This is a genomic window from Mesorhizobium sp. 131-3-5 (genome assembly GCF_016756575.1).
GTDB classification, from domain to species: Bacteria; Pseudomonadota; Alphaproteobacteria; order Rhizobiales; family Rhizobiaceae; genus Mesorhizobium; species Mesorhizobium jarvisii.
On sequence record NZ_AP023254.1, the window covers coordinates 1,570,202 to 1,625,202 of the forward strand.

58 protein-coding genes and 1 riboswitch (1 of these 59 cut by a window edge) are annotated in these 55,001 nt (G+C 64.1%); of the genes, 33 read left to right on the forward strand and 25 right to left on the reverse strand.

Annotation, left to right across the window (positions count from 1 at the left end):
- Positions 1-31 precede the first annotated feature (31 nt).
- Positions 32-1,090, reverse strand: coding sequence for a hypothetical protein (locus tag JG747_RS07725; protein ID WP_141700858.1), 1,059 nt, complete (start codon positions 1,088-1,090; stop codon positions 32-34).
- Positions 1,091-1,350: 260 nt separating this feature from the next.
- On the opposite strand from JG747_RS07725, the gene JG747_RS07730 reads away from it, so the two are divergent.
- Complete coding sequence (locus tag JG747_RS07730; RefSeq protein ID WP_202361506.1) at positions 1,351-2,151, forward strand: alpha/beta hydrolase; 801 nt, start codon at positions 1,351-1,353, stop codon at positions 2,149-2,151.
- 117 nt (positions 2,152-2,268) lie between these two features.
- Positions 2,269-3,822, forward strand: a complete 1,554-nt coding sequence (locus tag JG747_RS07735) for an acetolactate synthase large subunit (protein ID WP_202361507.1) — start codon at positions 2,269-2,271, stop codon at positions 3,820-3,822.
- Positions 3,823-3,850: 28 nt separating this feature from the next.
- Here JG747_RS07735 and JG747_RS07740 read toward each other — a convergent pair whose 3' ends face one another.
- On the reverse strand, positions 3,851-4,153 hold the full coding sequence (locus tag JG747_RS07740) for a BolA family protein (RefSeq protein WP_019861455.1): 303 nt from the start codon (positions 4,151-4,153) through the stop codon (positions 3,851-3,853).
- A 159-nt stretch (positions 4,154-4,312) separates the two neighbouring features.
- Here JG747_RS07740 and JG747_RS07745 point away from each other — a divergent pair, with 159 nt between their 5' ends.
- The 6 genes from JG747_RS07745 (at position 4,313) to JG747_RS07770 (ending at position 10,119) form a co-directional block, all read left to right on the forward strand.
- Positions 4,313-4,942: a J domain-containing protein gene (locus JG747_RS07745; protein ID WP_019861454.1), complete on the forward strand. Its 630-nt coding sequence runs from the start codon at positions 4,313-4,315 to the stop codon at positions 4,940-4,942.
- A gap of 123 nt (positions 4,943-5,065) precedes the next feature.
- On the forward strand, positions 5,066-6,052 hold the full coding sequence (cobS, locus tag JG747_RS07750; RefSeq protein ID WP_027047444.1) for a cobaltochelatase subunit CobS: 987 nt from the start codon (positions 5,066-5,068) through the stop codon (positions 6,050-6,052).
- Positions 6,053-6,063: 11 nt separating this feature from the next.
- A complete protein-coding gene (gene cobT, locus JG747_RS07755; RefSeq protein ID WP_019861452.1) occupies positions 6,064-7,962 on the forward strand; it encodes a cobaltochelatase subunit CobT in 1,899 nt (632 codons plus the stop codon).
- Positions 7,959-8,987 carry an esterase-like activity of phytase family protein gene (locus JG747_RS07760; protein WP_202361508.1) on the forward strand — a complete coding sequence of 343 codons (1,029 nt, stop codon included), beginning with the start codon at positions 7,959-7,961 and terminating at the stop codon, positions 8,985-8,987. Before cobT ends, JG747_RS07760 begins: the two co-directional genes overlap by 4 nt.
- Before the next feature lie 278 nt (positions 8,988-9,265).
- Complete coding sequence (locus JG747_RS07765; protein WP_019861449.1) at positions 9,266-9,634, forward strand: ArsR/SmtB family transcription factor; 369 nt, start codon at positions 9,266-9,268, stop codon at positions 9,632-9,634.
- Complete coding sequence (locus tag JG747_RS07770) at positions 9,631-10,119, forward strand: SRPBCC family protein (protein ID WP_019861448.1); 489 nt, start codon at positions 9,631-9,633, stop codon at positions 10,117-10,119. Before JG747_RS07765 ends, JG747_RS07770 begins: the two co-directional genes overlap by 4 nt.
- A gap of 22 nt (positions 10,120-10,141) precedes the next feature.
- On the opposite strand, the gene JG747_RS07775 is transcribed toward JG747_RS07770, so the two are convergent.
- The 3 genes from JG747_RS07775 to rpmB form a co-directional block, all read right to left on the reverse strand.
- Entirely contained in the window at positions 10,142-10,816 is a 675-nt protein-coding gene (locus JG747_RS07775) for a spermidine synthase (RefSeq protein ID WP_019861447.1), read from the reverse strand.
- A 3-nt stretch (positions 10,817-10,819) separates the two neighbouring features.
- A complete protein-coding gene (locus tag JG747_RS07780; protein WP_202361509.1) occupies positions 10,820-11,500 on the reverse strand; it encodes a queuosine precursor transporter in 681 nt (226 codons plus the stop codon).
- A 154-nt stretch (positions 11,501-11,654) separates the two neighbouring features.
- On the reverse strand, positions 11,655-11,951 hold the full coding sequence (gene rpmB / locus JG747_RS07785; protein ID WP_010911765.1) for a 50S ribosomal protein L28: 297 nt from the start codon (positions 11,949-11,951) through the stop codon (positions 11,655-11,657).
- Positions 11,952-12,209: 258 nt separating this feature from the next.
- Between rpmB and JG747_RS07790 the strand changes: the two genes are divergently transcribed.
- Genes JG747_RS07790 through JG747_RS07800 form a run of 3 tightly spaced genes read left to right on the forward strand, consistent with a single transcriptional unit; the run spans position 12,210 to position 14,626 of the window.
- Positions 12,210-12,998: a DUF3108 domain-containing protein gene (locus JG747_RS07790; protein ID WP_019861443.1), complete on the forward strand. Its 789-nt coding sequence runs from the start codon at positions 12,210-12,212 to the stop codon at positions 12,996-12,998.
- Positions 12,999-13,040: 42 nt separating this feature from the next.
- The gene (yddG, locus tag JG747_RS07795) at positions 13,041-13,955 is read left to right on the forward strand and encodes an aromatic amino acid exporter YddG (RefSeq protein WP_202361510.1); all 915 of its coding nucleotides are present in this window, start codon (positions 13,041-13,043) and stop codon (positions 13,953-13,955) included.
- Positions 13,952-14,626, forward strand: coding sequence for a lysoplasmalogenase family protein (locus JG747_RS07800; protein ID WP_038649957.1), 675 nt, complete (start codon positions 13,952-13,954; stop codon positions 14,624-14,626). The genes yddG and JG747_RS07800 overlap by 4 nt, the downstream gene beginning before the upstream one ends.
- On the opposite strand, the gene JG747_RS07805 is transcribed toward JG747_RS07800, so the two are convergent.
- Positions 14,601-15,053: a cupin domain-containing protein gene (locus tag JG747_RS07805; protein WP_038649956.1), complete on the reverse strand. Its 453-nt coding sequence runs from the start codon at positions 15,051-15,053 to the stop codon at positions 14,601-14,603. The two genes, JG747_RS07800 and JG747_RS07805, sit on opposite strands and share 26 nt — an antisense overlap.
- Before the next feature lie 13 nt (positions 15,054-15,066).
- On the reverse strand, positions 15,067-15,834 hold the full coding sequence (gene gloB / locus JG747_RS07810; protein ID WP_202361511.1) for a hydroxyacylglutathione hydrolase: 768 nt from the start codon (positions 15,832-15,834) through the stop codon (positions 15,067-15,069).
- 163 nt (positions 15,835-15,997) lie between these two features.
- Between gloB and JG747_RS07815 the strand changes: the two genes are divergently transcribed.
- The 4 genes from JG747_RS07815 (at position 15,998) to JG747_RS07830 (ending at position 20,089) form a co-directional block, all read left to right on the forward strand.
- Positions 15,998-16,786 (forward strand): class I SAM-dependent methyltransferase, encoded by a 789-nt coding sequence (locus JG747_RS07815; RefSeq protein WP_019861437.1) that lies wholly within the window; start codon positions 15,998-16,000, stop codon positions 16,784-16,786.
- Between the two features lie 129 nt (positions 16,787-16,915).
- Complete coding sequence (locus JG747_RS07820) at positions 16,916-18,736, forward strand: ABC transporter ATP-binding protein/permease (RefSeq protein ID WP_202361512.1); 1,821 nt, start codon at positions 16,916-16,918, stop codon at positions 18,734-18,736.
- Between the two features lie 88 nt (positions 18,737-18,824).
- Positions 18,825-19,628 (forward strand): DUF1194 domain-containing protein, encoded by an 804-nt coding sequence (locus JG747_RS07825; RefSeq protein ID WP_202361513.1) that lies wholly within the window; start codon positions 18,825-18,827, stop codon positions 19,626-19,628.
- A gap of 140 nt (positions 19,629-19,768) precedes the next feature.
- Positions 19,769-20,089 carry a DUF1330 domain-containing protein gene (locus tag JG747_RS07830; protein ID WP_202361514.1) on the forward strand — a complete coding sequence of 107 codons (321 nt, stop codon included), beginning with the start codon at positions 19,769-19,771 and terminating at the stop codon, positions 20,087-20,089.
- Positions 20,090-20,096: 7 nt separating this feature from the next.
- Here JG747_RS07830 and metW read toward each other — a convergent pair whose 3' ends face one another.
- Both metW and metX read right to left on the reverse strand, forming a co-directional pair.
- Positions 20,097-20,711 (reverse strand): methionine biosynthesis protein MetW, encoded by a 615-nt coding sequence (gene metW / locus JG747_RS07835; RefSeq protein WP_064981701.1) that lies wholly within the window; start codon positions 20,709-20,711, stop codon positions 20,097-20,099.
- Positions 20,712-20,769: 58 nt separating this feature from the next.
- Entirely contained in the window at positions 20,770-21,939 is a 1,170-nt protein-coding gene (gene metX, locus JG747_RS07840; protein ID WP_069090249.1) for a homoserine O-acetyltransferase MetX, read from the reverse strand.
- A gap of 105 nt (positions 21,940-22,044) precedes the next feature.
- A riboswitch (SAM riboswitch) is annotated at positions 22,045-22,122 on the reverse strand.
- A 160-nt stretch (positions 22,123-22,282) separates the two neighbouring features.
- Here metX and hisC point away from each other — a divergent pair.
- The gene (hisC, locus tag JG747_RS07845; RefSeq protein WP_027047440.1) at positions 22,283-23,392 is read left to right on the forward strand and encodes a histidinol-phosphate transaminase; all 1,110 of its coding nucleotides are present in this window, start codon (positions 22,283-22,285) and stop codon (positions 23,390-23,392) included.
- A gap of 23 nt (positions 23,393-23,415) precedes the next feature.
- A complete protein-coding gene (locus JG747_RS07850) occupies positions 23,416-24,351 on the forward strand; it encodes a prephenate/arogenate dehydrogenase family protein (protein ID WP_202361515.1) in 936 nt (311 codons plus the stop codon).
- Here the strand turns inward: JG747_RS07850 and JG747_RS07855 are convergent.
- Positions 24,348-25,277: a sugar kinase gene (locus JG747_RS07855; RefSeq protein ID WP_202361516.1), complete on the reverse strand. Its 930-nt coding sequence runs from the start codon at positions 25,275-25,277 to the stop codon at positions 24,348-24,350. The two genes, JG747_RS07850 and JG747_RS07855, sit on opposite strands and share 4 nt — an antisense overlap.
- Before the next feature lie 7 nt (positions 25,278-25,284).
- Positions 25,285-26,283 carry a DUF2125 domain-containing protein gene (locus tag JG747_RS07860; RefSeq protein ID WP_202361517.1) on the reverse strand — a complete coding sequence of 333 codons (999 nt, stop codon included), beginning with the start codon at positions 26,281-26,283 and terminating at the stop codon, positions 25,285-25,287.
- 152 nt (positions 26,284-26,435) lie between these two features.
- On the opposite strand from JG747_RS07860, the gene JG747_RS07865 reads away from it, so the two are divergent.
- The 3 genes from JG747_RS07865 (at position 26,436) to JG747_RS07875 (ending at position 28,871) form a co-directional block, all read left to right on the forward strand.
- Entirely contained in the window at positions 26,436-26,957 is a 522-nt protein-coding gene (locus JG747_RS07865; RefSeq protein ID WP_027047438.1) for a gamma-glutamylcyclotransferase, read from the forward strand.
- Positions 26,958-27,080: 123 nt separating this feature from the next.
- Positions 27,081-28,028, forward strand: a complete 948-nt coding sequence (locus tag JG747_RS07870; protein ID WP_019861423.1) for an aldo/keto reductase — start codon at positions 27,081-27,083, stop codon at positions 28,026-28,028.
- 216 nt (positions 28,029-28,244) lie between these two features.
- Positions 28,245-28,871, forward strand: coding sequence for a LysE family translocator (locus JG747_RS07875; RefSeq protein ID WP_019861422.1), 627 nt, complete (start codon positions 28,245-28,247; stop codon positions 28,869-28,871).
- An 18-nt stretch (positions 28,872-28,889) separates the two neighbouring features.
- Here the strand turns inward: JG747_RS07875 and JG747_RS07880 are convergent, their stop codons facing one another.
- Both JG747_RS07880 and JG747_RS07885 read right to left on the reverse strand, forming a co-directional pair.
- Positions 28,890-29,678: a lysophospholipid acyltransferase family protein gene (locus tag JG747_RS07880; protein WP_019861421.1), complete on the reverse strand. Its 789-nt coding sequence runs from the start codon at positions 29,676-29,678 to the stop codon at positions 28,890-28,892.
- A gap of 113 nt (positions 29,679-29,791) precedes the next feature.
- Complete coding sequence (locus JG747_RS07885) at positions 29,792-30,694, reverse strand: LysR family transcriptional regulator (protein ID WP_202361518.1); 903 nt, start codon at positions 30,692-30,694, stop codon at positions 29,792-29,794.
- 103 nt (positions 30,695-30,797) lie between these two features.
- On the opposite strand from JG747_RS07885, the gene JG747_RS07890 reads away from it, so the two are divergent.
- Positions 30,798-31,268: a nuclear transport factor 2 family protein gene (locus JG747_RS07890; protein ID WP_069090244.1), complete on the forward strand. Its 471-nt coding sequence runs from the start codon at positions 30,798-30,800 to the stop codon at positions 31,266-31,268.
- 80 nt (positions 31,269-31,348) lie between these two features.
- A complete protein-coding gene (locus JG747_RS07895; protein ID WP_202361519.1) occupies positions 31,349-31,981 on the forward strand; it encodes a pyridoxamine 5'-phosphate oxidase family protein in 633 nt (210 codons plus the stop codon).
- Between the two features lie 18 nt (positions 31,982-31,999).
- On the opposite strand, the gene JG747_RS07900 is transcribed toward JG747_RS07895, so the two are convergent.
- From JG747_RS07900 to ftsE, 3 genes are all read right to left on the reverse strand, one after another.
- Positions 32,000-32,725: a YdcF family protein gene (locus JG747_RS07900; RefSeq protein WP_019861416.1), complete on the reverse strand. Its 726-nt coding sequence runs from the start codon at positions 32,723-32,725 to the stop codon at positions 32,000-32,002.
- Between the two features lie 110 nt (positions 32,726-32,835).
- Positions 32,836-33,828, reverse strand: a complete 993-nt coding sequence (locus tag JG747_RS07905) for a cell division protein FtsX (protein ID WP_038649944.1) — start codon at positions 33,826-33,828, stop codon at positions 32,836-32,838.
- Complete coding sequence (ftsE, locus tag JG747_RS07910) at positions 33,821-34,480, reverse strand: cell division ATP-binding protein FtsE (RefSeq protein WP_010911739.1); 660 nt, start codon at positions 34,478-34,480, stop codon at positions 33,821-33,823. The genes JG747_RS07905 and ftsE overlap by 8 nt, the downstream gene beginning before the upstream one ends.
- Positions 34,481-34,786: 306 nt before the next feature.
- Between ftsE and JG747_RS07915 the strand changes: the two genes are divergently transcribed.
- The 3 genes from JG747_RS07915 to JG747_RS07925 all read left to right on the forward strand — a co-directional run bounded on the left by JG747_RS07915 (position 34,787) and on the right by JG747_RS07925 (position 36,649).
- Positions 34,787-35,431 carry a hypothetical protein gene (locus tag JG747_RS07915; RefSeq protein WP_038649942.1) on the forward strand — a complete coding sequence of 215 codons (645 nt, stop codon included), beginning with the start codon at positions 34,787-34,789 and terminating at the stop codon, positions 35,429-35,431.
- A 184-nt stretch (positions 35,432-35,615) separates the two neighbouring features.
- Positions 35,616-36,158 (forward strand): hypoxanthine phosphoribosyltransferase, encoded by a 543-nt coding sequence (hpt, locus tag JG747_RS07920; RefSeq protein WP_019861412.1) that lies wholly within the window; start codon positions 35,616-35,618, stop codon positions 36,156-36,158.
- Between the two features lie 119 nt (positions 36,159-36,277).
- Complete coding sequence (locus JG747_RS07925; RefSeq protein WP_019861411.1) at positions 36,278-36,649, forward strand: response regulator; 372 nt, start codon at positions 36,278-36,280, stop codon at positions 36,647-36,649.
- Here JG747_RS07925 and JG747_RS07930 read toward each other — a convergent pair whose 3' ends face one another.
- Positions 36,650-37,597, reverse strand: a complete 948-nt coding sequence (locus tag JG747_RS07930) for a DMT family transporter (RefSeq protein WP_064981009.1) — start codon at positions 37,595-37,597, stop codon at positions 36,650-36,652.
- 224 nt (positions 37,598-37,821) lie between these two features.
- On the opposite strand from JG747_RS07930, the gene JG747_RS07935 reads away from it, so the two are divergent.
- Positions 37,822-38,679 (forward strand): LysR family transcriptional regulator, encoded by an 858-nt coding sequence (locus tag JG747_RS07935; RefSeq protein WP_202361520.1) that lies wholly within the window; start codon positions 37,822-37,824, stop codon positions 38,677-38,679.
- Positions 38,680-38,681: 2 nt separating this feature from the next.
- Here the strand turns inward: JG747_RS07935 and JG747_RS07940 are convergent, their stop codons facing one another.
- The 3 genes from JG747_RS07940 to JG747_RS07950 all read right to left on the reverse strand — a co-directional run bounded on the left by JG747_RS07940 (position 38,682) and on the right by JG747_RS07950 (position 42,757).
- Positions 38,682-39,047, reverse strand: a complete 366-nt coding sequence (locus tag JG747_RS07940; RefSeq protein WP_019861408.1) for a glyoxalase superfamily protein — start codon at positions 39,045-39,047, stop codon at positions 38,682-38,684.
- A 45-nt stretch (positions 39,048-39,092) separates the two neighbouring features.
- Positions 39,093-41,699 carry a TIGR02302 family protein gene (locus JG747_RS07945; protein ID WP_202361521.1) on the reverse strand — a complete coding sequence of 869 codons (2,607 nt, stop codon included), beginning with the start codon at positions 41,697-41,699 and terminating at the stop codon, positions 39,093-39,095.
- Positions 41,700-41,815: 116 nt separating this feature from the next.
- Positions 41,816-42,757, reverse strand: coding sequence for a threonine/serine dehydratase (locus JG747_RS07950; RefSeq protein ID WP_019861406.1), 942 nt, complete (start codon positions 42,755-42,757; stop codon positions 41,816-41,818).
- Positions 42,758-42,807: 50 nt separating this feature from the next.
- Between JG747_RS07950 and JG747_RS07955 the strand changes: the two genes are divergently transcribed.
- Positions 42,808-43,110 carry an ArsR/SmtB family transcription factor gene (locus JG747_RS07955; RefSeq protein WP_019861405.1) on the forward strand — a complete coding sequence of 101 codons (303 nt, stop codon included), beginning with the start codon at positions 42,808-42,810 and terminating at the stop codon, positions 43,108-43,110.
- Positions 43,111-43,128: 18 nt separating this feature from the next.
- Here the strand turns inward: JG747_RS07955 and lysA are convergent, their stop codons facing one another.
- The 3 genes from lysA to argH form a co-directional block, all read right to left on the reverse strand.
- A complete protein-coding gene (gene lysA, locus JG747_RS07960) occupies positions 43,129-44,397 on the reverse strand; it encodes a diaminopimelate decarboxylase (protein WP_202361522.1) in 1,269 nt (422 codons plus the stop codon).
- A gap of 67 nt (positions 44,398-44,464) precedes the next feature.
- The gene (locus JG747_RS07965; protein ID WP_019861402.1) at positions 44,465-44,671 is read right to left on the reverse strand and encodes a hypothetical protein; all 207 of its coding nucleotides are present in this window, start codon (positions 44,669-44,671) and stop codon (positions 44,465-44,467) included.
- A 93-nt stretch (positions 44,672-44,764) separates the two neighbouring features.
- Complete coding sequence (gene argH, locus JG747_RS07970; protein ID WP_038649937.1) at positions 44,765-46,165, reverse strand: argininosuccinate lyase; 1,401 nt, start codon at positions 46,163-46,165, stop codon at positions 44,765-44,767.
- Positions 46,166-46,202: 37 nt separating this feature from the next.
- Here argH and tlpA point away from each other — a divergent pair, with 37 nt between their 5' ends.
- The 6 genes from tlpA to JG747_RS08000 all read left to right on the forward strand — a co-directional run bounded on the left by tlpA (position 46,203) and on the right by JG747_RS08000 (position 52,471).
- Positions 46,203-46,880, forward strand: a complete 678-nt coding sequence (gene tlpA, locus JG747_RS07975) for a thiol:disulfide interchange protein TlpA (RefSeq protein WP_038649936.1) — start codon at positions 46,203-46,205, stop codon at positions 46,878-46,880.
- Between the two features lie 397 nt (positions 46,881-47,277).
- Positions 47,278-48,630 carry an extracellular solute-binding protein gene (locus tag JG747_RS07980; RefSeq protein ID WP_019861399.1) on the forward strand — a complete coding sequence of 451 codons (1,353 nt, stop codon included), beginning with the start codon at positions 47,278-47,280 and terminating at the stop codon, positions 48,628-48,630.
- A gap of 106 nt (positions 48,631-48,736) precedes the next feature.
- The gene (locus JG747_RS07985; RefSeq protein WP_019861397.1) at positions 48,737-49,621 is read left to right on the forward strand and encodes a carbohydrate ABC transporter permease; all 885 of its coding nucleotides are present in this window, start codon (positions 48,737-48,739) and stop codon (positions 49,619-49,621) included.
- Between the two features lie 7 nt (positions 49,622-49,628).
- Complete coding sequence (locus JG747_RS07990) at positions 49,629-50,543, forward strand: ABC transporter permease subunit (RefSeq protein WP_202361523.1); 915 nt, start codon at positions 49,629-49,631, stop codon at positions 50,541-50,543.
- Positions 50,544-50,553: 10 nt separating this feature from the next.
- Positions 50,554-51,654, forward strand: a complete 1,101-nt coding sequence (locus JG747_RS07995) for a sn-glycerol-3-phosphate import ATP-binding protein UgpC (protein WP_202361524.1) — start codon at positions 50,554-50,556, stop codon at positions 51,652-51,654.
- Between the two features lie 7 nt (positions 51,655-51,661).
- A complete protein-coding gene (locus JG747_RS08000) occupies positions 51,662-52,471 on the forward strand; it encodes a phosphodiesterase (RefSeq protein ID WP_202361525.1) in 810 nt (269 codons plus the stop codon).
- Positions 52,472-52,501: 30 nt separating this feature from the next.
- Here JG747_RS08000 and JG747_RS08005 read toward each other — a convergent pair whose 3' ends face one another.
- Both JG747_RS08005 and JG747_RS08010 read right to left on the reverse strand, forming a co-directional pair.
- On the reverse strand, positions 52,502-53,584 hold the full coding sequence (locus tag JG747_RS08005) for an ABC transporter ATP-binding protein (protein WP_202361526.1): 1,083 nt from the start codon (positions 53,582-53,584) through the stop codon (positions 52,502-52,504).
- Positions 53,581-55,001, reverse strand: partial view of an ABC transporter permease gene (locus tag JG747_RS08010; protein ID WP_202361527.1) — the 3' portion only. Its footprint extends 160 nt past the window's final position; 1,421 of the gene's 1,581 nt are visible here — the last part of the coding sequence; the start codon falls outside the window, past its right edge; it ends in the stop codon at positions 53,581-53,583. Before JG747_RS08010 ends, JG747_RS08005 begins: the two co-directional genes overlap by 4 nt.

Consider the following 55,001-nt stretch of genomic DNA (forward strand, 5'->3'; position numbering starts at 1 on the left):
CCTCACCGAGGCCGCTTTTGGGCGATATGCATTAGAGCGGGTCGGTTTGCGCCAGGCGTTTGAATCCCGGCAGAGCGGCCAGCACCTCGACGAGATGGTGCGTCGGCACAAATGATGCGGGCTCGTCGAAAGGAAAGTGCCATTCGCAAGCGCCGCGAAACGATGCACTGCCGCGAAAGGCGATGCCGTCCATTCCAATCTTGGTCGGATGCATGTCCCTTATGGTGATCAGTTTCGTTCTCGTTTCGAGCTTTTGCCTGAATTCATCCATGAGGGCTTCTCCGTCGGGGCTGTGGAGCGCCTCGTTGAGTCTGCCGCGCGCTGCAGCGGCGGCATCAAAGCCCTTGTCCTTGTTCCACAGGTTCAGCGCTCTTTGCACCTCCGTTGCAATCCAGGAGATCGTCCTGTTCGATATGCGCTCTTTGTCCACTTTGGCTGGTGCCGCCAGACCCAATTCACCTTCAACAAAGTCACCGACAATTCCACGCTTGTGTTGCAGAGCGGTATTGAAATTTCGAATCGAGATGCGCTCTGGCCCGAACAGATTGCTGAGGACATCGACAAACTGAAGGGCGCCGCTCAGCGGTGTGTTCGGTGCGAAGCCCAGAGTTTCTTTGAGAAACGCGTCGAACGAGCCGATATGCCCCCAGCGAACTTTCGACGCCCAACAGGAATATATAAAACCGATGCCGTTGCGGACGTAGAGTATGAATCGGTCGATCGAGCCAAGAAAGGATTTCATCTTGATAAGTTCGGCCAGGTCGAAAGTATTGAAGATCTCAGAAGAAATCAGACGGATGGGGTTTGTGGTTGAAAATGGATAACTGAAATTCTCTGCCTTTAGGGAACGAGCTTGGAGCATGCTCGAATAACGTTCGCGCTCGGGGGTAAAAAGGTCGTTTGGGCCGGGAGATATACGATGCGTGCTGAGCCAGCACGCCAGCCGGTGATGCCCAGTCAGGCTCCCTGTGCCATCGGGTTCATAGAAGACGTTCTGTGCCGCCAGCCACTCGCGACGAGCTGCCAGGAACTCCTGGATCGATGTGGTTCCGGTCTTGTGAAAGCCAGCATGGACGATCGTCGTTGTCATTTATAGCTTTGGAGCTTTCTTGCCGGCGCGCCTTGGACTTTGTGGGCAGGCAAGTCGTCGGACTTACAGTCCCTATCGATTCATATCCACAACGATCTGTAAATCCGGCCCGTATCACAATCGATTTATCAATGCAGGATGACGGCACCTCGGCTGGACCTTAACCTCAACACCAGGGAACGTCCCGGCACGTTACCGATCTTTCACTGGAACTTCGCGGCGTCCCTGTGCATTTTGCGCCGGGCGGTCAGGAGAAGATGATGGTCGATCGGCGAACCCTGCTTCTGGCTTCGATGGCGGCTTTTGTGCCGGCCACGACGTTTGCGCGCCAATCCTCACCATCTCCCAAAACCTTCGACTACGGACCGGCCAAGCTCGACATCTATGCGCCCGATGGCGCAAGCGGGTTGCCCGTGGTCTTCTTCGTCCATGGCGGGGCTTGGGAGTTCGGCAAGCGCAGCCAGGTGGGCGCCAAGCCGGCCTTCCTGCTCGCCAACGGCTTCTGCTTCGTCTCGATCGACTATCGCATGTTGCCCGAGGCCGATGTCGCCACCCAGGCCAATGACGTGGAAAAGGCCTATGCCTATGTCATGGCCAACGTCGCCGGGCATGGCGGCGACCCCAAGCGCATTGTCGGCATGGGCCATTCGGCCGGTTGCCATCTGATCGCGCTGACCGGCATGCGCGGCGGGCTGCCCGGTGTCGCCGGTCTTCTGCTCGACGATACCAGGGCCTATGATCTTGCAGCGCTCGAGAAGAACGGCGGCATGGAGCGGGCCTATGCGCGGGTCTTTTCCGACCCTTCGCAGTGGGCGGCACTTTCGCCCGCCAGCTATGTCGATGGCCGCAAGCATCCGCCGACCTTCATCGCATACTCGGGGGCGTCGGGCCGTGGCGAGGAGTCGAAAGCCTTCGCCGAGCGCTTGCGCGCCACGGGCACCGAGGTCACGCTGTTCGACGGCAGCGCCTATACGCATATGTCGATCAACCGCGATTTCGGCAGGGGTGGCGACGCGTTGACCGCTGCCGCGCTGACGTTTCTGAAATCGACCGTCGGCTGATCGCGGTCCAGTTCGCTCGCCACTACTGCAGCTGGATCATGCCAAAAGCGGCGGCGGGATATTGCCGTGCGGACATCCCTAGGTGCAATTGGTTCTCATGACCTGGAGAAAAATTGCATGAATGGCGCCGATGCCCTGTGCGACGTGCTGCTGGCCAATGATGTGACGGTCTGCTTCGCCAATCCCGGCACCTCCGAAATGCATTTCGTTGCCGCGCTCGACCGCAAGCCCGAGATGCGCTGCGTGCTCGGTCTGTTCGAAGGCGTGGTGACGGGTGCGGCCGACGGCTATGCGCGCATGACCGACCGCCCGGCCGCGACTTTGCTGCATACCGGTCCGGGCCTGGCCAATGGACTGGCCAACATGCACAACGCCCGGCGTGCGTTCAGCCCGATGATCAACATCGTCGGCGACCACGCCTCTTATCATCTGCCGCTCGACGCGCCGCTCACCAGCGACATCGAAGGCCTTGCGGCGCCGATGTCCAACTGGGTTCGCCGCATCGCCGGGCCGGCCGATGTCCAGCCGGCCACGGAGGCGGCCTTCCGCGCCTCGCTGACCCCGCCGGGCGTCACCACGCTGATCCTGCCGGCTGATGCGGCCTGGGGCGATGCTGCCCCGGCCTCGCCGGGCAAGGTCGTCCTTTCGCCGCCGCCGGCCGTCGATAGGGACGCTGTGCGCGCGACCGCCGAGGCGATCCGTGCGGCTCCGGGCCGTGTCGGGATGATCGTTCGCGGGCGAGCGGCGCGCGCCGATGCGCTCGAGATCGCCGGCCAGATCTCGACGGCCTGCGATGTGCGCCTGTTCAGCGAGGTCCTGATCGCGCGCATGCAACGCGGGCGCGGGCGCGTCGCGCCGACGCGCATCCCCTATCCGATCGATGCGGCGACGGCGCTGCTGGCGGATATCGACGTACTGGTGCTGGTCGGCGGCAAGGAGCCGGTTGCCTTCTTCGCCTATCCGGGAAAACCGGGACGGCTGGTGCGCGACGACTGCCAGGTGCGGACGCTTGCTGCTCATGGCGATGATCTGCATGCGGCGCTGGAAGCACTTCGCGACGAACTCGGCGTCAAACCATCGCAACAGGTTGACTTCGCAACCGATTTTCCCGATGAGGCTGCGCCGAGCGGCGCGCTGACGGAAGATGCCATCGCGCTGTCGGTGGCGCGCAAGCTGCCGGACAATGCGATCGTCTGCGACGAGGCGGTCACCTCGGCCAGGCGCTTCTTCGCGCTGTCGGCCTTTGCCGCGCCGCACGACTACATGATGGGCACGGGCGGATCGATCGGCGGCGGCATCCCGATGGCGACTGGAGCGGCCATCGCCTGTCCAGACCGCAAGGTAATCAATCTGGAGGCCGATGGCAGCGGCATGTACACGGTGCAGGGCCTGTGGACGCAGGCGCGGGAAAATCTCGACGTGGTGACGATCGTGTTTTCCAACCGCACCTACGCGATCCTGCATGGCGAGATGAAGAATGTCGGCGTCAACGCGATCGGCGAGAACGCCAGGCGCATGCTCGACCTCGACCATCCCGCGCTGGACTGGGTGTCGCTGGCCAAGGGCATGGGCGTGGAGGCGGCGCGCGCCGACACCTGCGAGCGCTTCGACGCGCTGCTGGACAGTGCCCTGTCTCGGCGCGGGCCGTTCCTGATCGAAGCGGTGATCTGACCGCGCCGGAGGGCCACGGCGGACTGATCTACCAGCGGGTCTTTTCGCCGGGCGCCGCCGGTTCGATCGCCAGAGCATGGACGCCGGCCTTCAGTTCGTCGGCAAGCAGTTCGTTGACGGCGCGGTGGCGGTCGATGCGGCTCATGCCGGCAAAGGCGGACGACACGACGCGGACGCGAAAATGCGTCTCGCCGGTGCCGTCATAAGCGCCATGATGGTCCGAGCCGTGGTGATGGTGGCCCGCGTGGAGATGGCTCTCGTTGATGATGACCAGCCGCTCCGGCGAAAATGCCTTATTGAGCTTGTCTTCCATGGTCGCCTGTATGGACATTGCAGTCTCCGTTCACCACATATGGCTGGCGCGCTAGCCCCGGGGGCCGCTATTGCGCAACTAAATCCGCCATTCGCCCGCTTTATGCCGCGATTCAGCGGTTAGGGCGATGATCGCGAAAATGTCAATTCTTGTTTCGCATTTGCGAACGCCCCATAAATGGGTGAGATGAAGCCGTATCCCAAATATTTCGAGAAGATTCGCATCCGCCCTGAAAAGGATGCGGAGCTGAAGTCGCACTCGCCGATCTGCCAGTGGGATGGCTGCAAGGAGCCGGGCACCCATCGCGCGCCGGTCGGGCGCATGAAGGAGGGTGAGTATTTCCGCTTCTGCTTCGACCATGTGCGCGAGTACAACAAGGGCTTCAACTACTTCTCCGGCGTGCCGGACACCGAGGTCGCGCGCTTCCAGAAGGAAGCCATGACCGGCCACCGGCCGACCTGGAAGATGGGCGTCAATGGCGCCTCGACACGTTCGTCGCCCGATATGGCGCAGATGCGCTCCGGCCGCGCCGGCTATTACAACCGCATGCGCGACCCGTTCGACCTGTTCAAAGGGCCGAAGGATCCGCGCGAGGCGCGCGAGCGCAAGGCCAAGCCGCTTGAGGCCAAGGCGCTGGAAACGCTTGGCCTTGATACAAAGGCGACTGGCAAGGATATCAAGGCGCGCTATAAGGAACTGGTGAAACGTCACCATCCGGATGCGAATGGTGGCGACAGAGGTTCGGAAGACCGGTTCCGCGATGTGCTGCAGGCCTATCGCGTGCTCAAACAGGCGGGCCTGTGCTGAGCGACCCTACGGTTTGTGTCGCTTTCCAACTTTCATAAGGTTGGAAAAGGCTCTAAGACCGCCCCCGAACAAAATCGATTGCCGGCGAAACGGGACGTTTCGCCCGTGGAGACGTTGAGAGATATGAACAAGGTCGATCGCGACATCGCCAACCTGCCCGACACGACGGTGTCGGTGAAGGACAAATTCGGCTTCGACTCCAAGATGGTGGTGCCGGCCTATTCGGTGACATCGGAACATGTGCCTGACGTCGATCCGGACTATCTGTTCGACAAGGCAACGACGCTGGCGATCCTGGCGGGCTTTGCCTACAACCGCCGCGTCATGGTGTCGGGCTATCACGGCACCGGCAAGTCGACGCATATCGAACAGGTCGCCGCCCGTCTCAATTGGCCCTGCGTGCGCGTCAATCTCGACAGCCATGTCAGCCGTATCGACCTCGTCGGCAAAGACGCGATCGTCGTCAAGGACGGGCTGCAGATCACCGAATTCCGCGACGGCATCCTGCCCTGGGCCTACCAGCACAATGTCGCGCTCTGCTTCGACGAATACGATGCCGGCCGTCCGGACGTGATGTTCGTCATCCAGCGCGTGCTGGAATCGTCGGGCCGGCTGACGCTGCTCGACCAGAGCCGGGTCATCCGTCCGCATCCGGCGTTCCGGCTGTTCTCGACCGCCAACACGGTCGGCCTCGGCGACACGACCGGCCTCTACCACGGCACGCAGCAGATCAACCAGGCGCAGATGGACCGCTGGTCGATCGTCACCACGCTGAACTATCTGCCGCACGACAATGAAGTGAACATCGTGTTGGCCAAGGCCAAGCACTATCGCGACAACAAGGGCAAGGACATCGTCAACAAGATGGTGCGCGTCGCCGACATGACGCGTTCGGCCTTCATCAATGGCGATCTGTCGACCGTGATGAGCCCGCGTACCGTCATCACCTGGGCCGAAAATGCCGAGATCTTCGGCAATATCGGCATGGCGTTCCGGCTGACCTTCCTCAACAAATGCGACGAGCTGGAGCGTTCGGTGGTGGCCGAATTCTACCAGCGCGCCTTTGGCGAGGATCTGCCCGAGAGCGCCGCCAACGTGGTGCTGGGCTAAGCAGAGCCTCGATGGCGGGTCCGGGCGACAACACGCGCAACAAGTCGAAGACGGGGTCTGAAGCCGACAGCTTCAAGCGCGCCGTCACCGTCTGCATGCGCGCCATTGCCGGCGACAAGGACATGGAAGTCGGCTTCGCCAAGGACAGGCCGGCGCTCGCCGGCAGCCGGGCGCGCTTGCCCGAACTGCCGAAGAAGGCCTCCAAGACCGATATTGCGATTACTCGCGGCCTCGGCGATTCCATGGCGCTGAAGCGCGCCTGCCATGATGCGCGCATCCACACCAAGCTGGCGCCGGAAGGCAAGGCGGCGCGCGCCATCTATGACGCGGTCGAGCAGGCCCGCGTCGAGGCGATCGGTAGCCGCGCCATGCAGGGCGTCGCCGACAATATCGGCTCGATGCTGGAGGACAAATACGCCAAGGCCAATCTTGTCGACGTCAAGGACAAGGCCGACGCGCCGATCGAGGAAGCGCTGGCGCTGATGGTGCGCGAGAAGCTGACCGGCCGGGCGGTCCCCAAGAGCGGCGAGCGGCTGGTCGAGCTCTGGCGGCCCTGGGTCGAGGAAAAGGCCAAGGCCGATCTCGACGGCCTGTCGGCCAAGCTTGACGACCAGCAGGCCTTTGCCCGCGTCGTGCGCGAAATGCTCGCCTCCATGGAGATGGCCGAGGAACTCGGCGACGACCAGGAGACGGAAGATTCCGAGGACAATGACGACAACCAGCCGCAAGGCGAGGAGCAGAGCGAGGAGGGCGGGGAAGAGGATTCCGGCTCCGAGCAGTCGCAGTCCGAGGACGCCGAGGCTTCGGCCGATGACGAGCAGTCGTCCGAAACGGAGGCGTCCGACGCCACCGCCGACGATCTGTCCGATGACGACGACGCCGATGCCGAGACGCCCGGCGAGGCTCGCCGCAACGACAATCCCTTCACCAATCTGCCGAAGGAAATCGACTACAAGGTCTTCACCACTGCTTTCGACGAGACGGTCGGTGCCGAAGAGCTGTGCGAGGAGGAAGAACTCGACCGGCTGCGCGCCTTCCTCGACAAGCAACTGGCCAATCTGTCGGGCGTGGTCGGGCGATTGGCCAACCGGCTGCAGCGCCGGCTGATGGCGCAGCAGAACCGGTCCTGGGATTTCGACCTGGAAGAGGGTTACCTCGACCCGGCGCGGCTGGTGCGCGTCGTCATTGACCCGATGCAGCCGCTGTCCTTCAAGCAGGAACGCGACACCAAATTCCGCGACACGGTGGTGACGCTGGTGCTCGACAATTCGGGCTCGATGCGCGGCCGGCCGATCACGGTCGCCGCCACCTGCGCCGACATCCTCGCACGCACGCTGGAGCGCTGCGGCGTCTCGGTCGAGATCCTCGGCTTCACCACGCGGGCCTGGAAAGGCGGGCAAGCGCGCGAAAAATGGCTGAAGGACGGCAAGCCGCCGAGCCCCGGCCGGCTCAACGATTTGCGCCACATCATCTACAAATCCGCCGACCACCCGTGGCGGCGGGCACGGCGCAATCTCGGCCTGATGATGCGCGAAGGCCTGCTCAAGGAGAACATCGACGGCGAGGCGCTGCTGTGGGCGCACAACCGCCTGATCGCCCGGCCCGAACAGCGCAAGATCCTGATGATGATTTCGGATGGCGCGCCGGTCGACGATTCAACGCTTTCGGTCAATCCGGGCAATTATCTCGAACGCCATTTGCGCGCCGTCATCGAGCTGATCGAGACTCGCTCGCCGGTGGAACTGCTGGCCATCGGCATCGGCCATGACGTCACGCGCTATTACAGGCGCGCCGTCACCATCGTCGATGCCGAGGAACTGGCCGGCGCCATGACCGAGCAACTGGCCTCGCTGTTTGCCGAGGAAAGCGCACGCGACACGCGGCGCGGCGGCATGCGGCGCGCCGGATGATCTTTTCGCGCGGGGGGGTTCGGCAAACGCTCTTCGCCGCCATCGCCCTGTACGCCGGCGTGGCGTCCGCGCCAGCTCGTTCGGCCGGCTCGGCGCCGGTTTATCCCATCGAGGTTTCGTCCCGCCCGATCACCGAATTCCGCATTGGCCGGACCGACACGCAGTTCGGTTCGCTCGAATTCGTCGGCGGGCTGGAAATGACCTCGAAATCGCGCGATTTCGGCGCGCTGTCGGCCTTCCGCTTTCTGAAAGCGGGCAGCGATTTCATCGGCGTGGCCGACACCGGCTACTGGTTCTTCGGCACGGTGGCCCGCGACGCCGACAGGCGGCCGGTGGGCATCCAGAACTTCCGCATGCAGCAGATGGTCGACCAGAGCGGCCAGCCGATCGACGAGAAATGGGAGGTCGATGCCGAAGGACTCGCGGTCAAGGATGGCATCGCCACGGTCGGTTTCGAACGCAATCACCGCGTTGCCCAGTTCAGGATCGACCCGGAGAATATGAAGGCGCCGTACCGGCAGCTGGATTTCCTGGTGCCGGCGCGCGAGCTGCGCCAGAATCGCGGCTTCGAGACCGTCACCCATGCCAATGCCAACGGCCAGCATCAGGGCGGTCTGGTCGTGGTGTCGGAGAAAAGCCTCGACAAATCAGGCAACATCTATGCCGCCATCATCGAAGGGCCGCACAAGGGCGTCTTCACCGTCAAGCGTAACGGCGATTTCGACATCACCGACGGCGCCTTCCTGCCGGACGGCGACCTTTTGCTGCTGGAGCGCAGTTTCACCATGGCGGGCGGGCTCAAGATGCGGCTGCGGCGCATCTACGGCGAGAGTGTCGAGAAGGGCGCCGTCGCCGACGGGCCGGTGCTGCTGGACGCCGACATGGGCTACCAGATCGACAATATGGAAGGGCTCGACGTCTGGACGCGCGACGACGGCGCGGTGATGGTGTCGCTGATCTCCGACGACAACCACTCGATCCTGCAGCGCAACCTCTATTTGGAATTCGTCCTGCACCAGGATTGAGTGACGCTTCAGCCGCGAACCCAACGGCGGGTTCGATCTGGTCGGGCGCCTCCCCCACTCCGTCTCGGCTTCGCCGAGCCACCTCTCCCTCCTCTGGAGGGAGAGGTGGGGAGCCAGCCTGTGCACGCTCGCGCCTCTCCTCTACCCCGTCGATCGGGGGAGAGGTGGCGCTGCGAAGCAGCGACGGAGTGTGGGTCGACCCATCCCTCGATCTACGTTCGCCAAAATACTTTAGTCAAGACTTGACAATTGTCGCCTCCGCCACAATACTCAAGTCCATGCTTAACTATTCCGAGATCGACAGCATCCTCCGCGCTCTTGTCGAGCCAACGCGTCGCCAGATCCTGGAACGGTTGAGCCGCGGACCGGCCACCGTCAGCCAACTGGCGGAGCCTTTCGGCATGACCTTCGCCGCCGTCTTGCAGCATCTGCAGGTGCTGGAGGCCTGCGGGCTGATCCGCAGCGAAAAGATCGGGCGGGTGCGAACCTGCCGGATCGAACCGGGCGGGCTCGCTCCGCTCGCCGACTGGATCACCGAACGCCGCATACCGGCGGAACGCCACCTCGACCGACTTGGTGAGATTCTGGCCGAGACTGACCAACCATCCCCGAAAGTTCAAGATCAGGAAAAGGACGAGCAGACATGAACCAGATCGCCCCTGTGAAAGACGAGCATTCCGTCATCCATTCCACATTCACCATCGAGCGCACGTACCCGCAATCGCCAGATCGCGTCTTCCATGCCTTCGCCGATAAGGCGACGGTGCGGCGTTGGCGGGTCGACGGCGATGGTTTTGCCGTCGCCGAATTCAGCTTCGATTTCCGTGTCGGCGGTGGCGAGGTTTCACGCTTCAGCTATGGCGGCGGCCCGGAGATCAGGCTCGACGCGCAGTTCCAGGACATCGTTCCCGATCAGCGCATCGTGTTTTCCTACCGGATGGCAATCGGGCCGCAGCCAATGTCGGCATCGCTGACCACGGTTGAGCTGACACAATCGGGTGATGGCACAAGGCTGACCTATACCGAGCAGGGCGCCTTCTTCGATGGTGTCGATTCCGCCAAAGGGCGGGAGGAGGGGACGCGCGGGCTGCTGGAGGCGCTTGCCGCGGAACTCCAGAGGTCAAAAGCCTAACACTGCCCGACGACGGCTTCGGTCAGACGCCGTTGGTGGCGATCCAGATGACATGGCGCGCGCCGCGCTTGCCGTTGGCGCGCGTGTTGACCTCCTCGACGGCGAAGCCCGCCTGTTTCAGCCGCCGCGTGAAGCCGCTGTCCGGCCCTTGCGACCACACCGCCAGCACGCCGCCCGGCTTAAGGGCGGTGCGTGCGGCGCCGAGGCCCGCGAGGCTGTAGAGAGCGTCATTGCCCTTGTGGACGATGCCTTCGGGGCCGTTGTCGACGTCGAGCAGGATGGCGTCCCAGGCCGCGGACCCAGACCGGATCAATTGCCCGACATCGGTCTCCTGGATGGCGACGCGGGGGTCGTCGAGACAGCCGCCAAACACCTCCGCCATCGGGCCGCGTGCCCAGGCGACGACCGCCGGCACCAGTTCCGCAACAACGATGCCGGCATCCTTGCCGAGTTCGGCCAGAGCGGCGCGCAGCGTGAATCCCATGCCGAGGCCGCCGATCAGGATCCTCGGCTGGCGATGGCCCGCAATCCTTTGGCAGGACAGTTTCGCCAGCGCTTGCTCGGAGCCGCTGAGGCGGCTGTTCATCAGCTCGTTGGTGCCGAGCATGATCGAGAATTCGCTGCCGCGCCGCTTGAGGCGAAGTTCCTGGGCGCCATCCCCGGTCTTTGCCGAATCGAGATGGACCCAGGGGATCATGGTTTAGACGGCCAGCGCCGGCTGGCTCCAGCGAGCGGCGAGCAGCCGGTAGGGGATGAGCGCGACCACCGCGATGATCAGCTTCACCGCGAGATCGCCCAGCGCCCAAGAAACCCAGCGCATGGCCTCGACATGGAAGACGCCCATCAGCGGCGCCGTCTCGAGCGCGAAACTGTCGTTGGGGCCTGCAAAAGCGAAAGCGGCCGAGAAAGCGACGGTGAAGAACACCATGGTGTCGAAGACCGATCCGACCAGCGTGCCGACGATCGGCGCCCGCCACCAGTTCTGCCGGCGCAGCCGGTTGAACACGGTGACGTCGAGCAGTTGCGCGCACAGGAACGCCGCGCCTGAAGCGGCAGCGATGCGTACCAGCCGGTCGGCCGCCGTTTCGAATTCGATCAGGCCATGGCGGAACAGGAAGGGCGGGACGAGGATCGAGCAGACCACCGCCGTCATGAAGCCGACAAAGACGATCCGGCGCGCCACGGCAGGGCCATAGCGGCGGTTGGCGAGGTCGGTGACCAGGAAGGAGAAGGGATAGGTGAAAGCGCCCCAGGTGAGCAGGTCGGCCAGAGACAGGCCGCCGATCTGCCCATGCATCGGGAACTGCACGAGGATGTTCGACGCCACGACAACAAGCGCCATGGCGGCCACGAAGGGCAGATATCGCGAGAAGGAAGTCATTTTTTTATCCTGGGTAATGGAACCAGCGGAGCATCATGCCCATCGGGGCCGTGCTCGCTTCGTAGTCGAGCACCGGATTGTCGAACCCTTGCGGATCCATCCGATGCTCCAGGCCAACAAGTTGGCTTGGGCGGTCCCCCGCCTTTATCCGATGTTAGGCAGCGACCTGTTCGGCCAGCTTCTTGGCGATCTGCTTCTTCAGCAGGCGCGCGCGCTGCGACAGTTCCTTGACGTCGGCCTTGGCCAGGAAGGCGTCGAGGCCGCCGCGATGTTCCACCGAACGCAGCGCGTTGGCCGAAATGCGCAGGCGCACATTCTGGTTCAGCGCTTCCGAGATCAGCGTCACATTGACGAGATTCGGCAGGAAGCGACGCTTGGTCTTGTTGTTGGCGTGGCTCACATTGTTGCCGGTCTGGACTGCCTTGGCAGTGAGTTCGCAGGTGCGGGACATAATTCTAACCTTCAATTCTCTCGGGACCTGCCAAACCTTTGTGCCCACGCCGGGTGGCGCGCGGTTCTGATCAGGCGGCCTTATGGAAAAAGTTGGCGTTCCATAGTTGCATTTCAGCGGGGCGTCAAGCTCCGGCTTCGCCACGGAAGCGCCCGGCATTTCATATTAAGGCCGGATTTCATCCTATAAGCGGTCTCATAGGGACACGCCAGACCGGGGTCGCCCGCCTCCGGCCGAAAATCAAGGATCCGATCCCGCATGCTTCGTTTGTCTCACGCGCTTGTTGCCGCGCTTGCCGTCGCCTTGCCGTCCGCCGCGTCGGCTGCCTCGCCGCAGTCTTTCAAGGGCGAGTACACGGTGTCATTTCTTGGTCTCTCGATCGCGAGATCGACCTTCTCAAGCCACTATGAGAACGGCGCTTATGCGATCGACGGCACTGTCAGCGCCGCCGGACTGGCCAAACTGTTCGACGACACGCGCGGCACGATCTCATCCAAGGGCACGATTTCCGGCAAGAAAATGGTGCCCCAGGCGTTCCGCGCCGATTATACCTCGGGCAAGAAGGTGTCGGCGATCGACATTCGCTTTGCCAATGGCGCCGTCACCTCGACGCAGGTCATCCCGGCGCCGGGCCAGCGCGACCCCAACGACTGGGTGCCGATCGGTGCCGGCGACCTGGCATCGGTGCTCGATCCGATGGCGGCGACCGTCATCCATGCCGACAGCCTCGACCAGGTCTGCGGCCGCACGGTGAAATTCTATGACGGCGAGATGCGCGCCAACCTGACGCTGACCTACGCTTCGAAAGGCACGATCTCGGTGCCGGGCTACAAGGGCGATACCATCACCTGCCGGATGGGTTTCGAGCCGGTGGCCGGCTATCGCAAGGGCCGCAAGGCGCTGGAGTTCCTGAAGAACAGAAGCCGCATGATGGTGACGTTTGCACCGCTCGGCCAAACCGGCGTATATGCGCCGATCCACGCCACGGTAGGGACCCAGATTGGTCCGCTGACCATAAGCGCGAGACGGTTCGAAGCGGTACAATAGGGCCGCCCTGGAAACAGAACAGGGCGCGCCACGGGAGGGGACATGGCGCGCGCAACACTGATCGGTTTTTCAGCGGTCGCCATGTGGGCGCTTCTGGCGCTGCTCACCGATGCCTCCGGCAAGGTGCCACCGTTCCTTTTGTCGGCGATCACCTTCTCGATCGGCACCGTCGTCGGGCTTGTCGCGCGGCTGTTCATGCCGGCCGCCGAGAAGAGCCCGAAAATACCGCCGCAGGTCTGGGTGATCGGTATCGCCGGCCTGTTCGGCTACCACTTTTTCTATTTCACCGCGCTGCGCAACGCGCCGGCGGTGGAGGCGAGCTTGATCGCCTATCTGTGGCCCCTGCTGATCGTGCTCGGCTCCGCGCTGATGCCGGGCGAAAAACTGGCGTGGAACCATGTCGTCGGCGCGTTGCTCGGTCTGGCCGGCACGGTGCTGATCGTCACCAAGGGCGGCGGGCTGGCCTTCGATGCGCGCTACACCTTCGGTTACGCCATGGCTGCCGTTTGCGCCCTGCTCTGGTCGTCCTATTCGCTTTTGTCGCGGCGCTTTCCTTCGGTGCCGACCAGCATCGTCACCTGGTTCTGCGCGGCGACCGCCGTGCTGTCCCTCGGCTGCCATCTGGCGCTGGAACAGACAGTGTTGCCAAATGGTGCAGGCCAGTGGCTGGCCGTGCTCGGGCTTGGCCTGATGCCGGTGGGTGCGGCCTTCTATGCCTGGGACATCGGCGTCAAGCGCGGCAACATTCAGGTGCTGGGCGCCGCAAGCTACGCGGCGCCGCTGCTCTCGACGCTGGTGCTGATTGTGGCCGGCGTCGCCGAGCCGTCGCTGCGCATCCTCGCCGCTTGCGTGCTCATCACCGGCGGCGCTGCCTTGGCGGCGAAGTCGCTGTTCCTGCGCAAGCCGGCCGCCGCCGAGACCGAAGCCACGGCATCCGAAAGCGGAGCCGCGGCATGACCATGCCGTTTGCCGGCGGCATCGACGCCAATGCCAATGCGACGCTGATCTTCTCGCTGGTGGCGGCGGTGATCTACGCCTTCACGCTGGGCATGCCGCCGAGCCTTGCCCGCTCCGCGGCTAAGGCGCTCGCAGTCGCGATGCTGGCCGTGCTTTCGGCGCTGCAAGGCGGCCCGCTGTTGTTGGTCGCGGCGCTTGCGCTCAGCGCGGTGGGAGACGCGTTCCTGTCGCGCGACGGCGAAAAGGCATTTCTCGGTGGGCTCGCAAGCTTCCTTGTCTCCCACATCGTCTACATCGCGCTGTTCCTGCGCAGCGGCGGCGGGTTGGGGCTGCTTGGCGCCGAGCCCTGGCGCGGGGCGATCGCGCTGGCACTGGCGGTGTTCGCCATCGTCATGCTGGCCGCGCTCTGGCGTCGTGTCGGCCCCGGCCTGCGTGCGCCGATCGCCATCTATGTCGTGGCGATCCTGGCGATGGGCATGGCGGCGCTGACCACCAACAGCGCCTGGGTCATCGGCGGCGCGGTGCTGTTCATGGCATCGGACGGACTGCTGGCCACCGAGAAATTCCTGGTGGCGGCCATCTCGCCGCATCGCGCCTGGATGCGTTTGGCCGTCTGGGTGCTGTATTACGCGGCCCAGCTTGCGATTACGCTTGGCTTCCTGCTGGGTTAGGATTCCAGCCCGGCTCAGCCAGTTCGAAGGCGGCAAAATCAAAGCCCGGCGCGACGGTACAGCCGACCAGCGTCCATTCGCCCAGGCTGCGCGCCGATTGCCACCAGCCCGCCGGCACGACGATCTGTGGCCGTTCGCCGGCCGCGAGTTCGATGCCGAGCACCTGCTCAATGACCTGGCTGCCCTTTGGACCGCCTTCTTCCCACATCGACAGCGCCAGCGGCGCGCCGGCATGGAAATGCCAGACCTCGGCTGCATCCTTGACCCGATGCCAGGCCGAAAGCTGGTGCTGTTCCAGCAGGAAATAGATGGCGGTCGAATGGCCGCGCGCTCCGCCGGCCTCGTCACGAAAGGTTTCCGCGTACCAGCCGCCTTCCGGATGCGGCTTCAGTCCGAGTGTCGCGATGATTTCTGCTGCGCTGGTCATCGGTCGCAGGCACTCAGAAATTGTCCTTGCGCTTGCGGATTTCGGCGAACACCTCGGCATCCCCGGCCTTTTCCATACCGAGATGCTTGCGGATTGCCGGATCGTGCCAGCGCAGGAAAGGATTGGTCGACAGTTCCTCGCCGATCGTCGTCGGCAGTGTCGGCTCGTTGTCGGCCCGCAGTGCCTCGATCCTGGCGGCGCGCTCCTTCAATGCCGAATTGGTCGGGTCGACGGTCAGCGCGAAACGGGCGTTGGCAAGCGTGTATTCATGGCCGCAATAGATCGTCGTCGCGGCGGGAAGGGCTGCGAGTTTCTTCAGCGATTCATACATCACCGGCGGCTTGCATTCGAACAGCCGCCCACAGCCGAGCGCGAACAGCGTGTCGGCGGTGAACGCCACCTGCGATGCCGGCAGATGATAGGAGACATGGCCGGCGGTATGGCCGGGTGTGGCGATCACCTCGATGCGCTCGTCGCCGAGATGTAGCACGTAGCCGCCCTCGACGGTTTCGTCGATGCCGGGAATCTTGGCCTTTTCCGCCTCCGGGCCGACGATGCGCAGCTTGAAGCGTTCCTTCAGCGCCAGATTGGCCTCGACGTGGTCCATATGATGATGCGTGGTCAGGATCATCGTCGGCGTCCAGCCGGTGCGCTTGATCGCGGCCAGGATCGGCGCTTCCTCGGGCGCGTCGATGATCGCCGTCTGCCCGCTTTTGGGGTCATGCACCAGCACGCCGAAATTGTCCGTGCGGCACATGAATTGTTCGATTTCGACCGCCATCGCGTCTCTCCTTTTGTCGCCGCAGACATAGGGCGCCGGAGGGCGGATGTCATCTATGGGATGACCGAATGTCATTCCCGGGGAGGACAAATACCATCGCAATGTGTCGACCGCCTCAGGGCCTTTTGTTGAAACCGGCCGATATCACGGCTACATCCCTGACATGCATTCCGACATCGTCGACCTTCGCTCCTTCTATTCGACAACGCTTGGCCGGTTCGCCGAGCGTTCGATCACCATGGCGCTGTCGTCGATATGGGCCGCTGTCCCCAATGAACGGCTGGTCGGCCTTGGCTATACCTTGCCGTGGCTGGAGCGTTTCGGCTCCGATGCGGAGCGGGTCTTCGCCTTCATGCCGGCAACGCAGGGCGCCGTGGTGTGGCCCGCGACGGGGCCGACGGCGACCGCTTTGGTCTTTGACGAGGAACTGCCGCTGGTCGATTCCTGCATCGACCGCATGCTGCTCGTCCATTCGCTCGAACATGTCGAAAATCCGCGCGAGACGCTCAACGAGATCTGGCGGGTGCTGTCGCCCGCGGGGCGCGTCGTCATCGTCGTGCCCAACCGGCGCGGTGTCTGGGCGCGCTTCGAGCATACACCGTTCGGCAATGGCCGGCCGTTCTCGCGCGGCCAGCTGACGGAACTGCTGCGCGAGGCGAATTTCACGCCCGCCGCCTGGTCCGATGCGCTGTTCTTCCCGCCATCGCGGCGGCGCTTCATGATGCGCTTCCACAATGTGCTGGAGCGCGCCGGCCGGCGGCTGTGGCCGATCTTTTCGGGCGTCATCGTCGTCGAGGCGCAGAAGCGGCTCTATCAGGGGGTGCCGGTCGCCCAGCGCGCCTCGCGCCGCGTCTTCGTGCCGGTGCTGTCGCCACACGGCGCGACACGACTCGGCCGCCGGGCCGAGGCGGCCGGCGCGGCCATGCCGTCTCGCCAGGTGAAACCTTCGTGATCGTGCTAGAAACGCGCGCGGCGCGTCCCTCCTCGACCTATCTGTCGTGGTGAACTCGCAGCCTGCCTGATATGCGGATGCCGTCATCATCCGGTTTCAGCATCGCACCTGAACGCAAGGACCTCTGACATGGCTGATCAACTTGACAATCAGGCCACCGTTCAGCCGGTCGCCGTCGAAGCCAGCAGCCTGCGTGATCAGGTTGCGACGATCAGACGGGCGCTGGTGGTGTCGCCGGTTCGCAAATGGCTGCTGTGGACGTCGGTCGGCATCATGGCCGTCATCATCGCGACCTCGATCGGCCAGGTCCTGCTCAACCGCTGGAACCAGCCCTTCTACGATGCGCTGGCGCGCCGCGACATGGCGGCTTTCCTGCACCAGCTCCTTGTCTTTGCGATGATCGCCGGCGGGCTGCTGGTGCTCAATATCGGCCAGACGTGGCTCAACCAGATGATCCGGCTGAAGTTGCGCGAGGCGCTGACGCTCGACCTGATCGACCAGTGGATGCGGCCGGTGCGCGCCTTCCGGCTGGCCAATGCCGGCGCCATCGGCGTCAATCCCGACCAGCGCATGCAGCAGGATGCGGCGCATCTGTCCGACCTGTCGACCGATCTCGGCGTCGGGCTTTTGCAGTCGCTCATCCTGCTCGTGTCCTTCGTCGGCGTGCTGTGGGAACTGTCTTCGGGCTTCGTCTTCCACATCAATGGCTGGTCGCTGGCCATACCGGGCTACATGGTCTGGGCGGCGTTCCTCTATGCCGGCACCGCCTCCTGGCTGAGCTGGCTGGTCGGGCGGCCGCTCATCAAGCTGAACAGCGACCGCTACACACGGGAGGCGGAGCTGCGCTCCTCGATGGTGCGCGTCAACGAGAATGTCGATGCCATCGCGCTGTACCATGGCGAGGCCGACGCCAAGCAGCGGCTCGAACTCGACCTCGGCACGGTGCTGGGCGCCATGCGGCGCATCTATACCGCGCAGATCAACCTGTCCTGGGTGACCGATACCTATGGCTGGATTACCGTCGTGGCGCCGATCCTGGTTGCCTCGCCCGTCTATTTCTCGGGCGATATCAGCTTTGGCGGGCTGATGATGGCGGTCGGTGCCTTCAACCAGGTCCATTCCTCGTTGCGCTGGTTCATCAACAATATCGGCAGCATCGCCGATTGGCGCGCCACGCTGATGCGTGTCGCCGACTTCCGCATCGCGCTCGATGAAACCGACGTGCTGCACGACACCGAAAGGCGTATCACCTTCGATCAGAACGCCAATGGCAGCCTGACGTTCGAGAAGCTGCAGGTGGCCTCGCCGGAGGGCTGCACAAAACTCTCCGACCAGCATGTCGAAATCCGCGCCGGCGATCGCGTGATGATCACCGGCGAACCCGGCGCCGGCAAGACGCTGTTCTTCCGCGCCATTGCCGGGCTTTGGCCCTGGGGCAGCGGAAAAATCGGCCTGCCGGCCGGAGAAACCCTCATCTTCGTGCCGCGCGTGCCGTATTTGCCGGCCGGCACGTTGCGCGAGGTGCTCAATCACGCCAACGGGCATGCGCCCGCGAGTGACGCCGAGATTGTGGCGGTGCTGGCCGAAATTGGTCTGGAACGGCTGTCGTCCTCGCTCGACCGCGTCGGGCGCTGGGACCATGAATTGGGCGATGACGAACAGCGCTTGCTGGGCGTGGCCAGGCTCGCCTTGCGACAGCCGAAATGGGTGATCATCGACGAAGCCATGGATGCATTCGACGGCCCCTCGCTGCGACGTGTGCTGGCGATGCTGGAAAAGCATCTGAAGGGCGCCACGATCATCAACATCGGGCGCGGGCAGCACAATATCCAATTCTTTCCGCGCGGCCTGACGATCGTCAAGGATTCCGGTGCGCCAGCGCTGAAGCCCGCCCACGTCAGGGCCGGCGCCATCGATCCGCCGCCGGTCGCGGTCCGCGGCAAGAAATAGGACCGCTTTCCCGCACTCTCGCAGCAAGCTTTATTTCGCCGCGATCGCGAAGGAAGATTTCCCCGAGAAACAAAACTTGGCGGTGGCGATGCTTGATGCTCTGCGCCTGCTTGCCTGTCTTGCCTGTGTCCAGCCAACGCCCGTTGCCTCGCCATCAGGTGCGCTGGCTGTTGACGTGGAATTGGTGTTGGCGGTCGATATATCCCTGTCGATGGACGAGAAGGAATTCGCCCTGCAACGCGCCGGCTATGTCGAGGCGCTGCGCCATCCCGACTTCATCCAGGCCGTCCGGTCCGGCAATACCGGCCGCATCGCGATTGCCTATTTCGAATGGGCCGGCACGGTGCGCGACGACGCGGTCATCGATTGGCAGATCATCGATGGCGCGCAAAGCGCCAACAGCTTTGCCGACAAGGTGGCGGCGCGCCCGTTCCGGAGTTTTCGCGGTACCTCGATTTCCACGGCAATTGCCTTCGGCACAGAGCTGCTCGGCAGGACGAATTTCGCCGGTGAGCGCAGCGTCATCGACATGTCGGGCGATGGCCCCAACAATATCGGGCCGCCGGTCACCGCGACGCGCGATGCGGCAACCGCAAAAGGCATCGTCATCAACGGCCTGCCGATCCTGATCAATCCATCGCCCACCTTCAAGCATCTCGACCAGTATTATGCGCAGTGCGTGACCGGCGGACCCGGCTCATTCGTGCTGCCCATCTACTCGGCTGCCGAATTCTCCACCGCCATCCGGCGCAAGCTGATCCTCGAGGTGAGCGGTATTCAGGACAAGGCCAGCATCATCCCTGTCGATGCGGACGCGCCGATCGACTGCCTGCAAGGCGAACGCGACAGGCGGTTCCTGTCGGATCCGTATTTTCCGGAACTCGACCGGTGAAATTGCGCAAGAGCACCTGCGGCCGGCCGTCGAAGGCACCGATTCCATTACCTCTGGCGTAATCGCTTTGCGTCAGGCATTCCGGCAGATTTGCCCTTGCGAGGCCGGTTGGTCGGTCTCGATGCAAAGGGAGTTACGTCATGACCGCTTACGCCATCGCCCATATGCGCCAAGTCACGATGGGGCCGCAGATCGTCGAGTATCTGCACAAGATCGATGCCACGCTGGAACCGTTTGGAGGCCGTTTCCTGGTCCATGGCGGCGATGTGGAGGTGATCGAGAACGACTGGCCGGGCAACCTCATCATCATCGAATTTCCCGACCAGCAGCATGTGCGCGAGTGGTATGCTTCGCCCGCCTATCAGGCAATATTGGCCTTGCGCACGGAGAACTCCCAATCCGATGTGGTGTTTGCCGACGGCGTCGAACATCCGCACAAGGCGACGGATGTCCTGGGCTAGACGTGCCTTATCGTTTCAGCAGGAACACCGCCTGCTGGCCAAAGAAGTTCCAGAACCACCAGGGCATGGACAGGCCGATCTTCTGGCCGGCGGCGTCGAGCGCGGTTGCCTTTTCCACCGTCGCGCCAAGCTCTTCGCACAAATTGACGAAGTCGCGGATGGTGCAGAAGTGGATGTTGGGGGTGTCGTACCAGGAATAGGGCAGGTCCTGGGTCACCGGCATGCGGCCCTTGACGAACAGCGACAGACGCACCCGCCAATGGCCGAAATTGGGGAAGGAGACGATCGCCCGGTTGCCGATGCGGAGCAACTCGTCGAGCACCAGCTTCGGGTTGCGCGTCGCCTGCAAGGTCTGCGACAGGACGACGAAGTCAAAACCCTTGTCGGGATAGAATTCGAGATCCTTGTCGGCATCGCCCTGGATGACGGAGAGGCCGCGCGCCACGCATTCGTTGACGCCGCGCTGCGACAGTTCCATTCCGCGGCCGTCGACCTGCTTGGTGTCCTGCAGCAATTCAAGCAGCGAGCCGTCGCCCGAACCAACATCGAGCACGCGGGACTGCGGTGGGATCAGATTGGCGACGACCTCGAGGTCGACGCGCTGGCTGCCGTTGACGCTCATGATGTCGTCTCCTTTGCGGCGCATGATCCCGATCCCGAAAGTCTGCAACTTTCCGGGGTCATGCGCTTAGCCCTCTCGCCCGTGCTGCGGAGCCGATGAAGCCGTTGATGGCGGCGAACAGTTCCGGCTCGTCGAGCAGGAAGGCATCGTGGCCACGGTCGGTCTCGATCTCGACGAAGGACACGGACGCGCCGGCCGCGTTGAGCGCGTGCACGATCGAGCGACTCTCTTCGGTCGGAAACAACCAATCCGAGGTGAAGGACACCAGGCAGAAGCGGGTTTTGGTGCCGGCAAAAGCATCCGCCAGCCGCCCGCCATGATCGGCGGCGAGATCGAAATAGTCCATTGACCGCGTCATGTAGAGATAGGAATTGGCGTCGAAGCGGTCGACGAAGGTCATGCCTTGGTGGCGCAGATAGCTTTCGATCTGGAAGTCGGCGTCGAAGCCGAAGGTCAGCGCCTCGCGATCCTGCAGATTGCGGCCGAATTTCCGGTGCAGGGCGGCTTCCGACAGATAGGTTATGTGGGCGGCCATGCGCGCTACCGCCAACCCTTTTTCCGGGCGTTTGCCGTTTTCGAAATATTTGCCGCCGTGCCAGTCCGGATCGGCCATCACGGCCTGCCGACCGACCTCATGGAAGGCAATGTTCTGCGAGGAATGGCGCGCACCGGTGGCGATCGGCAGCGCCGAAAAGACACGCTCCGGATAGCTTGACGCCCATTCCAGCACCTGCATACCGCCCATCGAGCCGCCGAGCACGCAGAACAGTTTCTCGATGCCGAAATGGTCGATCAGCATCTGCTGCGCCCGCACCATGTCGCGGATGGTGATGACCGGCAGGTCGAGCCCATAGGGCTTGCCGGTGGCGGGGTTGGTCGATGCCGGGCCGGTTGAACCCAGGCAGCCTCCGATGACGTTGGAGCAGATGACGAAGAAACGGTTGGTGTCGATGATCTTGCCGGGGCCGATCAGCACTTCCCACCAGCCCGGCTTGCCGGTCACCGGATTGGTGTTGGCGACATGCTGGTCGCCGGTCAGAGCATGGCAGACGAGGATGGCATTGGAGCGGGCATCGTTCAGCGTGCCGTAGGTCTGGTAGGCGATCTGGAACGGCGATAGCAGCGTGCCGGCGTCGAGCTTGAGCGGCTTGTCCGCCCCGAAGCGCAACACCGGGCTCGACGGCTGGTCGGCTTCGTTGTTGGTCTTTCCTGCGCGCAGAGCGGCCATTCTTGTCTCACCTGCTGCATCATATCAGGCGAAAAATCGCCGTCGATGCGTCCATCCGGCCGGCCGCGGACAATAAAAAACCGGCATTGCCTTCGCAAAGCCGGTTACGTCACGCAAACGGCCCTTTAGCGAATTGTTTAACGTGGCTGCAAGCCGACCGGCCAAATCACCACGGAACTGTTGCTGCCCTTCTAGAACTCGCCCGCGCTGCCGTCAATGCCGACATCTGGGCCGACATCTGGGCCGGCTGCTGGCATCACTGCCACCTCTCGACATTATCGGCCACGGCTTGTATTTCCGCTGCGGCCTCCGGATCGAGGCATTTTCGATGGATTTTGCAAAAATGAACCAGACACCGGATCAGGCACGTCCAACCCCGCGCGCGGGTATCATGGACATCGACGCCTATGTGCCGGGCAAGAGCGCCGCACCCGCCGGTGTCGCCAAGGTCTACAAGCTATCGTCCAACGAGAACCCGCTTGGCCCGTCGCCGAAGGCGATCGAAGCCGCGCGTGAAGTCGCCGCCAGGCTCGACATCTATCCCGACGGTACCGCCAGGCGGCTGCGCGAGGCGATCGCGGAAGTGCATGGCCTCAACGCGCAGAACATCATCTGCTCCAACGGCTCCGACGAGATCCTTGGCCTGCTGGCGCAGACCTATCTGGCGCCCGGCGACGAGGCGATATTCACCGAACACGCCTTCATGGTCTACAAGATCTACATCCAGTCGGCCGGGGCTGCGCCGATCGCGGTCAAGGAGACCGATGAGCGGGCCGACATCGATGCGATACTGGCGGCCGTCACGCTGCGAACCAAGATCGTGTTCCTTGCCAATCCCAACAATCCTACCGGCACCTATGTGCCGTTCCAGGAGGTGCGCCGCCTGCATGCCGGCCTGCCCAGACATGTGCTGCTGGTGCTCGACGCGGCATATGCCGAATATGTCCGCCGCAACGACTATGAGGCCGGCATCGAACTGGTTGGCAGCGCCGAGAACGTGGTCATGACCCGCACCTTCTCCAAGATCGGCCTCGGTGGCGCGCGGATCGGCTGGATGTATGCGCCCATGCACATCGTCGATGCGATCAACCGCGTGCGCGGTCCCTTCAACGTCAATGCGACGGCGATCGAGGCCGGCATCGCGGCAATCCGCGACCGCGCCCATGTCGAGCGCAGCGTGGCGCATAACGAGACCTGGCTGACCTGGCTGAGCCAGGAGATGACTGGGCTCGGGCTGCGGGTGACGCCCAGCGTCGGCAATTTCCTGCTCATTCACTTTCCCGATGATCAAAAGCATTCGGCGGCCGCGGCGGACGACTATCTGACCGCGCGCGGCTATATATTGCGGCGCGTTTCCGGCTACGGCTTCCCCAACGCGCTGCGCATGACCGTCGGCACGGAAGAGGCCAATCGCGGCGTCGTCGCCGCGCTCACGACATTCCTGAAAAGCTAGAACGCCCGAAAAGCAGGAACACCATGACATCACCGATGTTTGAAAAGATCGCGCTGGTCGGCATCGGCCTGATCGGCTCGTCGCTGGCCCGCGTCATCCGACGCGAGGGTCTTGCCGGCCACGTTGCCATCTCGACCCGCAGCGCCGCGACGCTGAAGCGGGCGGAAGAGCTTGGACTGGGCGATTCCTACACGACCGACGCGAAGGAAGCGGTCCGCAATGCCGACCTGGTCATCGTCTCGGTGCCGGTCGGCTCGTCCGGTGCGGTGGCTGAGGAGATCGCGCCGGCGTTGAAGAAGGGCGCCATCCTCACCGATGTCGGCTCGACCAAGGCGTCGGTCATCGCCCAGATGCAGCCGCATGTGCCTGATGGCGTTCATTTCATTCCCGGCCATCCGCTGGCGGGCACGGAAAAATCCGGCCCGGATGCCGGTTTCGCCGATCTGTTCGACAATCGCTGGTGCATCTTCACGCCGTTGCCAGGCACCGATCCGGACGCGCTTGAGAGGCTGTCGGAATTCTGGCGCCGTTGCGGCGCCAACATCGACACGATGGATCCCCAGCATCACGATATGACGCTCGCCATCGTCTCGCATCTGCCGCACATCATCGCCTACAACATCGTCGGCACCGCCGACGATCTGGAATCGGTGACCAAGACGGAAGTCATCAAATATTCCGCCTCCGGCTTTCGCGACTTCACGCGTCTGGCCGCCTCCGACCCGACCATGTGGCGGGACGTCTGCCTGCACAACAAGGACGCCATTCTCGAAATGCTGGCGCGGTTCTCGGAAGATCTGGCATTCCTGCAGCGGGCGATCCGCTGGGGCGATGGCGACAAATTGTTCGACCTGTTCACCCGCACTCGGGCGGTACGCCGCTCGATCATCGAGGCCGGCCAGGATATCGACGTGCCGGATTTCGGCCGCCAGGCGGTCGAGCACCCGTCGAAGAACTAGGCTGTTTCGGGCCAGGTCGCCGCGACCATGGCCAGCGTCTCGGCCCGGTCCGGCGCGCCGAGCCTGCCGCCAAAGCGCAGGCATTTGAGCGCGGCGGCGGCACTTGCAAAGCGCAAGGCCTGCTCGACCGGCATGGCCTCCGCCAGTCCGACAGCAAGGGCGCCGTGAAAGACGTCGCCGGCGGCGAGCGTGTCAACCGCCTTGATCTTCGGTGCCGCGACATGACGGGATGATCCCGCCGCGCGATCGAACCACCAGGTGCCTTCCGCGCCGCCGGTGACGGCGACGAACGCATCGGTGCGGGAAGCCATGTCGGTGCAAGCGCTCGCCAGATCCAGCGCCTGGCCGCAGATGATGCGGACGGCGGGCTCCGAGGCGACGATGTGCGAAGCCAGCGGCAACAGTTGCTCCAACACCGCCAGCGGGGCTGTGTCGGCATCGAGGATTGCCGGCCGGCCTGCCGCGCGCGCTGCCTTGAGGGCAAGCGCCGCGGCACCCGGCCAGCGCACGTCCACCAGCACGGCATCGAATGCCGTGATGTCGGCGAAAGGCAATGCCTCTGGATCGGCCTGGGCCAGGCTGTCATAGAAAGGCACGATGATGCGCTCGCCATGCGCGTCGACCAGGATCGAGGCCAATGCCGAGCGGGCGCCGCCGACGCGGCGGACATAGCCGCAGTCGACACCCTCGGCCTCGATCCCGGCGATCAGCTGATCGCCAATGAGGTCGTCGCCGGCGCTCGCCCATAGCGACACCTCGGCGCCCAGGCGATGCGCGGCGCAGGCGGCACTGGTGGCCATGCCCGAGGCGATCTGCACACCGTCGGCGGCGATGAACTTGCCCTGGTGCGTGGGCAGCGTCTCGACACGCAGGATGGTGTCCAGCGTCAGCGCGCCGACGCTGAGGAGCCTCGGTGGGCTTGTCATGGGCGCGCTATTGCACCGGCTTGATCTTGCCGAGCGGGATGAAGCCGAGCGAGGCCTTGCCCTTGAGCACTTTCAGCGGCATCGACGGTTCGCTGCCGAGCATGGCGAGCGCGGCAAATCCCTGTTCGATCGCGTTCTTCTGCTCGGGTATGGCGCCGGCCAGAATGGCCGCCACGGCCTTGGGATCCTTGATCCTGATCATCAGATCGGCGTCGACCAGGCCTTCGGCGTCGACCGACAGCGGCCCGGAAACGGTGACCCGCGCCGTGCCCGACGACAAATCGAGGTTGCGGATCTCTACCCTTTGGCCGCGAAGGCTCGTCACCTGCGTTCCGATAAGCGCGACACCATTCTTCAGCGTGGCGTCGCCGCTGGCATCGAGCGCCGGCAGCACGCGACCGCCGATTGCATCCGGGTCGATCTCCAGATCGGTGAAGCTGCCGGCATAATCGACGTCCTGACCGTTCGGCTGCAGCTGGCCGGCCGCCCTGCCGGCGCTGAACAGTTCCACCGGGTCGGTGTCGTCGGCCGGGTCCGTCTGGCCCGACAGGCCTTCCGCCTGCAGCGCAACGCGTTGCGGCAGCGGCCATGAAAGCTTGACCTTGGCCTGCAGATTGTCCCAGTCGATCCACAGCGGCACCATGCCGGGGACGGAGGTCCTGAGCGGACCGCGCAGATCGGCGACCGGCGACAAGGGCTGGATGATCTGGGCGACGGCATTGAAGGAGCCGGCCGAGGCTGCGATGTTCTTGGCATCGTCCTCATACGCCAGATTGTCGCAGGAGACGGTAAAGCTCAGGGGATAGCCGCTGACCTGGAGATTGGCGCAGCCGGCATTGATGCCGCTCTTGTTGAGCGTGGCGACCGCCTTGTCGGCCTCGACCCTGACCCTGTTGGCCAAATAGAACCAGCCGCCGCTGTAGATGGCGAACAACACAACGATGAACGCCACAAGCCAGAACAGGCCGCGGCGGGACTTTGGTTGGCGTTCGTCACTTGACGTCATGCTTTGGCTCTCATTAACCCACGGTGTTGGTGGACGAACCTTCGATTCCAACAACCAGGTAGACATTGACGGATAGGTAGCCGGGGACGGACGGAAAAAACACCGGTTTCCGGTGCGGTGTGGCCATTCTTTTTGCAATCAGGCACGGCGATATGGGCGATTTTTGGGTGTTTGGCTACGGTTCGCTGATCTGGCGGCCGGGTTTCGCACATGTCGAGACACGGCGCGCCCATCTGCACGGCTACCGCCGCTCGCTCTGTGTCTATTCCTTCGTGCATCGCGGCACGCGCCAGCGGCCCGGGCTGGTGCTTGGCCTCGACCATGGCGGCTCCTGCGTCGGCCTGGCTTTCCGCGTGCCCGGCGAGTTGCGCGACGAGGTCATCGCCTATCTGCGCGAGCGCGAACTCGTCACATCAGTCTATCTCGAACGCACGCTCAAGGTCCGTCTCGAGGGTGGCGGCACGGTCGAAGCGGTCGCCTACATCGTCGACCGCAAGCATGAGCAATATGCCGGCGCGCTGGATGCCGCGCATGCGGCCGCGGTGGTGCGCGGCGCTGTCGGCCAATCCGGCAACAACGAGGATTATGTGCTCAGCACGTTGAAGCATCTGGAAGCATTGGGCATCCGCGACCACTGGCTGGAGGATGTGGCACGGGGGATAGCGCCATCGTGAATGGCTGGCTCTGCGGAAAGAGGGGATCAGGCCTTTGACCTCGAAGCGGCACGACCTAGCTTAGGCTCCGAACCCAGCCAGCGGGCTGCATGCGCCCCATCCCAATCATCACGGAGAACCATCTTGCAGAAACGCCGTCTCGGTCGCACCGACCTTTCCATCGCGCCGCTGGTTCTGGGCGGCAATGTCTTCGGCTGGACCGCCGATGAGAAAACCTCGTTCGACCTGCTCGACCGCTTTGTGGCGGGCGGACTGAACGCCATCGATACGGCCGATGCCTATTCGCGCTGGGTGCCCGGTAACAAGGGCGGCGAATCGGAAACCATCATCGGCAACTGGATGAAGGACCGTGGCAACCGGGACAAGGTCGTGGTGATCACCAAGGTCGGCTCGGATATGGGGCAGGGGCACAAGGACCTGTCCGCCGCCTATATCGAAAAGGCCGTCGAGGCCTCGCTGAAGCGGCTGCGGACCGATGTCATCGACCTCTATCTGTCGCACTGGCCGGACCCGGCCACGCCCTATGAGGAAACGCTTGGCGCCTATGAGAAGCTGCTTGCCAAGGGCAAGGTCCGGCACATCGGCTGCTCGAACCTCGACGCCGGCCAGTTGCGCGCCGCGCTCGACGTGGCGAGCCTGCGAAGCCTGCCGCGCTACGAGGTGCTGCAGCCGGAATACAATCTCTACGACCGCTCCTCATTCGATGGGCCGTTGCGCGATCTGTGCGTGGCCGAGGATATCGGCGTGATCACCTATTTCAGCCTGGCCAAGGGCTTCCTGAGCGGCAAATACCGCAGCGAGGCCGATCTTGGCCAAAGCGAACGCGGCGAGGGCGTCAGCAGCTATCTCAACGCGCGCGGCATGCGCATTCTGGCCGCTCTCGATGCCATATCCGCCAAGCATTCGGCGAAACAGGCGGAAGTCGCTCTTGCTTGGGCGATCGCGCGGCCAGGCGTCACCGCACCGATCGCCAGCGCCACTAAGGCCAGCCAGATGGACAGCCTGATCAAGGCGGCGTCGTTGAAATTGACCGCCGACGACATGGCCGAGCTCGACAAAGCGAGCGACTGAGGCTTCGGCCGCGATTAGAGCAGCTCACCGTTTCATGGAAACGGCGAACCGCTCTATCTCTTCCTCTTGCCCCAATTCCCAAGGGAAAACGCTACGCGCTTTTCCCGGGAAAACCGCTTCACACTTTTCCTGGAATTGTTCCATCCGCACGAACGTCCAAGACCACCCTCCTGCCTTGCCATAGTGTCCTCCGCTATTGGCAAGACAGAGGGTGCAATGACCGAGCCGCTTCTTTTGCAGCCGCAGCTTTGGCGACCTCTGCTCGCCCTGGTGCTGGCCGCCACGGTGGTCATGGGCAGCCCAGGGCCGGCAACGATAAGCGTCACCGCTGTCGGCGCCGCCTTCGGCCTGCGCGATTCTGTGCGCTACACCTGGGGGATCGTTCTCGGCACGGTCGCCGTGCTGCTGGTGGTGGCGACCGGGATCCTGGCGGTGCTTTCCTCGATGCCGAAGCTGGCACCGGTGCTGGTTGTCGCGTCGGCGGCCTACATCCTCTATCTCGCCTTCAGGATCGCCACGGCGCCGCCGCTGGCAGCACGCACGGCCGAGGCTGCGCGCCCGACCTGGCTGGCCGGGTTTCTGCTGGCGGTCGCCAACCCGAAAGCCTATGTGGCGATCGCCGCCGTATTCGCCGGCACCTCGTCGAACCAAGGCGGTGCGGAACTCGGCCTATGGCTGAAGCTGACGGTTCTGGCCGGGATGATCGTTGTCATCCACGCCGTGTGGCTGCTTGCCGGCGCGGCGTTCGCGCGCTTCCTGCGCAGGCCTGTCGCTTCGCGGATCATCAACCTGGTCTTTGCCGCGACGCTGGTGCTGACCACCGTGCTGGCTGTCTACGGCTGATTGCCTGGCTGGAGGTCTTCAGACCTTCGCGCCGAGCTCCCGCAGCCGCTTCAACGCCGTCGGCGGGAAGGCGGGCGGGTTGGCCGCGCGGGACGCTTCGACGAGCATCTGGTCACAAGCCGCTTCCGTCTCGCCGATCAGGCGCGCCATGAACTCGTCCTTGCCGAGGCCCGGTGGGATCGGCGGAAGGAAACGCGCCTTGATGGTGCCGGGATAGCGCAGGAATTTGCGTCGCGGCCAATAGAGGCCGGCGACATGGGCGACCGGCACCACCGGAACACCAAGCTGCGTGTAGATTTCGACGATGCCGTATTTGTAGGCCGGCTCGTCGCCCGGCGCCCGGCGCGTGCCCTCGGGATAGATGATCAGCTGGCGCGGGTTGCGCGCCATCTCTTCCTTGGTTGCCGCGACCACCGCCTTCAAGGCCTTGGAGCGGCTGCCGCGATCGACCGGGATCATTCGCATCTTCATGATGTACCAGCCGAAAAACGGGATCCAGGTCAGCTCGCGCTTGAGGATGTAGAGCGGGTCCTGGAGGAAGGGGAAGAAGGCGATCGCGTCCCAGAACGACTGGTGCTTGGGCGCCAGGATGAAGGAGCCTTCGGGCAGGTTTTCCTGTCCGGTGATGTCGTTCTTGGTTCCGGCGATCTTGTCGTAGAGCCACATGCAGCTGCGCGACCAGAATTTCGGCACGAACCACGCGCGGTGGCGGGGCGACAGGAAATAATAGGGGGTCCAGAGGATCATCTGGACGATCAGATTGACGTAGAAGACGAAATTGAACGCCAGCGATCTGACATAGAGCATGGGGGAGGTCCGGTGAGGAAGTGTGCGTTGGTTACACCAAGCGCGGGGAAAAAGGAAATGGCGCAGGCGTGTCCCGATTGATGTGAAGCACGGCTCACGCCAGCGCAGGCATGCTAGCCCAATCGCGCCAGCCGCTCCTTCAGACGCGGTGCGGCAAAGTCGAGGAAGGCGCGCAGCTTGACCGGCAGCAGGCCGTGGCCCGCATGCACCAAGCTCACCGGCCACGGTTCCGGCTCGAACTCTTGCAGCACGATGCGCAGCATGCCGGACCGCACGGCGGCATCGACCTGATAGGAAAGCACTTTCGTCAGCCCGACGCCGGCAATCGCGGCATCGATCGCCGCCTCGGCGGTGTTGACCTGCAGGCGCGAGCGGACCTGGACCGTGACGTCCGTCTTGCCTTTGGCGAAGCTCCACGGGGCGGCGGAGGAAAGTCCCTCGAAGGTGATGCAATCGTGGGTGCCGAGATCTTCCGGGATCGTGGGTGTGCCGTGTTCGGCCAGATAGGCCGGGCTGGCGCAGACAACGCGGCGAATCGAGCCGACGCCAATGGCGACCAGGCTCGAATCCGGCAACTGGCCGATGCGCAGCGCGAGGTCGAAATGGTCCTCGACCAGCTGGGTTATGCGGTCCGCCAGGGTCAGGCGGATATCCACGTCGGGATAGGCCGAGAGAAAGCCGGTGACCACCGGCAACACATGGAGACGGCCAAACACGACTGGCGCGGTGATGGCCAGTTCGCCGGTCGGTGCGCTGTACTCGCCGGCCGCGGCGCGTTCAGCCTCGCCAACGTCATCGAGGATGCGGCGGCAGGCCGCAAGATAGGCCTCGCCGGCATCGGTCGGCGTCAGCCGGCGCGTCGAACGGTTCAGCAGGCGGGTGTTGAGATGGCGTTCGAGATCGGAAACCTTGCGGCTGACGGTCGCCAGCGGAATGCCGAAACGGCGGGCCGCGGCGGAAAGGCTGCCGGCCTCCACCGCCGCGACAAAGAGCGACATGGCTTCGAGACGATCCATCACTTCTTCCAGAAAATGGAAGGAATGATTGCAGATATGCCATCTGCATTTCAGGAATGGAAGGGGTTATATATGGGGTTCGCAGCCGCGCAATGGAGTTCTCATGTCTGAAAGTCGCCCACCCCTTCCGCCCTTCACCGTCGAGACCGCGGCGCAAAAGGCCCGTATGGCGGAGGATGCGTGGAATTCGCGCGATCCGGCACGGGTCGCGCTCGCCTATACGACCGACAGCCGCTGGCGCAACCGTGCCGAATTCCTACAGGGCCGCGAAGCCATCCAGGCCTTCCTGACGCGCAAATGGAGCCGCGAGCTCGACTACCGGCTGATCAAGGAGGTCTGGGCCTTCCACGGCAACCGCATCGCCGTGCGCTTCGCCTATGAATGGCGAGACGACGGCGGCTCCTGGTTCCGCAGCTATGGCAATGAGAACTGGGAGTTTGACGAGCACGGGCTGATGCGCCTGCGCATCGCCAGCATCAACGACCTGCCGATCAGCGAGGCCGATCGCAAATATCATTGGCCGTTGGGGCGCCGCCCGGACGACCATCCGACATTGTCGGCGCTCGGGCTTTAGAGCAGTTCCAGGAAAAGTGTGAAGCGGTTTTCCGTCCGGAATTGCGTCGGCTGCACCCGGTTCCGGGCAAGGAGGTTTCGATGGACGCGCATGCTTTCACCAGCGATGTCGCCTTCACGCCGACCGTCAAGGCGATCCAGGCGCGCAAGGGTTCGCGCCAGTCCTACGCCCGCGTCGAGGAGCGTGGTGGCTGGCAGGCCGTCATCACGCCGGACCTTGCCGCCTTCATCGAGATGCAGACCAGCGTCTTCCTGTCGACCGCCAATGGCGACGGCCAGCCCTATATCCAGCATCGCGGCGGCCCGGCCGGCTTTCTCAAGGTGCTGGACGAAAAGACGATCGGCTTCGCGGATTTTTCCGGCAACAGGCAGTTCATCACGCAGGGCAATCTGGCGGACAATCCGCGCGCCTTCCTGTTCCTGATCGATTACATGCTGCGCCAACGCATCAAGATCTGGGGCACGGCGCGCGTCGTCGAGAACGATGCCGAGCTGATGGCGAGGCTGATGCCGCAGGACTACAAGGCACGGCCCGAACAGGTCATCCTGTTCACCGTCTCGGCCTGGGATGCGAATTGCCCGCAGCACATCCCGCAGCGCTTCGAGGCGGCTGATGTGGCGGCGGCGCTTGGCGAACGGGACAGGCGCATTCAACAGCTCGAGCAGGAGGTCAGCCGCCTGAAGGCCGCGTCGAAGGGGACAGAAAAGGAATGATGATGGAGCGCCGGGGGCTCAGCCGCCGGCGGCGGTCTCGGCCAGCGCAATGCCGTCCGGGGTCGGTTTGACCGGCACGATGCCGCGCGCCAGCGCCAGCAGATATTTGGTGTATTCAGTGAACAGCACGCGCAACGCCCGCGGCTTGGTCAGCCAGCCGCCATTGTCGAGATTGGAATTGACCACTGGATAGGGTTCCAGCTTGGCGCCATGCAGCAGGCGGCCCATTTCCAGCAAGCTGCGCGGCATGTGGTAATTGTTGGTGACCAGGATCACCGTGCCATAGGCATGGCTCTCGACCCATTTGGCGCTTTCCTCGGCATTGCCGATCGTGTCGAGCGCGGCGCGGTCGATGTCGACGCAGCAGGAAAACAGGTTCTTATCGCCGCCGGTGGCTGCCTGGAGCTGGCGCCGGCTGGCCGAAGGATGCACGCCGCTGATCAACAGCCGCTCGCCCTTGCCGGACGCCAGCAGATCCATCGCCGCGTCGAGGCGGGACTGGCCGCCGGTGAGCACGATGATGGCATCGGCCTTCTCCGGATTGGCGGGCGTGGTCAGATGCGCGACCTTGTTGGCGAACCAGCCGAAGCCGCCGGCAAACAAGACAGCAAGGACGAGGAGGGAGAGCGCGGATATCCGCAGTGCGGTTCTTAAACGGCTAAACCCGCCGCGGTCGTGCAAACGAGCAACCACCACTGGCATCTGTCCAGCCGTCCCGGTCGAATCCCGCACGTCCATGACCATATGGTTAATCCTGAAATGCGGCCTTGGGTAGGTAAAAGACGCACTTTGCGTTACGCCGTTTCTCCATCCGTGATCAGCCAGCCTCCATCCCCATCAGCGCAGGTTCCCTTTCAAGCGTCGGGTTGTCGAACATCGATGTCGCTGAGATAGGCGACGACGGTGGCGTGCGAGGTTGCCGCCGTCAGCGCGCCGATCACCAGCACCATCAGGACGACGCCGAGATAGCCCGCAGAGCCGATGGCGAAATTGCCGAACAGGGCAGTCGCCTGATCGGCTTGCGGCGTCGCCATGTTGCGCGACGACCACCAGGAAAAGACGATGAAGACCAGCACCGCCGCCGCCCCGCCGGCGGCCGCGCCCTTCATGCCGGTGACCAGGAAATGCCGGCGGAATTCGCGCGCGATGAAGGCCGCCTCGGCGCCGACGAAATGCAGCACTTCGATGATATGGCCGTTGCCGGCCATGGCGCCACGGGTCGCGAACACCACGGTCAGCACTGTCGCCGACAGCATCAGCGCCAGCACGGCAATGCCGATGGTCACCGTGGTGCGGGCCATGGCCACCAGCCGGTCGACCCAGGTGCGGTGATCGTCGAGCGACGCACTCGGCAGTTTCGGCGTGATGGCGGCGCGCATGGCGGCGAAGTCGGGCGGACTGTTCTCATCGATGGTGACGATGATCAGGCGTGGCACCGGCAACTCGTCGATGTTGAGGCCTGAACCAAGCCATGGCTCCAGCAGCCTCGCGGTCGCATCGCGGTCGATGATCTTTGTCGACTTCACGCCGGGGAATTCGCCGGCGATTTTTGAGGCTTGGGCAAGGGCGGCCTCCATATCGAGGCCGTCGGCCGGTTTGATCTGGATCGTCGCCTCGCGCGAGATCTGGTTCTCCCAGACCGAGGCGGTGTCGCGCACCAGCGTCACCGCGCCGAAGGTCAGGCACGACAGGAAGGTCATGATGGCGATGACCAGGACGAGCGCCCGACCGGCGATGTTCTGCGCCGGAACGATCGGCGCCATACGGCGCTGGGCGCGCGGTCTTGCTTCGGCCGCCTCGGCGTCCTGCTCATGCTCTTGGAGGTGTTCGGCGGACAGATCAGTCATAGATGTCCAGCCTTCCGCCGGCCAGGATCATGCGGCGCGCGTCGACCTGTTCCATCAGGCCAAGGTCGTGGGTGGCGATCACCACAGCGGTGCCGAGACGATTGAGCTCGATGAAGAGCCGCAGCAGCCGTCGCGCGAGCGGCGGATCGACATTGCCGGTCGGCTCGTCGGCGAGCAAGATCTCGGGCTGCTCGATCAGGGCGCGCGCGATGGCGGCGCGCTGCTTCTCGCCGCCCGACAGGACCGGCGGAAGCACATGCATGCGCTCGCCCAGCCCCACCCATTTCAGCAGTTCGGTGACATCGGTGCGGTAGCTCGCTTCCTCGCGCCCGCGAACGCGCAGCGGCAGCGCGACATTCTCATAGGTGGTCATGTGGTCGAGCAGGCGAAAATCCTGGAACACCACGCCGATGCGGCGCCGCAAATGCGGCAGTTCGGTACGCGAAATGCGCGAACGGTCCTTGCCGAAAATGGTGATCAGCCCACGCGTCGGCTTCAGCGACATGAACAGAAGCCGCAGCAACGTCGTCTTGCCGGCGCCCGAGGGTCCGCTCAGGAACTGGAAGGAGCGCTCCGGGATGTGCAGGGAGATGTCGCGGAGGATTTCCGGACCCATGCCATAGCGGAGGCCGACATTTTCGAAGCGAATCAATTTCGACGACCTGAAATTTCTAGAGCATGATGCCGAAAAGTGTGAAGCGGTTTTCGGACGACATCATGCTCTATCTCTTTAGTTTGGACACGGATTCGGATTTCGGGTCGATTCGACCTGAAATCCGAATCCGCGTCGGGCAGCGCCAAGCCTGCCTGTTCTGCGAAAAGAGCATCGGCCGGCATGGTTAACCGGCGGTTAATTTCTGGCTTGTTTCGGCGCGTCACGAGGGCTCCGGTGGGGAAGCGTTAACCATTTTTGTTTACGCAAAAGAAACGAAAAGCGAACACGCGCAATAACGGGGCCATGATGGCTGACGAACGAACCGCGCGCCCGGTTTCCGGCGAAATCATGACCGATCCCCCGGCAATTGTCGCGGCGGAGCGGATCGTGCGCGGCCCGGCGGCTTATATCGTCGATGCCGACTATGAAGTGATGCCGCGCCTTGTCCCTACCGTGGAAAGCGTTTCACCGCCGCCGCGCCTGATTGTCACGCCGTCCATCGAGGGCATGGACATGCTGCGCAAGCCGGAAGCGCCGGCGGAACGGCCGCCGGCCGCGCGCGGCGGGCCGATCTTCTGGATCGCCGGCATCGGCGCCGCCTTGGCCGCCTTCTGGGTCTCCGGCGGGCATGCGCTGGTGCGCCAGGCGCCGCTCCTGACCGGCGCGCAAGCCTCGGCGCTGACCATTTCAGGCGTCACCTCGCACGTCGACGCCTCGGGAGCCAATCCGGTGCTGTTCGTCGATGGCGAGGCCGCCAATGACGGGGCGGGGCCGGCGACAATGCCGCCGCTCGAAATCCGCGTGACCGGCAATGACGGACGTACAACCCGCTATACGTTGGGGACATCCGGCCATTCGCTGGCATCGGGCGAAAGATTCGGCTTTGCCAGCCGGCTCGACGTGCCTAAGAACGGCGTGAGGACCGTTTTGGTTACTTTCGCCGAATAGCGTGTGTCGATATTCAGGTGAGGCCGGCCTGCAAACGGCGGTTCCCTGCGCTTCCGGTGCTCACGTACTTAAGTACGCTCCGCTCCGGTACTCGGAAAACCACCGTTTTCGGCTCGGCCTGACCTGAATCTCAACACACGCTCGGTGTGGAGGCGTTTGGGTAAAAAACTTGAGGGGGCGAAAAATGCCAATCGTACGCGACAAGGACATCGAAGTCCTGTTTTCGGCATCGGCGATCGCGCGGCGCAATCTTGAGCTCGCCAAGGAGATCGCCGAGCACGACTATCACGATCTGCTGGTGATTTCGGTGCTGAAGGGCTCGTTCATCTTCGCCGCCGACCTGATCCGCGCCATGCACGATGTCGGCCTGTCGCCGGAGGTCGAGTTCATCTTCATTTCCAGCTATGGCGCCGGCACCACCAGCGGCGAGGTGAGGGTGCTGCGCGACATCGACAATGAGGTCGCCGGCCGCGACGTGCTGCTGATCGACGACATTCTGGAATCGGGCAAGACACTGACCTTCACCCGCGACCTGATGCTGTCGCGCGGCGCGAAAAGCTGTTCCATCGCCGTGCTGCTCGACAAGCGCATGCGCCGCCAGACCGCGCTCGTCGCCGACTATGTCGGCTTCGACTGCCCCGATTATTTCGTCGTTGGTTACGGCATGGATGTCGCGCACGCCTTCCGTGAATTGCCGTTCGTGGGCATCGTGAAAGGTGATGCGTGAGGCCACTGCCTTGCGCTGACAAGTTCTGAAAAAGGCCTTAACGGCGCCGGAAAAATTAGCCCTGTCAGGGGTTTGGTCCTTTCAGGAAAAGTCAACTTTTCGCGGCCAAATTGCCGGCCATGGCAAAGCTTTTGATCGTCGAGGACGATGAGTCCGTCCGCACCCTCGCTGCCCGCGCGCTCGAACGCGCAGGCCACGCAATCGATATCGCCGCCGACGGCGCCCAAGGCCTGGCGCTGATACGCGCCGCGCATGGTGGTTACGATCTCGTGGTCTCCGACATCCGCATGCCCGAGATGGACGGCATCGAGATGGCGATCGCGGCGGCCGTCCTTTTTCCGGCGATGAAGATCATGCTGATGACCGGCTATGCCGACCAGCGCGAGCGCGCCGAGGAGTTGAACGGCATCATCCTCGATGTCGTGCAGAAGCCGTTCACGCTGGCTGAAATCCGCTCGCGCGTCGAGCGCGCGCTGATCTGCTTCGCCTGATCAGACCGGATCGGCGGCGGCAAGCATGGGCGCTGCGCTCTTGAGCCGCCCAGTGTTGAGCGCGAGCAGGCCGGCGCCGATGATCAGCGCCGCGCCGATCACGGTCGTCGACCGCGGCACCTCGGCGAAGAACAGGAAACCCCAGAGCGGCGACCACAGAATGCCCGTGTATTCGAAGGTCGCTACCCGATTGGCCGGCGCCAGCCTGTAGCCCTGCGACAGGAGGATCATACCGGCGGAGGCGACGAAACCGCAGGCGGCCATCTTGAGAAAATCGGACAGCGTCGGCCATATCCAGGGCCGCACCAGGAATTCGACGCTGGGGTGGACGGCGTGGGATATGCCGGCCAGATGGAATGTGCCGGCAACCACGGCTGCGCCGACGAGATAGGCGCCGTTCTGATAGAAAGCCATGATCGTGGACGATTCGGTATCGCCGATCTTGCGCGCCATCAATTGCGAGAAGCCGTAGAGCGCGGCCGAGCCCAGCGACAGCAGCGCCGCCCAGTCGAACAGGCCGGCGCCGGGGCGCACCATCACGATGACGCCAAGCAGCCCGATCAGCACCGTCGCCAGCGTGCGCCAGGAGACGCGTTCGCCAAGATAGGGGCCGGCCAGTGCCATGATGAACAGCGGCGCCATGAAATAAAGCGCCACCGCGTCGGCCAGCGGCAGCGCGGCGATGGCCAGATAATAGACCGTGTAGGAGGTGAACTGGATGAAGGCGCGGATCGTCAGCAGGCCGAACCGCTTCGACAGGATTGCCCGTAGCCCGACATCGGCATGGACGAGAATGATCAGGATCGGCAGGGCGACGATCGACCGGATCGCCATCACCTCGGTCACCGGATAGCCGCTCGCCACGGCCTTGACGAGCGGGTCCTGCAGCGAGAACACCAGCACGCCCAGGCACAGGCTCAGGATGCCGCGCACCATCCTATTCTGCATCTGCTTTCCGGCTCCTGCGCGTACGATCCGAAGCAGCCCGCCTCCAGATCAAAAAGAACCCGCCACCGTTTCGGGCAGCGGGTACGAGTGAGGACTCTTAGATTGGTCCGCAGCCGATTTCGCAGCCGCATATCCAATGGGTAGGGCAACTATCGTCCGGCGTTTGACATGTTGCAAACGAATTGGAATGATGCCTGCAATCAAATCTGCTTATGATGGATAGCATGCGTCCAACCCTCGACAGCGATCTCCTGCGCACCTTCGTCGCCATCGCCGAGGCCGGCAATTTCACCCGGGCGGCCGAGCAGGCCGGCCGCACCCAGTCGGCCGTGTCGATGCAGATGAAGAAGCTCGAGGAACTGGTCGGCGATAGCTTGTTCGAGCGCGGCTCGCGCGGCGTCGCACTGACGCGGCGCGGCGGCGAACTCATCGTCAATGCCCGCCGCATCGTCTCGCTGCTCGACGAAACGGCGGCGTCGATGGCGGCGGCGCCGCTCGGCGGACCGGTGCGCATCGGCATTCCGGAGGAATATGGCCACGCAATCCTGTCGCGCGCGCTTGGCGCATTCTCGAAACGCCACACCAAGGTCGAGGTCACCGTCCGCTACGCGCATTCGGAGGCGCAGCTGGCGGCGCTCGCCGCCGGCGAACTCGATCTGTGCGTGGTGTTCGAATGGCAGGATCCGGCCGGCGGCGAAGTGCTGATGCACGACCCGACGGTCTGGGTGACGTCGACCCTGCATCACATGCATGAGGAACGGCCGGTGCCGATCGCGCTCTACAACCGGGTCAGCTGGTGCAAGGACTTCGCCATCAAGTCGCTGGAGCAGCGCGCGCTTGCCTATCGTGTCGCCTATACCAGCGACACGACCGGCGGCCTGAAGCTCGCGGTCACCTCAGGGCTGGCAATCGCGCCGATCTCGCGCAGCAACATCCCGGACGGCTGCCGCGAACTGACGTCGGCCGACGGGTTCGGCGACATCGATTCCTCCAATGTGGTGATGCATCGCAACCCGAACGCGTCTGGCGAGGCGATCGACGGCATGCAGGAGGCGATCCGCGAGGCGTTCGTCAATCGTTAGAGTCAGACATCCCCATAGAAGGTCAGGCGGTTGCCGAACGGATCGTCGACCGTGACCTCTTTCGTCTTCCAGGGCGTCTCCTCCAACCCCGGCCTGGCAAAGCGGTACTTTCTTTCGGTCAATTCGTGGTGGAGCCCCGCAATGTCAGTCGTCTCGATCCGGATGTGAGAGCCCGGCGTGCCGTCGCCATGATGTTCGCTCAGATGCAAGACGCAGCCGTCGCGTGAAACGCCTGTGTAGAGCGGCGCGTTGTCTTCGAAGCGGTGTTCGAACTGCACTTCGAAACCGAGAAACCCGACGTAGAATTCATGCGCCTTGGCAACATCGAAGATGCGCAGGATGGGCGTGATAGTGCCGAGCTTCGGCATAGTGTTGCAACCGTTCGAGGGGCGGGCGGGGTGTGGGGGCGGTCCCTATTTCAGCTCGAGCAACCGTTCGAGATAGCTGCGCTCGATATCGGGACTGAGCGCGTTGCCGAGCCGTTTGCGGATCGCTTCCAGGATCTGGCGGGCGCGCTGGACGTCGATCTCGTCGGGGACTTTCACCGAATCGCCGAAATCGGGACCCTGGCTGGCGCGCGGCCGGCCGAGCGGGTCGCGGTCGGCATTCTGCTGACGCCCGCCTTCCTGGCTGCCGCCCTGGTCGCCCTGCATGGCCTGCATCTGCTTCATCATGTCCTTGGCGCCCTTGCGCAGCGCCTCGAGTGCCCGGCCCTGGTGGCCGACGGCCTCGTCGCCCTGGCCCTCGCCAAGCGCCTGCTCGGCGCTGCCCATCGACTTGCCGGCCTCGCCAAATCCTTCATTGGGCTCCATGCCCATGCCTTCGAGGCTCTTCTTCAGCTTCTCGAGGTCGTTCTTCAACTGGCCCTGGCCTTCCTGCAGCTGCTTCAGCGCATCGGCGAATTCCTGCGGCGTCATCGGCTTTTGCCTGGCGAGCGGATCGCGGTCCTCGCCGACGCCTGGCTTGTCCTGGTCCTCGCCACCGCCCTGGCCGAGCTGCTCGTCGCGGTTCTGTCCGCGCTGGCGCTCGCCGCGCTGCATCTGGTCCATGCGGAAAGTGTCGTTCATCATCTCCTGCTGGCGGCGCAGGATCTCGCCGAGCTTGTCCATCTGCTGGCGCATCTGGCTGTCCTGTTCGCCGCCCTGTTGCTGACGGCCTGCCTGGAGATTGTTCATCATGTCCTGCAACTGCGACAGCAATTGCTGCGCCTTGTCGCGGTCGCCCGACTTCGCCAGGTTCTCGATCTGGTCCATCATCCGATCGATGTCGCTCTGGCGCAGTTCCTGGCCGTTCTGCTGCATTTGCGGCGCATTCGGGTTCTGCTTGGCGCGTTCGGCGAATTCCTGCAGGAACTGGTTCATCGCCTCGCGCAGTTCCTTCATAGCCTTCTCGATTTCCTGGTCGCTGGCGCCGTTCTTGATGGCGTCCTGCAGCGCCTGCTGTGCCTGGCGTAGCCGCTTCTCGGCCGCCGAGAGGTTGCCCTCCTCGATGCCGAGCGCGATTTCCCAGAGATAGGCGACCTCGCCGCGCAGCTGATCGTCGTTGCCGGCCAGTTTCAGCCGGCTGCGCGCGCTCATGATGGCGAGGTAGTGGGACATGTTGTCGAACGTGTCTTCCGGCCGCAGCGTGATGGCGTCGATCAGGTCGAGCACGCGCGGCTTGGCATTGGCGTCGAGCGCAAGCAGGCGGCGCTGTTCGATCACCGCCCGCGCCAGCGGGTTGGCGAAAGGCCGCTCCGGCATCACCAGCGTCTTGGTCTCGCTCGACGCGGTGTGGCCGGCGTCGTCGGTGGCGACCAGCGTCAGCTTGATGCTGCTGCCGGCCCAGACATGCTCGGTCAGGTCCTTGGTGGTCTTGGCGGCATTGGACTTGCCGCCGCGGCGCGGCAGCGCCAACGGCATTTCGGGCGTGCCGTAGAGCGGATGCGCGCCAGGCGCCTGCGGGTCGGCCAGCGCGAAGACCGCCTTGGCGGTGGCGGCGCCATAATCGTCGTCGATCTGATAGTTGAGTTCGAAGGCGCCGTTGGCGGCGCGCTTGGGCTCGCCGACGAAGCGGATCTGTGGCGGTTTGTCCGCGATCACGGCGAAGGCCCAGCGGCCGAGCTGATCCTCGCCCGATTTCAGCGTCAGCGTGCCGTCGCCGGTCAGCTTGCCGGTGAACTGGCGCACCTTGGACGGGGATGCGGGGGCCGGCGCCGCCGGGCTAGCGGCTGGCTTGACGCTGGCCGCCTGTGGTCCGGCAGGGTCGATGGTGCGCACATTGCCATCCTTGTCGGCATAGGCCAGCGTTTCCTCGCCCGAGCCTCCGGTGACGCGCAAGGAGACGTCGCTGCCCTCAGGCACATGAAACGTCGGCGTTGCCTGGTTGGCGTCGGCGGTCAGGAAGATCGGCGGCTTGCCGGTATAGGCGGGCGGCGTCACCCAGGCATCGATGCGTGGCGGCACGGCATCGTGCGCGCCGTGGGTGCTGAAGCCGTCTTCTAGCCTGCCGCCTGTCGGCCCGAAGGAGAAGGCAAAGGCGGTGACGAGCAGCAGCGCCGCCACGGCGCGCAGCCCCCAAGGATCGCGCTCCGGCACCCGGGTGCGCGGCAGGTCGGCGCCAAGGCTGTCGAGCCTGGCGGCCATGCGCTTCTGGTGTTCACGCCACAGCGCCTGCGAGAAGCTGCTTTCGTGGCCGCTTGGCCGGTCGGACTGCACCAGCACGGGGCTGTGCAGCAATTCGTTGGCGGCCTCGATGCGGCGGTCGACCTCGGCGGCGCCAGGCAAGCGGAAAAAGCGCAGCGGATAGAGCGCCGCCAGCCCTGCCAGGCCGAATGCGGCGACAAGGCCGATACGTGCGACATCCGGCAGCTGGGAGAAAACGCCGAACCAGGAGATGCTCAGGAACAGGCAGGCGACAATGATCAGCGGCAGCAGCAGCGGCCAGCCGCGCTCGACCATCATCGAGACCCGCGTCGCCAGCCGGCTGAGCGCAAGGCGCCCGGCGAGACCGCGATCGCTAGAGGTGGGTCGTTGCGTCATCGGCCCTTCCTGGAATCAGGCAGGATAGCCCGATCCTCACGACTCGAAGAATACCAGCAAACACGGCAAAGGCGAGGCGCTTTCAAAAAACGTGAAGCCCGCCGAAATGGTTGCAATCAGAAATTGGCGGGGTTTGCGTTGGCGCCACAGACCAGCACGGCGACGCGTTCGGCCGGTGCCGGCGTGTAGCGGCCGGACAGGATCGCGGCGAAGGCGGCAGCCCCACCCGGTTCGGAGATGATACGCACACGGTTCCACAGTGCCTTCTGCGCGGCGATGATGTCGTCATCACTCACCAGGATGGAGCGCTCGACGAAGGCTTCGGCGATCGGGAACATCATTTCGCCGACGCGTTTCGGCGCCAGCGAATCGGCGGCGATGCCTTCCGCCGGCGCGTCGACGGGATGGCCGGCCTCGAAGGCGCGATGAAGCGTCGGCGCGCCCTCGGGCTCGATGGCGATGATGCGGATGCGGCCGGCATACCAGGCGGCGATGCCGCCGATCAGGCCGCCACCGCCGACGGCGACCAGCAGCGTGTCGATCTCGGGCAGGTCGTTCTCGATCTCAAGCCCAAGCGTGCCCTGGCCTACCAGCGTTTCCTCCTGGTTGAAGGCGTGGATCTGCAAGGCGCCGGTCTCCTGCGCGAAACGTTCGCTGGCGGCCAACGCCTCGGCGTAACGGGCACCACCAACCACCAGGTCGGCGCCATAGGAACGAATGCGGTCCAGCTTGGCCTGCGGGCTCACTTCGGGAACGAAGATGGTCGCCTTGTGGCCGAGACGCATGGCGGCGTAGGCGACGGCGGCGCCATGGTTGCCGCCCGATGCGGCGACGACACCGGCCTTGGGAACCGGCCTTTCCAAAAGATTGGTGAAGGCGCCGCGCGCCTTGAACGAACCGGAATGCTGCAGGCATTCGAGCTTGAGGTCGACCGCCAGCGACGGCCGGTCGAAGTCGGCCATGTCGACGCGCAGCACCGGCGTGTGCCTGATATAGGGGCGGATGCGCGGTTCCATCGCGGCAATGCGCTCGCGGGTGACGGTGTTGCCCTGCGCCATGACGATCTCCTCGGGATTGACAGTAATTAGTAACTTGGCAAAATAGCTAAATGCAAGAGGTTGATGTCTTCAAGGCGATCGCCAACGAACGCAGGCTGCAGATCCTCGACTGGCTGAAGGATCCGCGCTCACATTTCCCGGCCCAGGCCGACGGCGATCTGGTCGAGGACGGCGTTTGCGCGCTGCTGATCGCCGAGAAGCTCGGCATCACGCAGGCGACGCTCTCCGAGCATATGCGCGTGCTCACCCAGGCCGGCCTGCTGCGGCCCAAGCGCATCAGGCAATGGACATTCTACCGCCGTGACGAAGACAGGATCGCCGAGACAAGGACGCTCCTGCAGAACCGGCTGTAGCGCTGCCGGCTGTGGCTTCTATGCCAGCCAGCCAGGCACCGAATCCAACCCGATCAAATCGTCATAGGTCAGGCGCGGACGCACGATGTGGAAACGATCGCCGTCGACCAGCACCTCCGGCACCAGCAGGCGGGTGTTGTAGGTGCCTGCCTGCACGGCGCCGTAGGCACCGGCGGTGGAAACGGCAATGAGATCGCCGGCCTTCAGCCTGGGCAAGTCGCGGTCGAGGCCGAGATAGTCACCGGTCTCGCAGACCTGGCCGACCACGTCGACCATCATGCGCGGCGTGTCGGCCGGCGGCTGCACGATCGGCCTGATGTCGTGGAAGGCGTCGTAGAGCGTCGGCCGGATCAGATCGTTCATAGCGGCGTCGACGATCAGGAAATTCTTGGCGTCACCTTCCTTCACGAAGATCACTTCCGAGACGAGGATGCCGGCATTGCCGACGATCAGCCGTCCCGGCTCGAACATCACCTTCAAACCGAGCTTGGTGACATGCTTCCTGACGATCTGGGCATAGGCATCGGGCAGGGGCGGCGGGTTGTTGTCGACGCGGTAGGGGATACCCAGCCCGCCGCCGAGATCGACATGCTCGATGGCGTGGCCATCGGCGCGCAACGCGCCGACCAGATCGACCAGCAGGGCGAAGGCGTCGTCGAAGGGCTGCAACTCGGTGATCTGACTGCCGATATGGGTGTCGATGCCGGTTACCTTGACACCCGGAAGCGTCGCCGCGCGGGCATAGACCTGCCGCGCGCGCTGCCAGGCGATGCCGAACTTGTTCTCGGCCTTGCCGGTGGAGATCTTCTTGTGGGTCTTGGCGTCGACATTGGGATTGATGCGCAGCGAGACCGGCGCCACCTTGCCGAGTGCCGTGGCGCGCGCCGACAACAGGTCGAGTTCAGGCTCGGATTCGACGTTGAAGCAAAGGATGCCGGCTTCGAGCGCAAGGTCCATTTCGCGCGCGGTCTTGCCGACGCCGGAAAACAGGATCTTGCTTGCCGGGATGCCGGCAGCCAGCGCCCGGCGCAACTCGCCTTCCGAGACAACGTCGGCGCCGGCGCCAAGCCTGGCCAGGGTGCGCAGCACGGCCTGGTTGGAGTTGGCCTTCATGGCGTAGCAGACCAGCGCGTCGAGGCCGGCAAAAGCCTGGGCAAAGACGCGGTAGTGCCTGGTCAGCGTGGCGGTCGAATAGCAGTAGAAAGGTGTGCCGACCTGAGCGGCGATATCAGGGATAGCCACGTCCTCGGCATGCAGCACGCCGTCACGGTAGTCGAAATGGTTCACGAGAGTGATTCCGGAGGTTGGAGCACGATAAGATCGGGTTTGGAGGCCAAACCCGGTCTGATCGGTTCTAGATCAGCGGGTCGAGGATGAACTTCTTGTCCTTGACCGGTTTTTCCGGCTCCGGCGGCAACGGCTGCTTGGCCTTTTCGGCATCCTTGCGCGCTTGCACGGCCGCCTCATAGGGCGTGTCGAGACCGGCCTTGCGGCCGCAGGCGGTCACGGCGGCCATCGCAGCCAGCAGCGTCAGCGTCACCAAAATCCTGCTTCCGGTCATCGATCCATCCGTCCGAAACGTTTTGTCAGCCGCCGCTTTTAGCCGAGTTCTCGGCGCATTGCACCCCGGATATTGCCGTCGCAATATCCAGCTTCAGGCTTTGGCCAGCCGCTTTTTCCAATAGCGGATCTGCTTCCTCACTTCCGACGGCGCGGTGCCACCGAAGCTGGTGCGACTCTTGACCGAATTCTGCACCGCCAGCACCGAGAAGATATCCGATGTGATGCCGGGGTTGATCGACTGCAGGTCCTCCAGCGAAAGCCTCTCCAGGCTTACCTTCTTCTCCTCGGCCAGCGCCACCGCGCGGCCGGTGACGTGATGCGCCTCACGGAACGGCAGGCCGAGCGTGCGCACCAGCCAGTCGGCGAGGTCGGTCGCGGTCGCGTGGCCGGAGCCGGCGGCCTTCTTCATCGCGGCCGCGTTGACCGTCATGTCCGAGACCATGCCGGTCATCGCAGCCAGCATCAGGTCGAGCGTCTCGGCGGCGTCGAACACCGATTCCTTGTCTTCCTGCATGTCCTTGCCATAGGTCAAAGGCATGCCCTTCATCACCGTCAGCAGGCCGATCAGATGGCCGTTGACGCGGCCGGTCTTGCCACGCACCAGTTCGGCGGCGTCGGGGTTCTTCTTCTGCGGCATGATCGAGGAGCCGGTGGAAAACGAGTCCGACAGCCTGATGAAGCCGAATTGCGGCGTCGACCAGATGATGATCTCCTCGGCCAGCCGCGACAGATGCGTGGCGCAGATCGCCGCCATGGCGAGGAAGTCCAGCGCGAAATCGCGATCGGAAACACTGTCCAGCGAATTGCGCATCGGTTCGCGGAAGCCGAGCGCCTTGGCGGTCCGGTGGCGGTCGATGGGGAAGCTGGTGCCGGCTAGGGCGGCGGCCCCGAGCGGGCTTTCGTCCATGCGCTCGATCGCGTTGCGCACGCGCGACAGGTCGCGGGCAAACATCTCGACATAGGCCATGCAGTGATGGCCGAAGGTCACCGGCTGCGCCGCCTGCATATGGGTGAAGCCCGGCATCACGGTCGCCGCGTGCTCCTCGGCCCGCGCCAGCAGCGCCGTGATCAGGCCCTTCAGCGCCTCGGCGACGCGGAAGCACTCGTCCTTGACCCAGAGCCTCAGATCCACCGCCACCTGGTCGTTGCGTGAGCGCGCGGTGTGCAGGCGGCCGGCGGCCGGGCCGATCAGGTCGGCGAGGCGGGCCTCGACATTCATGTGGATGTCTTCGAGCTTCGTCGAAAACTCGAAGCTGCCGGCCTCGATCTCTTTCAGGATCGTGTTCAGGCCGTGAGCGATTTTTTCTTGATCGGCCGCCGAAATAATGCCCGTTTGCGCCAGCATCTCGCTATGGGCGATCGAGCCGCGTATGTCCTGCGCATAGAGTTTGCGGTCGAACGAGATCGACGCGTTGATCGCTTCCATGATCGCGGCCGGACCCGAGGCAAATCGTCCGCCCCACATCTGGTTGCTGGTCTTCTTGTCGCTCATCGCTATAAAACCCGTGCTTGGGAGCAGTTTTGAGAAAATGGCAGACGGAAACAGATTTTTCCCGGCCCCGCGCCTGATCCTCGCCGCTTTGGTGGCGGGAGCGCTGGCCGGCGCGGTCGCGGTATATGTCAGCGAGAGCCGGTCTGGCAATGCACCGGCGCAGGTAGCGGTCGGCGGCGGCAAGGATGACGTCGCCTGCGCCGCCAAGAGCGGCCGCGCCAAGAAGATCGCCGCTGCCGCCACCGGCGAGGTTGCCGCCCTGTTGCCCGCCGATCCGCCGCAGTCGATGAAAAGCCTTGCCTTCAATGGCCCCGACGGCAAGCCGATGACCATCGCCGATCATGCCGGCAAGACGGTGCTGCTCAACCTCTGGGCGACATGGTGCGCGCCGTGCCGCGCCGAAATGCCGGCGCTCGATGCGCTGCAGAAGGAGAAGGGCAGCGACAGCTTTCAGGTGGTCGCCGTCAATGTCGATGCCGGCGACGATGTGAAGCCGAAGAAGTTTCTCAAGGAAACAGGCGTCGAGGCGCTCGGCTACTACAGGGATTCGACGGTGGCGCTGTTCAACGACCTCAAGGCGCGCGGCCTGGCGCTCGGCCTTCCCGTCACCATGCTGATCGACGGCGAAGGCTGCCTGATCGCGCATATGAACGGCCCGGCCGAATGGTCGGGGCCTGACGCCAGGCGGCTGGTCGAGACGGCGCTGGGCAGCTGAGGCAGGCTGGCCGTCGTCGGTTTTATCGTCGCGCAGTGCGAACCGTCACGACGAGTGCCTGCCATCCGGCAGCGCCGCCGGAAGAACAGCCCATCGTGGCCCTGCCTTCGGCGCGTGCTGTCCCGGCCCCGGCGCATTCGTGCCGTTGCCGCATCTGCATTCCATCGTCCCTTTAGCCGGATAATCATAACGGCCGATGTGGTCTTTACCTCGTCGACAGTCGCCCTAGCTACAAAAATGCCGGTGCGTTTCGATGCCGGCCAAGCCGCCGAGGGAGAGGAACGGGCAGCTGTGTAAAGGCCGGGGAGCCACAACAGAACTGTCACATACCTTCTCTAAGAGAGCGGGCAAGGACTTGCGCAAGACCCTTGTCACCAGCCACTCGAGAGGGAAAACCATGACCATGATCAAGCGGGGCTTTGCTGCCCTTGCCGCTGGTGCGCTCAGCACCGCGCTGGCGATGCCTGCTTCTGCAGAACCGGTAAAATTCGACTTCTGGTTCGGCCTGTCGGGCGACCTTGCCCGTGTCGTCGACACGCTGTGCAAGAACTTCAACGCCTCGCAGAAGGACTATGAAGTCGTCTGCACCAGCCAGGGCAATTACGACGCCACGCTGCAGAACACCATCGCGGCCTTCCGCGCCGGCAAGCAGCCGGCCGTCGTCCAGGTCTACGATGTCGGCACCGCCACCATGATGCTGTCGGGCGCCTACAAGCCCGCCGACAAGCTGATGGAAGAAAACGGCTACAAGATCGACTACGCCGACTATTTCCCCGGCATTGCGCGCTACTACGCCACGTCGAAGGGCGAGATGCTGTCCTTCCCGTTCAATTCCTCGACCCCGCTGATGTACTGGAACAAGGACGCCTTCGCCAAGATCGGCAAGACCGAAGCGCCCAAGACTTGGGAAGATGTCGGCACCGACCTCAAGGCGTTGAAGGACGCGGGCTACGAGTGCCCGATGGCGATCAACATCTCGGCCAATGAAAGCTGGCAGCTGATGGAGCAGTTCTCGGCGCTTCACAACCAGCCGATCGCCACCAAGAACAATGGTTATGACGGTCTCGACGCGCGTCTCGAAGTCAACAAGACCAAGTTCGTCCAATACGTCACCGACCTCAAGAAGTGGTATGACGCCGGCCTGATCAAGATCAAGTCCAAGGATCTCGGCCAGGACATGGTGCAGGCCTTCGCTTCGGGTACCTGCCAGGTCATCCTGACCTCGGTCGGCGACCACGGCACGGTCGGCAGGACCCAGAAGGAAGGCATGAAGTGGGATGTCGCCGAACTGCCGGTCTATGCCGGCACCGAGCGCAAGAATTCGCTGGTCGGCGGCGCTTCGCTGTGGGTGCTCTCCGGCAAGTCGGATGCCGAATACAAGGGCGCTGCCGCCTTCCTGAATTTCATCCATGATCCCAAGACCGCGCTGTTCTGGTCGACCAACACCGGCTACATCCCGGTGACGAAGTCGGGCTTCGACTACATGAAGGGCCAGGGCTTCTACGACAAGGCGCCCTACAAGGGCCGTGAAGTCGCCATCGCCAGCCTGACCGCGTCGGAGCCGACCGAAGTCACCCGCGGCATCCGGCTGGGCAATTTCACGCAGATCCGCGCCGAGTTCGGCACGCAGATGCAAGCGATCTTCGCCAACAAGGTCAGCGTCCAGGAAGGCCTCGACACGCTGGTCAAGAATGGCGACGCCATCCTCGACCGCTTCCAGCAGACCTATCCGGGCAAGACCCTGCCCTGATCTCCGATTGCGGAACGGCCGCCCGTCGGGATTCGACGGGCGGCTATTTCATATTTAGTCTCCCGCTGAGAAGGCGGGCTGACGGTTCAACGGCATCGGCGGATCGATGGAAAAACGCGTCACTTTCGGCAAATGGACGATCGGCATCCTTTTCGCGGTGCCGCAGCTCCTCCTGATCTTCACGTTCTTCTACTGGCCGGCCGGCCAGGCCGTGTACTGGTCGCTAACGCTGCAGCAGCCTTGGGGCGGCGGCAACATCTGGGTCGGGCTCGACAATTTCCGCTCGATCCTGTCCAACGCCGACTACTGGAACTCGATCAACGCCAGCCTTGTCTTTGCCGGCGTCAGCACCGGTCTTGCAATGTTCATCGCGCTGGTGCTCGCCGCCTTGACCGACCGGCAGCTCGCCGGCTCACGCCTCTATCGCGTGGTGCTGATCTGGCCCTACGGCATCGCAGCGCCCGCGCTGGCGCTGGCGTTCCGCTTCATCCTGGCGCCGGAGGCAGGGTTCATGGCCGTGGTCAACCAGATCTGGCCGGGCTTCTGGGACCCCGGCCTCGACGGCGCCGACGCCATGGCTTCGATCATCGTCGCCTTTTCCTGGAAATATGTCGGCTACAACTTCATCTTCTTCCTTGCCGCGTTCCAGGCCATCCCGCGCTCGCTGATCGAGGCCGCTGCGATGGACGGTTCCGGCGTCATCAGGCGTTTCTGGGACATACAGTTCCCGCTGATCACGCCGACCATCTTCTTCCTGCTGGTCATCAACATCACCGAGAGTTTTCAGGACTCCTTCGGCATCGTCGACATCATGACATCAGGCGGTCCGGCCAACGCCACCAATCTGATGGTCTACAAGATCTATTCCGACGGCTTCAAAGGCCTCGATTATTCAGGCGCCGCCGCGCAGAGCATCATCCTGATGCTGCTCATCGTCGTGCTCACCATCTTCCAGTTCCGCTTCATCGAGCGGCGCGTACACTACAGGTGAAATGGATATGGTCGAGCGCACCCCGTTCCTCAATTTCTTCACGCATCTGATCCTGTTCATCGGCTTCGTCTTTTGCATCGCGCCGTTCGTGGTCGTAGCGATCGCGGCATCGCACAACCTCAAGGATGTCAATGATGTGCCGATGTCGCTGCTGCCGGGCAGCGACTTCTGGGTCAACATCAAGACCGCCTGGACGACCGCCGATCTCGGTCCCAAGCTGCTCAACAGCTTCATCATGGCGACCGGCGTCGCCGCCGGCAAAGTGATCATCTCGGCGCTCACCGCCTTCTCGATCGTCTACTTCCGCTATCCCGGCCGCACCTTCATCTTCTGGCTGATCTTCATCACGCTGATGCTGCCGCTCGAAGTGCGCATCGTGCCGACCTACGCGGTGGTCGCCAACGTGCTCGAGCCGTACCAGGCGATCCTGGACCTGACCGGGATTTCCTGGCTGATCGAGAAGGTTTCGGGCGTGCATGTCGCGCTCAACCTGGGGATGCTCAATTCCTATCCCGGCCTGATCCTGCCGCTGATCGCCACCGCCACCGGCACCTTCCTCTACCGGCAGTTCTTCCTGACCGTTCCCGACGAACTGACCGAGGCCGCGCGCATGGACGGCGCTGGGGCGCTGCGCTTCTTCATCGACATCCTGCTGCCGCTGTCGCGCAACAACATGGCTGCGCTCGGCACCATCATGTTCCTGTGGGCGTGGAACCAGTATCTGTGGCCGCTGCTGATCACCACCGACCAGTCGCATGCCACAGCGGTAACTGAGCTCAAGCAGCTCATCCCAAATGTCGGCGGCGCGCCCGAATGGCACATCGCCATGGCCGGGACGCTGATCGTCATGCTGCCGCCTCTGATCGTCGTGGTGCTGATGCAGCGCTGGTTCGTGCGCGGCCTGATCGCCACCGAGAAATAAGGAGACAAAAATGGCCTCCATCACAATACGCGGCGTCAAGAAGAACTATGCCAAGACGCAGGTCGTGCACGGCGTCGACCTCGACTTCGCCTCGGGCGAATTCGTCGTCATCCTGGGACCGTCCGGCTGCGGCAAGTCCACGCTGCTCAGGATGATCGCCGGGCTGGAGGAGATTTCCGCCGGCGAGATCGCGATTGACGGCACGGTGGTCAACAAACTCGAACCCCGCGAGCGCGGCTGCGCCATGGTGTTCCAGAACTACGCGCTTTATCCGCACATGAGTGTTTCGCAGAACATCGGTTATTCGCTCAAGGTCGCCGGCGTTCCCTCGGCCGAGCGCCAGCAGCGCATCCAGGCGGTCGCGCGCACGCTGGAGCTCGAACACCTGCTCGACCGCAAGCCGATGGCGCTTTCCGGCGGCCAGAGGCAGCGCGTCGCTATGGGCCGCGCCATGATCCGCGAACCGAAGGTGTTCCTGTTCGACGAGCCGCTGTCCAATCTCGATGCCAAGCTGCGCGTGCAGATGCGCTCGGAAATCCGCAAGCTGCATCGCCGGCTGAACGCCACTTCGGTCTTCGTCACCCACGACCAGGTCGAGGCGATGACGCTGGCCGACCGGCTGGTGGTGATGAATGGCGGACGCGTCGAGCAGGTCGGCACGCCGGGTGAAATCTATACCCGCCCGGCCAGCCGCTTCGTCGCCACCTTCGTCGGCGCGCCGGCCATGAACATTCTGGAAGGCACAGTCGAGCTCGATGGGCTGTCGCTGCTCGGCGGCAGCCGGCGCCTGGCCATGGCACGCACCGGCCTGCCGGTCGGCACCAAGGTCGCGATGGGCATCCGGCCCGAGGCCGTCCGGCTGGTGGCGCCCGGCACGGCCGGCGCGCTCTACGCCACCGTCGATCTCGTGGAGGAACTGGGGGCGGGCCGGGTCATCTATGTCGATCTCGACGGCGCACCGTTTTCAGTGATGACGTCGGAGGCCGTCCACCCCGAGCCCGGCAGCCAGGTCGGCCTGAAGATTTCGCCGGACGACATGCATTTCTTCTCGTCGGAGACGGGAGCCCGCCTTGATGTCTTCAAGGCGTCCGTGCCCGAGCCGGCGCTCTGAAAGCATGATGAAGATCATCCAGGTCACCGACGTGCATCTTGGCCGGCAAGGCGAGCGCCGCTATGGCGCGGACCTGCATCAAAGGCTGGCATCCTGCATCGCGCATATCAATGCGCATCACGCCGACGGCGCCCTTTGTGTGTTCACCGGGGACCTGACCGAGACCGGCGCGCCGCAGAGCTATGCCGATCTGCGCGCGGCGCTGAGCGCGCTGTCGATACCGTACAGGCTGCTGCCCGGCAACCATGACGGGCGGGCCAATCTCGTCGCGGCGTTCCCGGAAAATCCGGTCGACGAGAACGGCTTTGTGCAGTCGGTCCATGACACCGGCAACGAAGTGCTGCTGTTCCTCGATTGCCTGGCGGAAGGGCGCATCGAAGGCGAATTGTGTGAAAGGCGGCTTGCCTGGCTCGAAGCCCGGCTGGACCAATCAGCCGGCAGGGCCGCCTACGTCTTCCTGCACCATCCGCCGGTCGCGCTCGGCCTGCCGCAGCTCGATCCGTTGGCGCTTGAACAGCCCGCGCGGTTGCTCAGCCTGCTGAAGCGCCATGGCAACGTCCGCCATATCTTCTTCGGCCATGTCCATCGCGACATCGCCGGCACCGTCGCAGGGATTCCGTTCTCGGCGCAGCGCGGCCTGCATGCAAGGTTCGAACTTGCGCTTGACCGGTCGAGCGAAATCGTCGAGCAGGCGCCGCCCTCCTACGCCGTCATCCTCGTCGACAGCGCCAATGAGCGGGTGGTCGTGCATGGCTGTGATTTTCTCGAGCGCTGGCCGATCTATTCAGCCGAAACCGGCGAACGCATCACAGCGTGAACTGCGCGCCGGACGCCGGCCCTCGGTCGCCTAGACGAACACATGCGCCTTTCCCGACACGGTCAGCCGGACGATCTCGCCGACTGCTGGTGCGTCCATGCCGGATTTGCGCAGGATCAGCGGCGTGTTGCCGATAGCGGCGGCGTCCGGTGGATCGAAATTGTTCAGGAGCCGCACCGCGATCGTGCATGTCGAGCCGGCGAATTCCGATTCTGTCACCTCGCCAAACAGCATGTCGGGGGTGCCCGACATGCCTTCGCGCGACGTGCGCTTCAGCCCGATCTGCTCCGGCCGCAGCATGATGCGGGCGACATCGCGGCTGTCATTTGTGTCGACGGCGATGCGGCCGAGCGGCGAGTTGGCGAAGCCGCCCGAGATGCTCGCCGGCAGGATGATGGCGTCGCCGAGGAATTCGGCGATCATCCTGTCCTTCGGCTTGAGATAGAGATCGCGCGGCGTGCCGACCTGCGAGAATTTGCCGTCGCGCATCACCGCCACCTGGGCAGCGAAGGACAGTGCTTCGGCCTGGTCGTGGGTCACCAGGATGGTGGTGATGCCGGCCGCCTCCAGAAGTTCGGCCACCGCCTTGCGCATCGAGGCGCGCAGGGCGGTGTCGAGCGCCGAGAACGGCTCGTCGAGCAGCATCAGCCGCGGCTTCATCGCCATGGCGCGGGCGAGCGCCACGCGCTGCTGCTGGCCGCCGGAAAGTTCGTGCGGGCGGCGCTTGAGGATCGCCTTGTCCAGCCCGACGATGTAGGCCAACTCGACGATGCGCTCGGCGCGTTTGTCATCGCCGCGGCCCATGCCGAAACCGATATTGTCGCTGATGGTCAGATGCGGGAACAGGGCGCCGTCCTGCGCCACCACGCCGATGCCGCGGCGATGCGCCGGGATGGCGGCGCCGCCATTGGCCAGCACCTCGCCGTCGAGCACGATGCGGCCCTGGTCCGGTGCCTCGAAACCGGCGATCAGCCGCAGCAAGGTGGTCTTGCCGCAGCCGGAGGGGCCGACGATCGCGGTGCGGCTGCCGCTGGCGACATCGAGGTCGACGCCGGCCAGTGCGGCGACCGGGCCGTAATGCTTGCGCAAGCCTTTGATTTCGAGAAAGCTCATCGTCCGGCCATCCGTTTCGACTGGACATAGAGCACCCAGGTCAGCGGCAGCGACATCGCCACCATGATGAAGGCGTAAGGGGCCGCCGAGGCGTAGTCGATCTCGCCGCTGTAGGACCAGAATGCCATCGCCAGCGTGCGCGTGCCGTTCGGCGCCAGCATCTGGGTCGCTGTCAGTTCGTTCATGATGCCGAGCGCCACCAGCGCCATGCCGGCCGCCGCACCTGGCGCCGACAGGCGGATGGTCGTCGACCACAGCGCGTTGAGCGGCCGCCTGCCGAGGCTGGACGCGGCGCGCTCGAGCTCGACCGGCGCCTGGGCGATCGAGGCGCGCAGGCTGACCAGGGCACGCGGCAGGAACATGAGGGCATAGGCGACCAGGATGGTGAACAGCGTCTGATAGAGCGGAAGCGCAATGCGCACGGTGATGGTGACCAGCGCCAGCGCAATGACGACACCCGGTAGCGAGCCGACGATGTAGTTGCAACCCTCCAGCAGGCGCTGCAGCGGTCCCGGCGCGCGGATCGAGATCCAGGCCATCGGCATGGCGGCGACAGTGGCAAGCAGTGCCCCGGCAAGCGCCAGGAACAGCGTCTGGCCGAGCGCCAGGCCAATCTCGTCGAGACGCCAGACCTCGGCGCCGCCGGCGATGAGCCAGCGGCCGATGGTGACGAACGGCACGCCGAGCGCCAGCAGCGTGGTGACCACCAGCAAGGCCAGGCTTGGGATGGTGGCGCGGCCGAGGTTCGTGCGCTGCTGGGAACGCGCCGCGCCGGAACCGACACGGGCATAACGCTCTTCGCCGCGCACCAGCACTTCGAGGCCCAGAAGCACGAAGCAGCAGGTCACCAGCACGCCGGCCAACATGTTGGCGGCCGGTCCGTTGAAGGTCGATTGGAACTGGTCGACGATCGCCGTGGTGAAGGTGTCGAAGCGGATGAAGACATAGAGGCCGTATTCGGCCAGCAGATGCAGTCCGACCAGCAGCGAGCCGCCGCAGATGGCGAGCCTGAGCTGCGGCATCACGACTCGCCAGAAGACGCGCCAGGGCCCAAGGCCAAGGGCGGCGGCCGCGTCCTCCAGGGCTGGATCGAGACGGCGCAGCGCTGCCGATATCGGCAGATAGAGGAAGGGAAAATAGGCGATCACCGACACCAGCACGCCGGCCCACAGGCCATGCAGGCCGGGCACCATGGTGATCCAGGCATAGGAGTGCACGAAAGCGGGGATGGCGAGCGGCGCCACGCACAGCCAGGCCCACAGCCTTGCGCCGGGCAGGTCGCTGCGCTCGGTCAGCCAGGCCAGCGCGACAGACAACATGATGGCGATCGGCACGGTCAGCAGCACCAGCAGCGTGGTGTTGACCAGCAGTTCCCCGACGCGCGGCCGGAAGACCAGCGCCGACACAGTCTCCCAGC

Bases quoted from the DNA above. Each gene is read 5' to 3' on its own strand.
- JG747_RS07730 (WP_202361506.1), top strand. From the start codon at position 1,351: ATGGTCGATCGGCGAACCCTGCTTCTGGCTTCGATGGCGGCTTTTGTG.
- JG747_RS07965 (WP_019861402.1), bottom strand. From the start codon at position 44,671: ATGACCGGAAGCAGGATTTTGGTGACGCTGACGCTGCTGGCTGCGATG.
- JG747_RS07805 (WP_038649956.1), bottom strand. From the start codon at position 15,053: ATGACCAGCGCAGCAGAAATCATCGCGACACTCGGACTGAAGCCGCAT.
- JG747_RS07865 (WP_027047438.1), top strand. From the start codon at position 26,436: ATGGGCGATTTTTGGGTGTTTGGCTACGGTTCGCTGATCTGGCGGCCG.
- JG747_RS07745 (WP_019861454.1), top strand. From the start codon at position 4,313: ATGGGTGAGATGAAGCCGTATCCCAAATATTTCGAGAAGATTCGCATC.
- JG747_RS07780 (WP_202361509.1), bottom strand. From the start codon at position 11,500: ATGACTTCCTTCTCGCGATATCTGCCCTTCGTGGCCGCCATGGCGCTT.
- JG747_RS07915 (WP_038649942.1), top strand. From the start codon at position 34,787: ATGATGGCTGACGAACGAACCGCGCGCCCGGTTTCCGGCGAAATCATG.
- JG747_RS07775 (WP_019861447.1), bottom strand. From the start codon at position 10,816: ATGATCCCCTGGGTCCATCTCGATTCGGCAAAGACCGGGGATGGCGCC.
- JG747_RS07725 (WP_141700858.1), bottom strand. From the start codon at position 1,090: ATGACAACGACGATCGTCCATGCTGGCTTTCACAAGACCGGAACCACA.
- JG747_RS08000 (WP_202361525.1), top strand. From the start codon at position 51,662: ATGAAGATCATCCAGGTCACCGACGTGCATCTTGGCCGGCAAGGCGAG.
- tlpA (WP_038649936.1), top strand. From the start codon at position 46,203: ATGGCAGACGGAAACAGATTTTTCCCGGCCCCGCGCCTGATCCTCGCC.
- JG747_RS07735 (WP_202361507.1), top strand. From the start codon at position 2,269: ATGAATGGCGCCGATGCCCTGTGCGACGTGCTGCTGGCCAATGATGTG.
- JG747_RS07895 (WP_202361519.1), top strand. From the start codon at position 31,349: ATGGACGCGCATGCTTTCACCAGCGATGTCGCCTTCACGCCGACCGTC.
- JG747_RS07815 (WP_019861437.1), top strand. From the start codon at position 15,998: ATGCATTCCGACATCGTCGACCTTCGCTCCTTCTATTCGACAACGCTT.
- JG747_RS07825 (WP_202361513.1), top strand. From the start codon at position 18,825: ATGCTTGATGCTCTGCGCCTGCTTGCCTGTCTTGCCTGTGTCCAGCCA.
- cobT (WP_019861452.1), top strand. From the start codon at position 6,064: ATGGCGGGTCCGGGCGACAACACGCGCAACAAGTCGAAGACGGGGTCT.
- JG747_RS07800 (WP_038649957.1), top strand. From the start codon at position 13,952: ATGACCATGCCGTTTGCCGGCGGCATCGACGCCAATGCCAATGCGACG.
- JG747_RS07885 (WP_202361518.1), bottom strand. From the start codon at position 30,694: ATGGATCGTCTCGAAGCCATGTCGCTCTTTGTCGCGGCGGTGGAGGCC.
- JG747_RS07875 (WP_019861422.1), top strand. From the start codon at position 28,245: ATGACCGAGCCGCTTCTTTTGCAGCCGCAGCTTTGGCGACCTCTGCTC.
- JG747_RS07945 (WP_202361521.1), bottom strand. From the start codon at position 41,699: ATGACGCAACGACCCACCTCTAGCGATCGCGGTCTCGCCGGGCGCCTT.
- argH (WP_038649937.1), bottom strand. From the start codon at position 46,165: ATGAGCGACAAGAAGACCAGCAACCAGATGTGGGGCGGACGATTTGCC.
- JG747_RS07980 (WP_019861399.1), top strand. From the start codon at position 47,278: ATGACCATGATCAAGCGGGGCTTTGCTGCCCTTGCCGCTGGTGCGCTC.
- hpt (WP_019861412.1), top strand. From the start codon at position 35,616: ATGCCAATCGTACGCGACAAGGACATCGAAGTCCTGTTTTCGGCATCG.
- JG747_RS07940 (WP_019861408.1), bottom strand. From the start codon at position 39,047: ATGCCGAAGCTCGGCACTATCACGCCCATCCTGCGCATCTTCGATGTT.
- JG747_RS07925 (WP_019861411.1), top strand. From the start codon at position 36,278: ATGGCAAAGCTTTTGATCGTCGAGGACGATGAGTCCGTCCGCACCCTC.
- JG747_RS08005 (WP_202361526.1), bottom strand. From the start codon at position 53,584: ATGAGCTTTCTCGAAATCAAAGGCTTGCGCAAGCATTACGGCCCGGTC.
- JG747_RS07855 (WP_202361516.1), bottom strand. From the start codon at position 25,277: ATGACAAGCCCACCGAGGCTCCTCAGCGTCGGCGCGCTGACGCTGGAC.
- JG747_RS07890 (WP_069090244.1), top strand. From the start codon at position 30,798: ATGTCTGAAAGTCGCCCACCCCTTCCGCCCTTCACCGTCGAGACCGCG.
- JG747_RS07790 (WP_019861443.1), top strand. From the start codon at position 12,210: ATGCTTCGTTTGTCTCACGCGCTTGTTGCCGCGCTTGCCGTCGCCTTG.
- JG747_RS07995 (WP_202361524.1), top strand. From the start codon at position 50,554: ATGGCCTCCATCACAATACGCGGCGTCAAGAAGAACTATGCCAAGACG.
- metW (WP_064981701.1), bottom strand. From the start codon at position 20,711: ATGAGCGTCAACGGCAGCCAGCGCGTCGACCTCGAGGTCGTCGCCAAT.
- JG747_RS07820 (WP_202361512.1), top strand. From the start codon at position 16,916: ATGGCTGATCAACTTGACAATCAGGCCACCGTTCAGCCGGTCGCCGTC.
- JG747_RS07740 (WP_019861455.1), bottom strand. From the start codon at position 4,153: ATGTCCATACAGGCGACCATGGAAGACAAGCTCAATAAGGCATTTTCG.
- cobS (WP_027047444.1), top strand. From the start codon at position 5,066: ATGAACAAGGTCGATCGCGACATCGCCAACCTGCCCGACACGACGGTG.
- yddG (WP_202361510.1), top strand. From the start codon at position 13,041: ATGGCGCGCGCAACACTGATCGGTTTTTCAGCGGTCGCCATGTGGGCG.
- JG747_RS07770 (WP_019861448.1), top strand. From the start codon at position 9,631: ATGAACCAGATCGCCCCTGTGAAAGACGAGCATTCCGTCATCCATTCC.
- JG747_RS07950 (WP_019861406.1), bottom strand. From the start codon at position 42,757: ATGGCGCAGGGCAACACCGTCACCCGCGAGCGCATTGCCGCGATGGAA.
- JG747_RS07760 (WP_202361508.1), top strand. From the start codon at position 7,959: ATGATCTTTTCGCGCGGGGGGGTTCGGCAAACGCTCTTCGCCGCCATC.
- JG747_RS07860 (WP_202361517.1), bottom strand. From the start codon at position 26,283: ATGACGTCAAGTGACGAACGCCAACCAAAGTCCCGCCGCGGCCTGTTC.
- metX (WP_069090249.1), bottom strand. From the start codon at position 21,939: ATGGCCGCTCTGCGCGCAGGAAAGACCAACAACGAAGCCGACCAGCCG.
- JG747_RS07880 (WP_019861421.1), bottom strand. From the start codon at position 29,678: ATGCTCTATGTCAGATCGCTGGCGTTCAATTTCGTCTTCTACGTCAAT.
- JG747_RS07930 (WP_064981009.1), bottom strand. From the start codon at position 37,597: ATGCAGAATAGGATGGTGCGCGGCATCCTGAGCCTGTGCCTGGGCGTG.
- JG747_RS07765 (WP_019861449.1), top strand. From the start codon at position 9,266: ATGCTTAACTATTCCGAGATCGACAGCATCCTCCGCGCTCTTGTCGAG.
- JG747_RS07990 (WP_202361523.1), top strand. From the start codon at position 49,629: ATGGTCGAGCGCACCCCGTTCCTCAATTTCTTCACGCATCTGATCCTG.
- gloB (WP_202361511.1), bottom strand. From the start codon at position 15,834: ATGGCGGTCGAAATCGAACAATTCATGTGCCGCACGGACAATTTCGGC.
- JG747_RS07955 (WP_019861405.1), top strand. From the start codon at position 42,808: ATGCAAGAGGTTGATGTCTTCAAGGCGATCGCCAACGAACGCAGGCTG.
- JG747_RS07985 (WP_019861397.1), top strand. From the start codon at position 48,737: ATGGAAAAACGCGTCACTTTCGGCAAATGGACGATCGGCATCCTTTTC.
- JG747_RS07905 (WP_038649944.1), bottom strand. From the start codon at position 33,828: ATGACTGATCTGTCCGCCGAACACCTCCAAGAGCATGAGCAGGACGCC.
- JG747_RS07935 (WP_202361520.1), top strand. From the start codon at position 37,822: ATGCGTCCAACCCTCGACAGCGATCTCCTGCGCACCTTCGTCGCCATC.
- JG747_RS07830 (WP_202361514.1), top strand. From the start codon at position 19,769: ATGACCGCTTACGCCATCGCCCATATGCGCCAAGTCACGATGGGGCCG.
- hisC (WP_027047440.1), top strand. From the start codon at position 22,283: ATGAACCAGACACCGGATCAGGCACGTCCAACCCCGCGCGCGGGTATC.
- rpmB (WP_010911765.1), bottom strand. From the start codon at position 11,951: ATGTCCCGCACCTGCGAACTCACTGCCAAGGCAGTCCAGACCGGCAAC.
- JG747_RS07900 (WP_019861416.1), bottom strand. From the start codon at position 32,725: ATGGTCATGGACGTGCGGGATTCGACCGGGACGGCTGGACAGATGCCA.
- JG747_RS07850 (WP_202361515.1), top strand. From the start codon at position 23,416: ATGACATCACCGATGTTTGAAAAGATCGCGCTGGTCGGCATCGGCCTG.